This window comes from Streptomyces sp. NPDC086766, from assembly GCF_044746005.1.
Taxonomy (GTDB): Bacteria; Actinomycetota; Actinomycetes; order Streptomycetales; family Streptomycetaceae; genus Streptomyces.
In genome coordinates, this window is sequence record NZ_JBIVBI010000001.1 from 57,672 (window position 1) to 115,342 (window position 57,671).

Annotated in this window: 51 protein-coding genes and 2 tRNA genes (2 of these 53 cut by a window edge); 43 read left to right on the forward strand and 10 right to left on the reverse strand. The window is 73.3% G+C overall.

Going from position 1 to position 57,671, the window contains the following annotated elements:
* The 3 genes from ACIPM1_RS00240 to ACIPM1_RS00250 all read left to right on the forward strand — a co-directional run.
* Nucleotides 1-1,086, forward strand: partial view of a glutamate-5-semialdehyde dehydrogenase gene (locus tag ACIPM1_RS00240; RefSeq protein WP_402426817.1) — the 3' portion only. It extends 201 nt beyond the left edge of the window; 1,086 of the gene's 1,287 nt are visible here — the last part of the coding sequence; its start codon lies off the left edge, out of view; it ends in the stop codon at nt 1,084-1,086.
* Nucleotides 1,087-1,202: 116 nt separating this feature from the next.
* Nucleotides 1,203-1,796, forward strand: coding sequence for a hypothetical protein (locus tag ACIPM1_RS00245; RefSeq protein ID WP_402426819.1), 594 nt, complete (start codon nt 1,203-1,205; stop codon nt 1,794-1,796).
* 99 nt (nt 1,797-1,895) lie between these two features.
* On the forward strand, nt 1,896-2,966 hold the full coding sequence (locus ACIPM1_RS00250; RefSeq protein ID WP_402426822.1) for a hypothetical protein: 1,071 nt from the start codon (nt 1,896-1,898) through the stop codon (nt 2,964-2,966).
* Between the two features lie 12 nt (nt 2,967-2,978).
* Here ACIPM1_RS00250 and ACIPM1_RS00255 read toward each other — a convergent pair whose 3' ends face one another.
* Nucleotides 2,979-4,142, reverse strand: coding sequence for a M48 family metallopeptidase (locus ACIPM1_RS00255; RefSeq protein ID WP_402426825.1), 1,164 nt, complete (start codon nt 4,140-4,142; stop codon nt 2,979-2,981).
* 104 nt (nt 4,143-4,246) lie between these two features.
* Here ACIPM1_RS00255 and ACIPM1_RS00260 point away from each other — a divergent pair, with 104 nt between their 5' ends.
* From ACIPM1_RS00260 to ACIPM1_RS00305, 10 genes are all read left to right on the forward strand, one after another.
* A complete protein-coding gene (locus ACIPM1_RS00260; RefSeq protein WP_356180818.1) occupies nt 4,247-4,411 on the forward strand; it encodes a hypothetical protein in 165 nt (54 codons plus the stop codon).
* 129 nt (nt 4,412-4,540) lie between these two features.
* Complete coding sequence (locus ACIPM1_RS00265) at nt 4,541-4,696, forward strand: hypothetical protein (protein ID WP_356180821.1); 156 nt, start codon at nt 4,541-4,543, stop codon at nt 4,694-4,696.
* Between the two features lie 112 nt (nt 4,697-4,808).
* Nucleotides 4,809-5,483, forward strand: coding sequence for a nicotinate-nucleotide adenylyltransferase (gene nadD / locus ACIPM1_RS00270; RefSeq protein WP_356180824.1), 675 nt, complete (start codon nt 4,809-4,811; stop codon nt 5,481-5,483).
* A 16-nt stretch (nt 5,484-5,499) separates the two neighbouring features.
* The gene (locus tag ACIPM1_RS00275) at nt 5,500-7,218 is read left to right on the forward strand and encodes a LytR C-terminal domain-containing protein (RefSeq protein WP_402426829.1); all 1,719 of its coding nucleotides are present in this window, start codon (nt 5,500-5,502) and stop codon (nt 7,216-7,218) included.
* A 107-nt stretch (nt 7,219-7,325) separates the two neighbouring features.
* Nucleotides 7,326-7,772, forward strand: coding sequence for a ribosome silencing factor (rsfS, locus tag ACIPM1_RS00280; protein WP_402426832.1), 447 nt, complete (start codon nt 7,326-7,328; stop codon nt 7,770-7,772).
* Nucleotides 7,769-8,440: a histidine phosphatase family protein gene (locus ACIPM1_RS00285; protein ID WP_402426834.1), complete on the forward strand. Its 672-nt coding sequence runs from the start codon at nt 7,769-7,771 to the stop codon at nt 8,438-8,440. Before rsfS ends, ACIPM1_RS00285 begins: the two co-directional genes overlap by 4 nt.
* Before the next feature lie 118 nt (nt 8,441-8,558).
* Nucleotides 8,559-8,631: transfer RNA gene (locus tag ACIPM1_RS00290), tRNA-Ala, on the forward strand.
* 278 nt (nt 8,632-8,909) lie between these two features.
* On the forward strand, nt 8,910-9,083 hold the full coding sequence (locus ACIPM1_RS00295) for a hypothetical protein (RefSeq protein ID WP_402426836.1): 174 nt from the start codon (nt 8,910-8,912) through the stop codon (nt 9,081-9,083).
* Nucleotides 9,084-9,086: 3 nt separating this feature from the next.
* A complete protein-coding gene (locus ACIPM1_RS00300; RefSeq protein WP_019523121.1) occupies nt 9,087-9,320 on the forward strand; it encodes a hypothetical protein in 234 nt (77 codons plus the stop codon).
* Between the two features lie 138 nt (nt 9,321-9,458).
* A tRNA-Ala gene (locus ACIPM1_RS00305) sits at nt 9,459-9,531 on the forward strand.
* A gap of 128 nt (nt 9,532-9,659) precedes the next feature.
* Here ACIPM1_RS00305 and ACIPM1_RS00310 read toward each other — a convergent pair.
* The gene (locus ACIPM1_RS00310; RefSeq protein ID WP_356180838.1) at nt 9,660-11,273 is read right to left on the reverse strand and encodes an NADH-ubiquinone oxidoreductase-F iron-sulfur binding region domain-containing protein; all 1,614 of its coding nucleotides are present in this window, start codon (nt 11,271-11,273) and stop codon (nt 9,660-9,662) included.
* Nucleotides 11,270-12,580, reverse strand: a complete 1,311-nt coding sequence (locus tag ACIPM1_RS00315) for a cytochrome b/b6 domain-containing protein (protein ID WP_402426840.1) — start codon at nt 12,578-12,580, stop codon at nt 11,270-11,272. Before ACIPM1_RS00315 ends, ACIPM1_RS00310 begins: the two co-directional genes overlap by 4 nt.
* 433 nt (nt 12,581-13,013) lie before the next feature.
* Here ACIPM1_RS00315 and leuS point away from each other — a divergent pair, with 433 nt between their 5' ends.
* From leuS to holA, 8 genes are all read left to right on the forward strand, one after another.
* The gene (gene leuS, locus ACIPM1_RS00320; RefSeq protein WP_402426843.1) at nt 13,014-15,896 is read left to right on the forward strand and encodes a leucine--tRNA ligase; all 2,883 of its coding nucleotides are present in this window, start codon (nt 13,014-13,016) and stop codon (nt 15,894-15,896) included.
* 137 nt (nt 15,897-16,033) lie between these two features.
* On the forward strand, nt 16,034-16,810 hold the full coding sequence (locus ACIPM1_RS00325) for a hypothetical protein (protein WP_402426846.1): 777 nt from the start codon (nt 16,034-16,036) through the stop codon (nt 16,808-16,810).
* Nucleotides 16,811-16,882: 72 nt separating this feature from the next.
* Nucleotides 16,883-17,728, forward strand: coding sequence for a DegV family protein (locus ACIPM1_RS00330; protein ID WP_402426849.1), 846 nt, complete (start codon nt 16,883-16,885; stop codon nt 17,726-17,728).
* Between the two features lie 222 nt (nt 17,729-17,950).
* Nucleotides 17,951-19,240, forward strand: coding sequence for a helix-hairpin-helix domain-containing protein (locus ACIPM1_RS00335; RefSeq protein ID WP_402426852.1), 1,290 nt, complete (start codon nt 17,951-17,953; stop codon nt 19,238-19,240).
* 101 nt (nt 19,241-19,341) lie between these two features.
* Complete coding sequence (locus tag ACIPM1_RS00340; RefSeq protein ID WP_402428113.1) at nt 19,342-22,056, forward strand: ComEC/Rec2 family competence protein; 2,715 nt, start codon at nt 19,342-19,344, stop codon at nt 22,054-22,056.
* A gap of 4 nt (nt 22,057-22,060) precedes the next feature.
* Nucleotides 22,061-22,927, forward strand: coding sequence for an arylamine N-acetyltransferase (locus ACIPM1_RS00345; RefSeq protein ID WP_402426856.1), 867 nt, complete (start codon nt 22,061-22,063; stop codon nt 22,925-22,927).
* A 33-nt stretch (nt 22,928-22,960) separates the two neighbouring features.
* Nucleotides 22,961-23,206, forward strand: a complete 246-nt coding sequence (locus ACIPM1_RS00350) for a hypothetical protein (protein ID WP_402426858.1) — start codon at nt 22,961-22,963, stop codon at nt 23,204-23,206.
* Nucleotides 23,207-23,448: 242 nt separating this feature from the next.
* Nucleotides 23,449-24,438, forward strand: coding sequence for a DNA polymerase III subunit delta (gene holA, locus ACIPM1_RS00355; RefSeq protein ID WP_402426861.1), 990 nt, complete (start codon nt 23,449-23,451; stop codon nt 24,436-24,438).
* Between the two features lie 303 nt (nt 24,439-24,741).
* Here the strand turns inward: holA and rpsT are convergent, their stop codons facing one another.
* The gene (rpsT, locus tag ACIPM1_RS00360) at nt 24,742-25,008 is read right to left on the reverse strand and encodes a 30S ribosomal protein S20 (protein WP_402426864.1); all 267 of its coding nucleotides are present in this window, start codon (nt 25,006-25,008) and stop codon (nt 24,742-24,744) included.
* A gap of 266 nt (nt 25,009-25,274) precedes the next feature.
* Here rpsT and lepA point away from each other — a divergent pair, with 266 nt between their 5' ends.
* Nucleotides 25,275-27,143, forward strand: a complete 1,869-nt coding sequence (gene lepA, locus ACIPM1_RS00365; RefSeq protein ID WP_402426867.1) for a translation elongation factor 4 — start codon at nt 25,275-25,277, stop codon at nt 27,141-27,143.
* Between the two features lie 248 nt (nt 27,144-27,391).
* Nucleotides 27,392-29,266, forward strand: coding sequence for an AMP-dependent synthetase/ligase (locus tag ACIPM1_RS00370; protein ID WP_402426870.1), 1,875 nt, complete (start codon nt 27,392-27,394; stop codon nt 29,264-29,266).
* Nucleotides 29,267-29,437: 171 nt separating this feature from the next.
* Here ACIPM1_RS00370 and ACIPM1_RS00375 read toward each other — a convergent pair whose 3' ends face one another.
* On the reverse strand, nt 29,438-30,019 hold the full coding sequence (locus tag ACIPM1_RS00375; RefSeq protein ID WP_402426873.1) for a two-component system response regulator: 582 nt from the start codon (nt 30,017-30,019) through the stop codon (nt 29,438-29,440).
* 225 nt (nt 30,020-30,244) lie between these two features.
* Between ACIPM1_RS00375 and ACIPM1_RS00380 the strand changes: the two genes are divergently transcribed.
* Both ACIPM1_RS00380 and hemW read left to right on the forward strand, forming a co-directional pair.
* Complete coding sequence (locus ACIPM1_RS00380; protein ID WP_402426876.1) at nt 30,245-32,179, forward strand: SpoIIE family protein phosphatase; 1,935 nt, start codon at nt 30,245-30,247, stop codon at nt 32,177-32,179.
* Between the two features lie 299 nt (nt 32,180-32,478).
* Nucleotides 32,479-33,711: a radical SAM family heme chaperone HemW gene (gene hemW, locus ACIPM1_RS00385; RefSeq protein WP_402426879.1), complete on the forward strand. Its 1,233-nt coding sequence runs from the start codon at nt 32,479-32,481 to the stop codon at nt 33,709-33,711.
* 61 nt (nt 33,712-33,772) lie between these two features.
* On the opposite strand, the gene ACIPM1_RS00390 is transcribed toward hemW, so the two are convergent.
* Nucleotides 33,773-34,573: a DUF3097 domain-containing protein gene (locus ACIPM1_RS00390; RefSeq protein WP_402426882.1), complete on the reverse strand. Its 801-nt coding sequence runs from the start codon at nt 34,571-34,573 to the stop codon at nt 33,773-33,775.
* Between the two features lie 32 nt (nt 34,574-34,605).
* Entirely contained in the window at nt 34,606-35,331 is a 726-nt protein-coding gene (locus ACIPM1_RS00395; protein ID WP_402426885.1) for an MBL fold metallo-hydrolase, read from the reverse strand.
* Between the two features lie 193 nt (nt 35,332-35,524).
* Here ACIPM1_RS00395 and hrcA point away from each other — a divergent pair, with 193 nt between their 5' ends.
* From hrcA to ACIPM1_RS00445, 10 genes are all read left to right on the forward strand, one after another.
* The gene (hrcA, locus tag ACIPM1_RS00400; RefSeq protein WP_356180889.1) at nt 35,525-36,541 is read left to right on the forward strand and encodes a heat-inducible transcriptional repressor HrcA; all 1,017 of its coding nucleotides are present in this window, start codon (nt 35,525-35,527) and stop codon (nt 36,539-36,541) included.
* Entirely contained in the window at nt 36,542-37,675 is a 1,134-nt protein-coding gene (dnaJ, locus tag ACIPM1_RS00405; RefSeq protein WP_356180891.1) for a molecular chaperone DnaJ, read from the forward strand.
* A 143-nt stretch (nt 37,676-37,818) separates the two neighbouring features.
* Nucleotides 37,819-38,907: a nitronate monooxygenase gene (locus tag ACIPM1_RS00410; protein ID WP_402426889.1), complete on the forward strand. Its 1,089-nt coding sequence runs from the start codon at nt 37,819-37,821 to the stop codon at nt 38,905-38,907.
* Complete coding sequence (locus tag ACIPM1_RS00415) at nt 38,904-39,644, forward strand: 16S rRNA (uracil(1498)-N(3))-methyltransferase (protein WP_402426892.1); 741 nt, start codon at nt 38,904-38,906, stop codon at nt 39,642-39,644. Before ACIPM1_RS00410 ends, ACIPM1_RS00415 begins: the two co-directional genes overlap by 4 nt.
* Nucleotides 39,645-39,660: 16 nt before the next feature.
* A complete protein-coding gene (locus ACIPM1_RS00420; protein ID WP_356180900.1) occupies nt 39,661-40,053 on the forward strand; it encodes a VOC family protein in 393 nt (130 codons plus the stop codon).
* A gap of 135 nt (nt 40,054-40,188) precedes the next feature.
* Nucleotides 40,189-40,764: a hypothetical protein gene (locus tag ACIPM1_RS00425; protein ID WP_402426895.1), complete on the forward strand. Its 576-nt coding sequence runs from the start codon at nt 40,189-40,191 to the stop codon at nt 40,762-40,764.
* A gap of 211 nt (nt 40,765-40,975) precedes the next feature.
* Complete coding sequence (locus tag ACIPM1_RS00430; protein ID WP_402428116.1) at nt 40,976-44,143, forward strand: S41 family peptidase; 3,168 nt, start codon at nt 40,976-40,978, stop codon at nt 44,141-44,143.
* 42 nt (nt 44,144-44,185) lie between these two features.
* On the forward strand, nt 44,186-44,539 hold the full coding sequence (locus ACIPM1_RS00435) for an HIT domain-containing protein (RefSeq protein WP_402426898.1): 354 nt from the start codon (nt 44,186-44,188) through the stop codon (nt 44,537-44,539).
* Between the two features lie 6 nt (nt 44,540-44,545).
* Nucleotides 44,546-45,478, forward strand: coding sequence for a ribonuclease Z (locus tag ACIPM1_RS00440; protein WP_402426901.1), 933 nt, complete (start codon nt 44,546-44,548; stop codon nt 45,476-45,478).
* 45 nt (nt 45,479-45,523) lie between these two features.
* Nucleotides 45,524-46,516, forward strand: coding sequence for an adenosine deaminase (locus tag ACIPM1_RS00445; RefSeq protein WP_402426904.1), 993 nt, complete (start codon nt 45,524-45,526; stop codon nt 46,514-46,516).
* Nucleotides 46,517-46,544: 28 nt separating this feature from the next.
* Here the strand turns inward: ACIPM1_RS00445 and ACIPM1_RS00450 are convergent, their stop codons facing one another.
* The gene (locus ACIPM1_RS00450) at nt 46,545-47,888 is read right to left on the reverse strand and encodes an MFS transporter (RefSeq protein WP_402426907.1); all 1,344 of its coding nucleotides are present in this window, start codon (nt 47,886-47,888) and stop codon (nt 46,545-46,547) included.
* A gap of 272 nt (nt 47,889-48,160) precedes the next feature.
* On the opposite strand from ACIPM1_RS00450, the gene ACIPM1_RS00455 reads away from it, so the two are divergent.
* From ACIPM1_RS00455 to ACIPM1_RS00485, 7 genes are all read left to right on the forward strand, one after another.
* The gene (locus ACIPM1_RS00455; RefSeq protein WP_402426910.1) at nt 48,161-49,303 is read left to right on the forward strand and encodes a carbohydrate kinase family protein; all 1,143 of its coding nucleotides are present in this window, start codon (nt 48,161-48,163) and stop codon (nt 49,301-49,303) included.
* Between the two features lie 265 nt (nt 49,304-49,568).
* Nucleotides 49,569-51,659 (forward strand): glycoside hydrolase family 31 protein, encoded by a 2,091-nt coding sequence (locus ACIPM1_RS00460; protein WP_402426913.1) that lies wholly within the window; start codon nt 49,569-49,571, stop codon nt 51,657-51,659.
* Between the two features lie 119 nt (nt 51,660-51,778).
* Nucleotides 51,779-52,849: a PhoH family protein gene (locus ACIPM1_RS00465; protein ID WP_402426916.1), complete on the forward strand. Its 1,071-nt coding sequence runs from the start codon at nt 51,779-51,781 to the stop codon at nt 52,847-52,849.
* Between the two features lie 14 nt (nt 52,850-52,863).
* A complete protein-coding gene (gene ybeY, locus ACIPM1_RS00470) occupies nt 52,864-53,361 on the forward strand; it encodes an rRNA maturation RNase YbeY (protein WP_356180923.1) in 498 nt (165 codons plus the stop codon).
* Entirely contained in the window at nt 53,358-54,662 is a 1,305-nt protein-coding gene (locus ACIPM1_RS00475) for a hemolysin family protein (RefSeq protein ID WP_402426919.1), read from the forward strand. Before ybeY ends, ACIPM1_RS00475 begins: the two co-directional genes overlap by 4 nt.
* Nucleotides 54,659-55,018 (forward strand): MmcQ/YjbR family DNA-binding protein, encoded by a 360-nt coding sequence (locus ACIPM1_RS00480; RefSeq protein WP_402426922.1) that lies wholly within the window; start codon nt 54,659-54,661, stop codon nt 55,016-55,018. Before ACIPM1_RS00475 ends, ACIPM1_RS00480 begins: the two co-directional genes overlap by 4 nt.
* Before the next feature lie 91 nt (nt 55,019-55,109).
* On the forward strand, nt 55,110-55,475 hold the full coding sequence (locus ACIPM1_RS00485) for a cytidine deaminase (RefSeq protein WP_402426925.1): 366 nt from the start codon (nt 55,110-55,112) through the stop codon (nt 55,473-55,475).
* A gap of 144 nt (nt 55,476-55,619) precedes the next feature.
* Here ACIPM1_RS00485 and ACIPM1_RS00490 read toward each other — a convergent pair whose 3' ends face one another.
* Nucleotides 55,620-55,958: a P-II family nitrogen regulator gene (locus ACIPM1_RS00490; protein WP_402426928.1), complete on the reverse strand. Its 339-nt coding sequence runs from the start codon at nt 55,956-55,958 to the stop codon at nt 55,620-55,622.
* Entirely contained in the window at nt 55,955-57,268 is a 1,314-nt protein-coding gene (locus tag ACIPM1_RS00495; protein WP_402428120.1) for an ammonium transporter, read from the reverse strand. Before ACIPM1_RS00495 ends, ACIPM1_RS00490 begins: the two co-directional genes overlap by 4 nt.
* 185 nt (nt 57,269-57,453) lie before the next feature.
* Here ACIPM1_RS00495 and era point away from each other — a divergent pair, with 185 nt between their 5' ends.
* On the forward strand, nt 57,454-57,671 hold the start of the coding sequence (gene era, locus ACIPM1_RS00500; protein WP_356180936.1) for a GTPase Era. It continues 736 nt past the right edge of the window; 218 of the gene's 954 nt are visible here — the first part of the coding sequence; it begins with the start codon at nt 57,454-57,456; its stop codon lies off the right edge, out of view.

Here is a 57,671-nt window from a genome sequence, read left to right on the forward strand (position 1 = left end):
GGCACCAGCGAATCCGTCGTCGACCGGCTCACGCTCACCCCGGAGCGGGTGCGCGCGATCGCCTCCGACGTGCGCGACGTGGCGGCGCTGCCCGACCCGGTCGGCGAGGTCGTCCGCGGCAACACCCTCCCCAACGGCATGGACCTGCGCCAGGTGCGCGTCCCGCTCGGCGTGGTCGGCATCGTCTACGAGGCCCGCCCGAACGTCACCGTCGACGCCGCCGCGCTCTGCCTGAAGTCCGGCAACGCGGTGCTGCTGCGCGGCTCGGCCTCCGCCTACGAGTCGAACACCGCCCTGGTCCGGGTGATCCGCGACGCCGTGGGCGGGGCGGGGCTGCCCGCCGACGCCGTGCAGCTGGTGCCCGGCCAGGGCCGGGACAGCGTGCGCGAGCTGATGCGCGCCCGCGGCCTGGTCGACGTGCTGATCCCGCGGGGCGGCGCCTCCCTGATCCGGACCGTCGTCAACGAGTCGACCGTCCCGGTGATCGAGACCGGCACCGGCAACTGCCACGTCTACGTCGACGCCCACGCCGACCTCGACATGGCGGTCGACATCCTGGTCAACTCCAAGGCGCAGCGGGTCAGCGTCTGCAACACCGCCGAGACGCTCCTCGTCCACCAGGACATCGCCGCGGCCTTCCTCCCACGCGCCCTGGACGCGCTCGCCGAGGCCGGAGTCACCGTCCACGCCGACGAGCGGGTCATGGGCTACGCCAGGGACTCCAAGGCCACGGTCGTCGAGGCGACCCCGGAGGACTGGGAGACCGAGTACCTCTCGTACGACATCGCCGCCGCCGTCGTCGACTCCCTCGACCGCGCCGTCGAGCACATCCGGCTGTGGAGCTCCGGCCACACCGAGGCGATCGTGACCACCTCCCAGGAGGCGGCCCGCCGCTTCACCCGGTTGGTCGACTCCACCACGGTCGCCGTGAACGCCTCCACCCGCTTCACGGACGGCGGCCAGTTCGGCTTCGGCGCGGAGATCGGCATCTCCACGCAGAAGCTGCACGCCCGGGGCCCCATGGGGCTGCCGGAGCTCACCAGCACCAAGTACATCCTCACCGGAGACGGGCACATCAGGCGCTGACCGGCATATCGGGGTACATCTCTCCGGCACGCGCCGCCCGGCCCTGCCGGGGCGCCGGGAGGGGAGCGGAAGGAACGTCTCATCAGGCGGATGAATTTCCATACCGTCTGCCCAAATTGACCCCCCAGGTCTACTCTGGATCCGTGCCGGAGGACGTGGGGGGCACGCCGTTCCCTGACGGCTGGGAGCCCGACGACGACCACGACCGCGGGGTGTCGGACGAAGAGTTCGCCTCCGTGGTCTTCGACGAGGCCTTCGTGCGGGCGGCCAAGATCCACGAGCCCACCGCCGTCGAACGCCTCCTGGCCGCCGCGCAGGCCAGAGCCGAGGCCTCCGAGGCGGAAGCCCACCGCGCCCGCGCCAGAGGCGAGCGCTACGAGGACGGCTACGGCCCCGGCTTCGGCCACGACCGCGACGTCGACGACCTGGACGACCCCGACGTCCCGGAGGACCGCTGGGGCCCCCCGGGACCGTACGGCAAGCAGGTGCGCTGGCACCGTCCCGTCGCCTGGCTGCTCGCCCTCGTGATGGGCATCGGCATGGTCGCGCTGGCCTTCGCCGCCGTCTACCGCGGGGCGTCCTCCGGCGGTCGCGACCAGGCCCCGCGGCCCGCCTCGACGGGCCTGGACCAGGGCGGCGCCGCACCGCCCTCCGCGTCCGCCGACCACTACTCCCGGCCGCCCGTCCCGGCGGCCCCGCGCACCCCCTGACGGCCCCCGGCCGCGCCGTGCCGTTTCTGGTGAGAACCTGTCAGAACTTGACGTGGAGCAGGGCGTTTATGCGGGCTTCCCGAGACCTACCCTGAAGGTATGGGAGGGCCTGGAGACCCACCTGAGGGGACACCCGAGGGTGCCCCGGGAGGTGCGGAGGACGAATACCGATCCGTCGTGTTCGACGAGTCGTTCATCCGCGCTGCCCGGATCCAGGAGTACTCCGCACGCGAGCGCATGACCGACCACACCCCGGCCGTACGCCGCCGTCCGCCCCTGCACCGCGGTCTGTCCCGGCAGGCGCTGGTCCTCGTGCTGCTGATCGCCCTCGCCTTCGGCACCGCGATCTACATGGGGGTGCGCCACCCCTACCGGACCTCCGAGGCCCAGCGCCCCGCCGAGCCGCTGCGGATGACCGTGATCCCGCTCGCCCCCCGGGGCAGGGTGCCGGGGGCCGCCGACGCCGAGTACCTGTACGCGCACAGCCCCGCCGCCCAGTTCGGCGTCGGCGCCGAGGGCATCCCGCTGCCCGCCGTCCGGCGCACCGCGCACTTCTCCGACAGCCAGGTCGTCGCCGCCCTGACCACCGCCAAGGACTACCTCGTCGTGTCCTCGCTCCGCCCCGATGTGCTCACCGGCGGCCAGGTCCACCCCGTGCGGGCCCTGCTCGACTCCGACCAGCTCGACCAGTTCGACCAGAGCTACGCCCACCCGGCCGCGGACGGCCGGCACGCGCCCACCGGATGGCTCGTCCGCTTCGACCCGGCCCAGGCCGAGCTGGCCGACCGCGGCATCCGGGTGGAGGGCACGCTGCAGGCGGTGGAGGCCGACTCCGGCACCCTGGAGGTCACCGCGGACCACACCTTCGTCTACGCGCTGCGGCCGGCCGGCTCCGGCGCGAGGACCGAGGCCTCGCTGTTCACCGTCCGGCGCGAGATGCGGTTCCGCTTCACCCGGGACGACCTGCGCCTGCACCAGACGCAGCTGGTCGTCTCCTCCGTCGAGGCGGGCCCCCTGTCCTGCGCCGGGGACTCCGCCGGCCACCTGCACCCGCTGCTCGCCGGTCAGGCCGCCACGGCGGGCGGCCCGGCCGGCACGGACCCGTACGCCACGGGCAGCGCGCCGGCCCTCTGCGGCACCCTGGCGACGAGCGCCCAGCCCAGGGTCTGAGCCGAGCCCGGCTCAGTCCCCGTCCCGCGGCGGCGCGTCCGTCCCCGGCCGGTCGCCGGCGGACCCGTCCTGAGTCGGGCCGTCCTGAGTCGGCCCGTCCTGCTCCGGGGCGTCCTTCGGCGGTGCCGGGGCGGTGAAGCCGTTGAAGCCGCGCCGCACCCGGCCGCCCAGGTCGCCGGCGCCGCCCGCCAGGTCGCTGACCAGCTTCATCAGCGGGTCCTTGGAGTTCTTCACATGGCTGGCGTAGTGCGCCGCCGACTCGCGGAACGAGTCGCCGACGGAGGTGTCCTTGTCCTCGCTGCGCCGCGGGTAGTGGCCGTCCATGAGCCGCTGGTAGTCGCGGGACTCCGCCCACTTCTTCAGCTCGGCCGCCCGCACCGTGGTGAAGGGGTGCGTGCGCGGCAGCACGTTGAGGATCTTCAGGACGGAGTCGCGCAGGTCGCCCCCGGCCTCGTACTCCTCGGCCTGCTGGAGGAACGCGTCCACGTTCATCTCGTGCAGGTGGTTGCCGCCCGCTATCTTCATCAGCCCCCGCATCGAGGCCCGCAGGTCCTGCCCGGCCAGCAGCCCCGCCCGGTCCGCCGACAGCTCGGACTTGCGGAACCACTCGCGCAGCGCCGTCACGAGCGCCATGATCGCGAGGTTGCCCAGCGGGATCCACGCCACCCGCACCGCCAGGGTGGTCAGGAACAGCAGGATGGTGCGGTACACGGCGTGGCCCGACAGGGCGTGGCCCGCCTCGTGGCCGACGACCGCTCGCATCTCGTGCTCGTCGAGCAGCTCGACCAGGCCCGTGGTGACCACGATGATCGGCTCGTCCAGGCCGATGCACATCGCGTTGGGCTGCGGGTTCTGGCTGACGTACATCGGCGGGACCTTCTCCAGGTCCAGGATGTAGCAGGCGTCGCGCAGCATGTCGTTCAGATGGGCGAACTGCTGGTCCGAGACACGCACCGAGTCGGACAGGAACAGCAGCCGCAGGCTGCGCTCGGGCAGCAGACCGCTGAGGGCCTTGAACACCGTGTCGAAGCCGCTGAGCTTGCGCAGGGCGACCAGGGCGGAGCGGTCGGCCGGGTGCTCGTACGCCCGTGAGGAGAGCCCGGGGAAGCGCCTGCGCTGCCTGCTCGGCACGCGCTCGTGCCCGTGCCCGTCGTGCCCGCGACCGTCTTCGGACATGTGGTCCCCCATGGTGTGCGTCCGTGTGTCCAGCGCCCCCCGAAGCAGCGCCCAGCCTAGGCGGAGTTACCGTGGACCGGCAGTACAGCGAAGGAGTCCACGTCATGGAGCACAGTCCCGCAGCCGCCCGGCTCACCGAGGCCGCGAGCGCCGCCGCGCCGCACCAGGGGGCGGGCGACCTGCTCCGGATCGTACTGGTCGTGATGGTGGTGGGCTGTGTGCTCACCGGCTGGTTCCTGTTGCGCGGGTACAAACGGAACGACGACTGAGCCGACCGGAAGGTTCCCTGGGCGACCGCCGTCATCGACAGGCGGAGTCGGCGTGATGGGCGACGAGGCAGCCGCTTACGATGAGCCGACGTCTTTATCCCGCCCACACCCGGATAGGTACTGCCGAAGATGAGCTTCCCCAGCACCGCTGCCCAGTTGGTCAACCTCGCCGAGGGCGAGGGCGGCAACCACGAGAGCCTCAGCCCCTACGTCACCGGCGGCAGCGCCCTCCTCATCCTGCTGCTCCTGCTGTGGATCACCACCCGCTTCAACCGCGACCGCTGAGCGCCGCCGAGCCTCACCGGGACCCGTCCCGGGACCGTTCCCGCACGCCGGGGGCCGTCCGCGGGGATCTCCCGGCCGGAGCCCCCGGGCCGGGCCGGTAGGGTCTGCACGCATGGGAGAGCAGGACATGCCTACCGGTCCGGCGAGTGACACGGTGAAACGCCCCGAGCACGGGAGCGGCGGCGGCCCGTCCGTGACGGGCAGGCGCCGCCTCGGTGTCATGGGCGGAACGTTCGACCCGATCCACCACGGGCACCTCGTGGCGGCCAGCGAGGTCGCCGCCCAGTTCCACCTGGACGAGGTGGTGTTCGTCCCGACCGGCCAGCCGTGGCAGAAGACCCACCGCAAGGTCTCCCCGGCGGAGGACCGCTACCTGATGACGGTCATCGCGACCGCCGAGAACCCGCAGTTCTCCGTGAGCCGCATCGACATCGACCGCGGCGGTCCCACCTACACCGTGGACACGCTGCGGGACCTGCGCGCGCTCAACCCCGACACCGACCTGTTCTTCATCACCGGCGCCGACGCGCTCGACCAGATCCTCACCTGGCGGGACTCGGAGGAGCTGTTCTCCCTCGCGCACTTCATCGGGGTCACCCGGCCCGGACACCACCTCGCCGACCCCGGGCTCCCGGAGGGCGGGGTCTCCTTCGTCGAGGTACCCGCCCTCGCCATCTCCTCCACGGACTGCCGTGCGAGAGTCGCCAAGGGGGACCCCGTCTGGTATCTGGTGCCGGACGGAGTCGTGCGCTACATCGACAAGCGCGAGCTGTACCGCGGCGAGTGAGCCGAGAGGGGCACCGGTGAACGACCGATACGACGCTGGGTACGGGGGCGACCAGTACGAGCTCGTCGGCTACGACGAGTACGGGCGGCCTGTCTACCGGCAGGTCCCCACGCAGCAGGCTCCGCGGGAGACGTACGACGCGTACGGGCGGCAGGGCCACGGCTACGACCCGTACGCCACGGGCGGGCAGCAGCAGCCGCCGCAGTACGGCGGTTACGACACCGGCCGGCAGCCGCCCGCCTCCCCCTACGCGCCCCAGGGCGGCCAGGGCTCCTACGACCCGTACGGGTCCGGCGCCCCCGGCGCGGGCGACCCGGCATCCACGACGGCGCCGTACGACCCGTACGGCCGGACCGGGGCCGGCGGGCAGCAGCCCCGGCCCGCCGGGCAGACCGCGTACATCCCGCAGCAGGCCGGGCCCGCGCACGAGAGCGCCGAGCGGCGCGAGGAGCGCGAACGGGACCCCGGCACCGAGCAGTTCGCGTTCGTGGAGGAGCCGGACGGCGACTCCGAGGACGTGATCGACTGGCTCAAGTTCACCGAGAACCGCACCGAGCGCCGCGAGGAGGCCCGTCGGCGCGCCCGCAGCCGGGTCGTCGCCCTCGTCGTGGTCCTCGCGCTGGTCGCGGTCGGAGGCGTCGGCTACCTCTGGTACGCCGGGAAGCTCCCCGGGCTGTCGTCGTCCGGCCACACGTCCGGGAGCACGACGCCCGCGGCCGCCCAGAAGCGCGACGTGATCGTCGTCCATCTGCACAACACCGCCAAGGGCGGCACCGCGACGGCGCTGCTCGTCGACAACACCACCACCCGGCGCGGCACCACCGTCCTGCTGCCCAACTCGCTCGCCCTGACCGGAGACGACGGCACCACGACGACCCTCGCCAAGTCGGTCCAGGACGACGGCTCCTCCGGCACCCGCGACCAGCTCGACTCCGTCCTCGGCACCGACATCGAGGGCACCTGGCGGCTGGACACCCCCTACCTGCAGAACCTGGTCGACCTGGTCGGCAACATCGACGTCGACACCAACACCGACGTGCCCGACCCGGACGCCAAGAAGAAGGGCTCCGGGCCGCTGGTCCACAAGGGCCAGGGGCAGACCCTCAGCGGCAAGATGGCCGTCGCCTACGCCACCTACCGGGCCCCGGGAGAGTCGCAGAACGCCCAGCTGGAGCGGTTCGGCCAGGTCATGCAGGGCACGCTGCGCAAGCTGTCCTCCGACCCGCAGGGCGCGACGACGACGGTGCAGACGCTGGCGCAGATCCTCGACCCCTCGCTCACCGACAAGGACCTCGGCACCTTCCTCGCCAAGCTCGCCGACCTCGCCAAGGGCGGCGACTACGGGACGGCCGTCCTGCCGGTGCAGAGCGACGGCACGCTGAGCGCCCAGACCAGTGACAGCGTCGTCAAGCAGATCCTCGGCGGCACCGCGAAGAGCCCCGAGCAGGGGGCGGCCGTCCGGGTCTCGGTGCAGAACGCCACCGGCGTCAAGGACAACACCGAGAAGGCCCGCGTCGTCCTGCTCAACGGCGGCTTCACCTTCCTGGAGGGCGGCACCGCCCCTGCGGTCCGGACCACGTCCCAGGTGCTCTACTCCGACCCCAAGGACAAGGAGAACGCCACCGAGGCCGCCAAGACCCTCGGGCTCCCCGCCACCGCGGTGACCAAGGGCACGGTCCGCTCGAACGCCGACGTCTCGGTCGTCCTCGGCCAGGACTACAGGCCGTCGTCCTGACGCGAGAGCCCCGGGCGCCCCGGCGCGGGCCCCGGGGCGCGCACCGCACGCGGCCGGCGGTCCGTGAGACCCTTGGGGTCAAAAGACCGCCGACGGAAAGCCGTGCAGTGACCGCAACCGACCGTTCCCTCGAGCTCATCAAGACCGCCGCCCAGGCGGCCGCCGACAAGCTCGCGCACGACATCATCGCCTACGACGTCAGCGACGTACTGTCGATCACGGACGCCTTCCTGCTGGCGTCCGCGCCCAGCGACCGCCAGGTCAAGTCGATCGTCGACGAGATCGAGGAGCGGCTCCAGAAGGAGTGCGGCGCCAAGCCGGTGCGCCGCGAGGGCGACCGCGAGGCCCGCTGGGTCCTGCTCGACTACGTCGACATCGTCGTCCACGTCCAGCACAGCGAGGAGCGCGTCTTCTACGCCCTGGAGCGGCTGTGGAAGGACTGCCCCGAGCTGGAGCTGCCGGCCGACGCCAAGGCCACCCGCGGCAAGGCCGAGGAGCACTCCAGGCTGAAGGCCGCCGAGGAGTCGGCGGACCTGAGCGGTGAGTGGCGATGACCCGAGCCGGTGAGGCGCCGGGCGGGGAACCGGGCCGGGGCCGCCGCGTCATCCTGTGGCGGCACGGCCAGACCTCCTGGAACGTGGAGCGCCGCTTCCAGGGCACCACGGACGTCGAGCTGACCGAGACCGGCGCCGGGCAGGCCCGCCGCGCCGCCCGGCTGCTGGCCTCCCTGCGGCCGGACGCGATCGTCTCCTCGGACCTGCGGCGGGCCGCCCTGACGGCGGCCGAGCTGGCCGCCCTCACCGGCCTCGACGTCACCCACGACGAGGGCCTGCGCGAGACCTACGCGGGCGTCTGGCAGGGCCTGACGCACGAGGAGATACTCGCCCGGTACGGCGAGGAGTACGCCGCGTGGAAGCGCGGGGAGCCGGTGCGCCGCGGCGGAGGCGAGCTGGAGACCGAGGTCGCCGACCGCGCCGCCCCCGTCGTGCTGCGGCACCTCGAGAAGCTGCCCGAGGACGGCACGCTCGTGGTGGTCAGCCACGGCGGCACGATCCGCACCACGATCGGGCGCCTGCTCGGTCTGGAGGCCCACCACTGGGAGAGCCTCGGCGGCCTCTCCAACTGCTGCTGGTCCGTCCTCGGCGGGGGCGCGCGCGGCTGGCGTCTGCTGGAGCACAACGCCGGCACCCTGCCGGAGCCCGTCCTCGGCGACGACGACTGATCCGCCCCCGGCACTCCGGTCCCCGGATTTCACTTTCCGGCAGGTCGCAGGCTAAAGTTCTTCTTGTTCGCCCCGCCGAGCGGGACGAAACACCACACGGTTCCACCGCGTGGCACGAGGGGCTATAGCTCAGTTGGTAGAGCGCCTGCATGGCATGCAGGAGGTCAGGAGTTCAATTCTCCTTAGCTCCACGGACCGACACTCGCACGAGTCGTCGAAGATCGGTGAAGAAGATCCCGTCCCCGGCAGGGGGCGGGATTTTTTCTGTGCGCCGCCGCCTTGAGTCACTTGGGCGCCTACGGCGTATACCTGTGCGGAGGCGCTCCCGGCGTGCGCATTCGCGCAGACCGGGACGGCCGCTGCGGGTGCCGTGGCCGGACTGGTACCGAGGCGTCGCTGACCGTATTGGCCCGGCCGTGGCAGAATCAAACGGCCGGAAGGGGGCGCGGCCCGACGGGAGGGAGTGGCGATGCCTGCGAGCATCCTCGAGGAGGTCGGTCACCTCCTCGGCACGGCGTTGACCGGGAACACGGTCACCCGCCTCGTCTGCCCCTCCTGCGGCTCGCTCCATGTGGCCCAAGTCCTCGGCGACAACGGGGGGATCTCGTACGTGTGCACCGCCTGCGGCCACAGCTGGAGCTGATCGATGGGTGCACACAGGCGGAAGTGCGACTGGTGCGGCAGTGGCACGCCGATCGTCCGGGACATGGAGCCGCTCAACCCCGACTACCAGTACTGGTGCGAGGAGTGCGCGCGGGCGCTGATCATAAAAGGCGACCCCATCGAGACGTACCGCGAACTCGAGGGCGAGCCGATCTACGGCAGGCTCCTGGAGGAGCACTGCACGCTGAAGCGCTTCTATTCGTTCGTGACGGCGTGAGGGTGTGGGAGGGCCTGACCGGCCCGGCATCACCCCCCAAGCGGTCAAATCGGGCGCGGGGGAAACCGATTTGGTGCTGCGCTCCGTCCACCTGTAATGTTGGCGTCGCCGCCGGGGAAACCGGGCGGAACGAAGCAAGGGGCTATAGCTCAGTTGGTAGAGCGCCTGCATGGCATGCAGGAGGTCAGGAGTTCAATTCTCCTTAGCTCCACAGAAGTCGAAGGCGGGTCATCCGATCAGGATGGCCCGCCTTCGGTGTTGAGTCGATGCCTCGTAGGAGGCGGGCCTTGTACGGGCGGCGGGCCCGCCCCGGGAGGGGAGGACCCGCCGTACGGCTGCTCAGCGGCCCAGGGCGCGCCGGCCCCGGCCCTGGGAGAGGACCGGCAGGTTGCTGCGCGAGGACGCCTGCGAGCGGGTGTCCTCCTCCAGACGCAGGGCGAGCGCCGGGCACCGGCGCACCGCGCGCAGCGCCTTGGCCTCCGCGTAGCGCGGGACCTGGGCCTGGGCGACGGTCGGGAAGCCGTCGGCGCCCAGTTCGAAGACCTCCGGGAGGATGTCCGCGCACAGGCCGTGGCCCCGGCACAGCGTCCAGTCGACGTAGATCTTCTGGCGGCTGGGGCCGCTCTCCTCGGCCTCCATGCCGCCGGGGACGCCGGTCGGGGCCCTGCCGCCCTCGAAGAGCGGCAGCACGCCCTCCACGCGCCGCCCGCAGCCGTTGCCGAGGACGTGCGCGGCGAGGTCGTCCGTGAACGCCTTGATGGTCGACTCCAGGAACATGGCGGAGCCGTCCGGGTGCGAGCACGCGCCGCGCCGCTTGACGTTCTTGGCGACCTGCTTGAGCGCCTCCAGGGCGGCCGGTCCGCCGCCGTTCAGGATGTCCTCCAGGCCGCGCGCCGCGGCCGGCAGGCCCAGGTAGCAGGGGCCGCACTGGCCCGCGCTCTCCTCGGCCAGCCACCGGGCCACCTGGAGCGACTCGCCCAGCGGGCAGGTGTCCTGGCTGATCGGCAGGATCGCGCCCGCGCCGAGCGAACCGCCCACCGCGTCCAGCGAGTTGCGGGAGACGATGGCCTCGTTGACGGTGGCCGAGTCGATCCACTTGCCGTGGTAGCCACCGGTCAGCACGCCCTGCGGGACCGGCGGGGCGCCGGCGAGCTGGAGGACGTAGCGCAGCGGCACGCCCGTCGGGACCTCGATCACCATGGGGCGGGCGACCGCCCCGGAGACGGTGAGCATGACGGTGCCCGGCTCGTCGTACAGGCCGGTGTTGCCGTAGCGCTCGGGACCGATCCGGGCGGCGATCGCCAGCTGGGCGAAGGTCTCGGCGTTGGACAGCAGGGTCGGCGCGCCGCCGACGCCGTTCTGCGAGGCGCTGACCTTGCGGCCCGGCGGGATCGCCGGGCCGCCGTCGATGGAGCGGATCAGCGACGCGGCCGCGCCGGTGACCATGCGCACCGGGTTGCGCTGCACGCTCGCGCGCAGCGCCGACCGGCGGCTGTTGCTGAGCCCGCGTTCGGCGAGCGCGGCCTCCATGGAGCGCTGGGTGGACTCCCGGGTGACCCCCACCACGAGCGTGCGGGCACCGAGCGCCTCCGCGCAGAGCAGGGCGCCGTCCAGGATGAGGTGCGGGGCACGGTTGATGAGCACCGTGTCCTTGCGGCAGGCCGGTTCGTCCTCGCTTCCGTTGACGACGACGACCGGCCGGACGCCGCGCTTGATCGCCGCTTCGGCGACCGAGCGCAGCTTCTTGTGGAAGGGGAAGCCCGCGCCGCCGCGGCCCTTCAGGTTGATGGCCTCGGAGAGCTGCGCGAGCTGCTCGCCGCCCATCGGTTCGAGCGGCCCGTGCACCTTGAGGTGCATGGGCAGATCGAGTCGTTCGACAAGGTCGAAGCCTGACGTGAGCTGGGGAAGACCGACCACGCGGACTTCTGGTACGTCGGGCAGGGCCTCGTTCACCTATAGCCTCCGGAAGGCGTGTTCCAAGGTTCGCCCGAACCCGGTGCGTCGAAGGAGGCACCGGGGGGTGTTTCAGTGGCGGGACCGCTGTTGTACGTGTCGTTCGGGTTGTACGTGCCGTAGAGCGGGTTCGTCTCACCGGTGTCGTACATGTCACGTCCGCCGTAGCCGTCCGCGCCGGAATTGTTATAGGTGGGGATGTTGTATCCGGTGTCGATCATCGGATCGTAGGCCGAGCGCTGGGCCTCGCCGACCGGGGGCGGCGACGGGATCGGCCAGCTGCCCGACGTGCTGCCGGAGCCCTCCACGCGCGGCATCGCCTCGGTGGCCCGCATGTCGTACGGCAGGTCCATACGGGCGGTCTGGCCGGCCGCGAAGGGCTGCCCGCCGCCCTGGGGCGTCGAGACGGCCCGGTAGGCGGCCGCGAAGCCGGGGGCCGGCTCCTGGGTGGCCGCCGGGGTGTCGTACAGCGGCGAGGAGGGGCCCGGGACGCGCGGCAGCGGACCCGTCGAGCCCGCGGCGGCCGAGGTCCGGGCCGCCCGGGGGCTGTCGTAGCCCGGCAGCGCGGACTCCGCCGTCCTGGCCCGGCTCATGTCCAGGTCGTCGAGTTCGGGCCGCTCGCCGCCGCCGAGGAGCGTCACGAGCCGGTCGGCGATCCTGCGCTTGACCGGCCGCGGCGCGCCGCGCAGCGCCAGGGCCGCCATGACGCCGAGCAGGGAGAGCCCGTAGAGGATCACGAAGATCGGCTTGGCCTGGCGACCCGCGTAGAGCCCGTGGATCAGCGCGGCGCACCAGGCCGGGTAGGCCAGCATGTGCATGGCCCGCCAGCGGGCGGCCACCGGGGCCGGGGAGGCGAAGTTGCTGCGCAGCGCGCCCGTGATGCCCACGAAGATCATCAGCAGGCCGGCCACGGAGCCGAGCCCGATCAGGCCGCCGCTTCCGGTGACGCCGAGCGAGAACGGGACGATCGCGGCGATGAACTGGGTGTGGTCCAGCGCGATCTTCGTGGTGATGTGCAGCAGCAGGAAGGCGATCGAGGCGACGGCCGTCGTGCGGTGCACGGCCTGGCCCACGATCCGCTGGCGGGTGTTGAGGAAGATCCGGTCCTGGGCGACCAGGCCCCAGATCACCGAGCAGCTGAGGGAGACCAGGGAGAGGACGCCCGCGCCGAAGTTCAGGAAGTCCCTGACCGTGTCACCTCCGACCAGCACGATCACGGGTATGAGGAGCAGGACGGCAGCCGACGCCACCCCGTAGGCCGAACGGCCGGGTTTGGGGAGCGAGCTGTTACTGCGACGAGGGTTCATGGGGGCAACTCCGAGCGGTCATGTCGGGCAAGCGGTCCCGAGGACGAACTCTAAGCGGCTCAAAACTGAGCAGTAGGCCGTTTCAGTTATTGCGCCGTTATCGAAGAGGCCGCAGGGCAGCGCGTTGTCCCCATAGGTTCTGTTACGCCGGGTAATGTTTGAACCTAGTTCAACTTTTCCGTACCTTCACAAGCGGGCGTGGGCCCTCCTGGGGGTGCGGCCGGAAGTCCGTCGCAGCGCGCTCGACGGCTGCGGTACCCTGACGCCATGCGTGCCGTACGCCTTCTGCTTAGCGAGCCGCGCTGATCAGTCCCGACCACCGGGCGAATCGGATGGTCGGAATCGGCGCGGCGTCCCCTCCTGTGCGAGGGGATTTTTCGTTTCTTGGATGACACAGCCGCTGGCAGAGACCATCGATGGAGCTTTGAGGATCATGAGCGAGACGAACCCCGCCGCAGCCGCCGCCGTTCCGGCTGAGACGGCGCCGCACCGCTACACGGCCGCCGTGGCGGCCGAGATCGAGGCGCGCTGGCAGGACGTCTGGGACGCCGAGGGGACGTACGCCGCGCCGAACCCGAAGGGCGACCTGGCGGGCGATCCGGAGCTGGTCGCCAAGCCCAAGAAGTTCATCATGGACATGTTCCCGTACCCCTCCGGTGCGGGCCTGCACGTCGGTCACCCCCTGGGCTACATCGCCACCGATGTGTACGCCCGGTTCCAGCGCATGACCGGCCACAACGTCCTGCACACCCTGGGCTTCGACGCCTTCGGCCTGCCCGCCGAGCAGTACGCCGTGCAGACCGGCACGCACCCGCGCGTGTCCACCGAGGCCAACATGGAGAACATGAAGGCCCAGCTGCGCCGGCTGGGCCTGGGCCACGACAAGCGCCGGTCCTTCGCCACGATCGACCCGGACTACTACAAGTGGACCCAGTGGATCTTCCTGCAGATCTTCGGCTCCTGGTACGACGAGGAGGCCCGCAGGGCCCGCCCGATCTCCGAGCTGGTCGCCCGGTTCGAGAGCGGTGAGCGTGCCGTACCGGGCCACACGCGCGCGTGGAGCGAGCTGAGCGAGGCCGAGCGCGCCGACGTACTGAGCGAGTTCCGCCTGGCCTACGCCTCCGACGCGCCCGTCAACTGGTGCCCCGGTCTGGGCACGGTGCTGGCCAACGAGGAGGTCACCGCCGAGGGCCGCTCCGAGCGCGGCAACTTCCCGGTCTTCAAGGCCAAGCTGCGCCAGTGGAACATGCGGATCACCGCCTACGCGGACCGGCTGCTGGAGGACCTGGAGGAGCTGGACTGGCCCGAGGCCATCAAGCTGCAGCAGCGCAACTGGATCGGCCGCTCCGAGGGCGCCCGCGTCGACTTCCCGATCGACGGCGAGCGCATCACGGTCTTCACCACCCGCCCCGACACCCTGTTCGGCGCCACCTACATGGTCCTGGCCCCCGAGCACCCGCTGGTCGAGAAGTTCACCCCGGACGCCTGGCCCGAGGGCACCCACGAGGTGTGGACCGGCGGCCACGCCACTCCGGCCGAGGCCGTCAGCGCCTACCGCGCGCAGGCCGCCTCCAAGTCGGACGTCGAGCGGCAGGCCGAGGCCAAGGACAAGACCGGCGTCTTCATCGGCGCCTACGCGACCAACCCGGTCAACGGCGAGCGGGTCCCCGTCTTCATCGCCGACTACGTCCTGATGGGCTACGGCACCGGCGCGATCATGGCCGTCCCGGCGGGCGACCAGCGCGACTTCGAGTTCGCGCGCGCCTTCGAGCTGCCGATCCACTGCGTGGTCGAGCCGACCGACGGCCGCGGCACCGACCCGTCGGCCTGGGAGGACGCCTTCGCCTCCTACGACGCGAAGCTCATGAACTCCTCCAACGACGAGGTCAGCCTGGACGGCCTGGGCGTCGCCGAGGCCAAGGCGCGCATCACCGAGTGGCTGGAGCGCAGCGGCACCGGCGAGGGCACGGTCAACTTCCGCCTGCGCGACTGGCTGTTCAGCCGCCAGCGCTACTGGGGCGAGCCCTTCCCGATCGTCTACGACGAGGACGGCGTCGCCCACGCGCTGCCCGAGTCGATGCTGCCGCTGGAGCTGCCCGAGGTCGAGGACTACAGCCCGCGCACCTTCGACCCGGACGACGCCGACACCCAGCCCGAGACCCCGCTGTCGCGCAACGAGGACTGGGTCCACGTCACCCTGGACCTGGGCGACGGGCCGAAGAAGTACCGGCGCGAGACCAACACCATGCCCAACTGGGCCGGTTCCTGCTGGTACGAGCTGCGCTACCTGGACCCGCACAACAGCGAGCAGCTGGTCGACCCGGAGATCGAGCGCTACTGGATGGGCCCGCGCGAGGGCCAGCCGCACGGCGGCGTGGACCTGTACGTCGGCGGCGCCGAGCACGCCGTGCTGCACCTGCTGTACGCGCGCTTCTGGTCGAAGGTCCTGTACGACCTGGGCCACGTCTCCTCCGCGGAGCCGTTCCACAAGCTGTTCAACCAGGGCATGATCCAGGCCTACGTCTACCGGGACGCCCGCGGCATCGCGGTGCCGGCCGCCGAGGTGGAGGAGCGCGACGGCGCCTACTACTACCAGGGCGAGAAGGTCAGCCGCCTGCTGGGCAAGATGGGCAAGTCCCTGAAGAACGCGGTCACCCCGGACGAGATCGCCGCCGAGTACGGCGCCGACACGCTGCGCCTGTACGAGATGGCGATGGGCCCCCTGGACGTCTCCCGGCCCTGGGACACGCGCGCGGTGGTCGGCCAGTTCCGTCTGCTGCAGCGGCTGTGGCGCAACATCGTCGACGAGACCACCGGCGAGGTCACCGTCACCGGCGCCGAGCCCGACGAGGAGACGCTGCGCGCCCTGCACAAGGCGATCGACGGCGTCCGCCAGGACCTGGAGGGCATGCGGTTCAACACCGCCATCGCCAAGGTCACCGAGCTCAACAACCACCTGACCAAGGCGGGGGGCGCCGTGCCGCGCTCGGTCGCCGAGCCGCTGGTGCTGATGATCGCGCCGCTGGCCCCGCACATCGCCGAGGAACTGTGGCACCGGCTGGGCCACACCGACTCGGTCGTCCACCGGGACTTCCCGGTCGCCGACCCGGCGTACGTCGTGGACGAGACCGTGACCTGCGTCGTCCAGGTCAAGGGCAAGGTCAAGGCCCGCCTGGAGGTCTCCCCGTCGATCTCCGAGGAGGAGCTGGAGAAGGTGGCGCTGGCCGACGACAAGGTCGTCGCGGCACTGGGCGGCGCGGGCATCCGCAAGGTGATCGTGCGGGCGCCGAAGCTGGTGAACATCGTCACGGCGTGACCGGCGGCCTCACGGCGTGACCGGCGGCGGGAGGAGCCGCCTCGGGGTCGTCCCCTACGGGCAGGTTCGGGGTTCTCGTGGAACTCCGGGCCTGCCCGTTGCGTTTACCGTTGAAGAGCGGCGCGGTGTGTGCCGCGATGACCCGAGGACGCGGTGTGTGCCGCGATGACCCGAGGAGGAGCGTCGTGGGAACGGTCGTCGCAGTCTTCGCCCTGCTCTTCCTGCTGTTCGTGGTGCTCGGTGCCTACGCCACCGTCAAGGTGCTCGGCGCCGCCAGGCGCAGCGTGGACCGCACCCTCACCCAGGCCCGCCGCACCGTCGAGGACCACACGCTGCGGGCCAGGTCCTTCGTCCAGCCGGGCGCGGCGGGCGAGCTGGCCCAGCTCCGGCTCACGCTGCGCACCTCGATGCGTGCCACGCAGGAGGCGCTGAGCACGGGCGTGCGCGAGGACGAGTCCCTGAAGGAGTCCCTCGCCCTCTTCGAGCGCCTCAGCGCGCACGGACACGAACTGGACGGCGAGCTCAGGCGCCTGGAGGCCGAACCGGACCGGGCGACCCTCGCCGAGCGGCTCCCCGCGCTCCGCGAGCGGACCCGCCGTGTCACGCAGTCGGCCGACTCCCTGCGCTGGGCGGCCCGCGACCGCGCCCACCGCTTCGCCGACGACGACCTGGACACGCTGAGCGCCCAGATCGACGTGGAGGCCGGCGCCCTGCGCCACTGGACCCGGACCGACACTCCGGACGCGCCGCCCCCGTGGCCCGAGCCCCCGGCCGCCGACGCGGCCGGGCAGACCTGGCCGGACCCCCCGGCGCCGTCCTCGGCGCGGGAGCCGTCCCGGCCCGCCCTCACCCCCGCGGAACGCCGCGCGGCCCACCCCTGGCAGAAGAAGACCCGTCCCGAGAGCACGACTTGATCCGGCCACCCGCGCACCCGGTCGAAGGGCCCGGGCTGCCGTCCGGGCACTACGGCAGGTAACCTCCAGGTCATGTCCCGCCATGTCGCGATCGTCACCGATTCAACGGCCTACCTGCCGCCGCGGACGATGGAGCGCCACGGCATCACCGCCGTTCCCCTGACCGTGGTCCTCGGTGACCGGGCGCTCGAAGAGGGCACCGAGATCTCGACCCGCTCCCTGGCCCAGGCCCTGCAGAAGCGGCGCTCCGTCACCACCTCGCGCCCCAGCCCGCAGCACTTCGCCGAGACCTACCGCCGGGTCGCGGAGTCCGGTGCCACCGACATCGTCTCCCTCCATCTGTCCGCCGAACTCTCCGGCACCTACGACGCCGCGGTGCTCGCGGCGCGCGAGGCGCCGGTGCCGGTGCGGGTGGTGGACACCGGCATGGTCGGGATGGCGCTCGGCTTCTGCGCGCTGGCGGCCGCGGAGGCCGCCGAGGCGGGCGGCACCGCCGACGAGGCGGTCACGGCCGCGGAGAAGCGCGCCGGCAGCACCTCCGCCTACTTCTACGTCGACACGCTCGACTATCTGCGCCGCGGCGGCCGGATCGGCGCCGCGCAGGCCCTGCTCGGTTCCGCGCTCGCCGTGAAACCCCTGCTCCAACTCCAGGGCGGGCGCATCGAACTGCTGGAGAAGGTGCGCACGGCCTCCCGCGCGATCGCCCGGCTGGAGGAGGTCGCGGCCGAACGGGCGGGCGGCGCCGAGGTCGATGTCGCCGTCCACCATCTCGCCGCCCCGGAGCGGGCGTCGGCGCTCGCGGACCGGTTGCGGGCGCGGCTGCCCGGGCTGGCCGTGCTGCATGTCAGCGAGGTCGGAGCGGTGATCGGGGCGCACACGGGGCCGGGACTGCTGGGGGTCGTGGTGTCGCCTCGCTGACGGCGCGTGAGGGCGTGAGGGCGTGACGGTGGGACCACCCGTGAGGGGCGCGAGCGCCTGACGGTGGGAGATCGGTGAGGGCGTGACGGTGGGACGTCGATGACGTCGCGGGGCTGAGGAGTGTCACTCGTTCGGGTGGTCGAGTTGTCCACAACCGGGCGGTAGTCCCCGGGAATCGAGCAAGATCATCGCGGTTCGGCCGGTCTGCCCGATCCTCGTCGCATGGCACTTCGATCACGCTCACGACGCACAGCGACCGCGACCAGTGGCCCGAACCGGGCCCCCGCCTCGGACGGCCGGACCAGGCATCGCCGCCCACCCGACCGGCGCGGGGCCCGGCGCGGTCACCGCCGTGCTACGGGTGGGGCTCCCGGCGCGGGTTGGGTTTCCGGCTCGGGTTCGCGTCCGGCTTCGACTTCGCGTTCGGCGTCGGCTTCGGCGGAGGAACTGCGCCGCCGGGCGGAGGCGCTGTTCGGCGAACGTGCCGGGCGAGTGGGGGAGTCGGGGAGCGGACCGCCGGCGATCTCGGGGCCGTCCGCGGACGCTCCGCGGCACGCGGTAGCTCCGCCGTACCCGGATGGGGCCGCCCGGGACGGCGTGCGGCGCAGGCCGTCGTGGGCCGAGGACCCCGAAGCGGCCGGTCATGACCCGGAGTCGGGGGACGCACGCGAGGGCGGCACCGGTCCCGCTGCCGCCGTGGACATGGCCTCACCAGGACCGGTGCCGATCCCGGCACTGGCATCGGCATCCGTACCGGGATCGGCACCGGGGCCGGACGCTGCTCGGGCCTGGCGGGAGCGGGCCGGGCTCGCGCTGCGGGACCGGATGCCGCTGTGGCTGCAGGCCCGGTGCGGTCTGGAGCGCAGGAACGTCGTCGCGCTGACGGCGCTGCTCGTCCTCGCCGCGGTCCTGGCCGCGCAGCACTTCTGGACCGGCCGTACCGAGTCGGTGCGGGCACCCGAGGCCGTGCGGGCGGTGGTCCCCTACGGCGGCCGAGGCGAGAGCAGGCAGGCCGCGTCCGGAACCTCCGCCGCTCCACCGGGCGTCGGCGCGTCGCCCGGCCCCGCGATCGTGGTGGACGTCAGCGGCAAGGTCCGCCACCCCGGGATCCGGCGCCTTCCCGCGGGATCCCGGGTCGCCGACGCGCTGCGGGCGGCGGGCGGGGTGCGCCCCGGTACCGAGACCGACGGCCTCAACCGGGCCCGCTTCCTCGTGGACGGCGAACAGGTCGTCGTCGGTGGCCCGGCCCCGGCGGTGGGCGCACCGGCCGGCCCGGTCGCCGGCGCCGCGGCCGGTCCGGTGGCGGCGGGGGCTCCCGCGACACCGGTCTCCCTCAACACGGCCACGGCGGACCAGTTGGAGACCCTGCCCGGCGTCGGTCCCGTACTGGCCCAGCACATCGTCGACTACCGCACGCGGCACGGTGGCTTCCGCTCGGTGGACCAACTGCGCGAGGTCACCGGCATCGGCGACCGCCGCTTCGCCGACCTGCGCCCCCTGGTCCGGCCATGAACCGGACTCCCGAAGGCGCGGCGCCCTACCGGCCGTCGTCTCCCGGGCACACTCCCCCCGAAGGTCCCCCGGGCTCCACCGGGGCCCGCCCGCGCCGCTCGGTGCACGCGGTCGCGGGCGGTCGGCTCGGCGCCGCCCATCCCCGGCAGGAGGGACCGGCGGATCTACGGCTCGTCCCGCCCGCGCTCGCGGCCTGGGCCACGGCGGCGTCGGCCGTGGACGCCGCGCCGGAGCCGGTCATGGGCTTCGCGGTCTTCTGCCTCGTCGTCGCGGCCGCGCTCCTGCTCGGTCGCCGTCGGCTCCACGCCACCAGGCCACGGCCCGACCGCCCGCCGCGAGGGCTGCTGTGTCCCGCCGGGCCCGCTGACGTCGGCCCCTCTCCTCGTCCCGCCGAGCCCGCCAACCACCCTCGTGCCGGGCTCGCCGGCTCCCCTCGTCCCGCCGGGCCCGCCCCGCCTGCTGGGTCCGGCCGTCCCGTCCGTCCCGCCGGACCCGCGTGGGCGCGTGCCTCCGTGGCCGCCGCGCTTCTCGCCGCCGCCGCGTCGGCCGTGTCCGCCGGGTTGCACGGGGCGGATCTGCGCCGGGGGCCGGTGCCGGGGCTGGCGCGGCAGTTCGCCACGGTGACCGTCGAGGTGGAACTGACCTCGGACCCCCGGCTCACCCGCCCCCGGGTCAGAGGCGATCGCATGGGGACGGCGGCCGTGCTGATCGACGCCGAGGTCCGGCGCGTGGAGCGGGCGGACGGCGCGACGGCCGTGGACACACGGACGCCGGTACTGATGCTCGTCGACACCCGCTCCCGGCCGCCGGCCCTCTCCCGGGACACCTCGGCGGGAGTTCGCGGCTCCCGTGGCTCCCGTGGCTCCCCGGACGGGCCGGAGCGCTCGCCCTGGCTCGGGCTGCTGCCGTCCACGCGGCTGAGGGTGACCGCCCGGCTGGCACCCCCGCTGACGGGCGGCGACCGGATCGCGGCGGTGCTGCGGGTGCGGGGCCGGACGGCGCCCGAGGTCGTGGGCGGCCCGTCCGGCACGCAGCGGCTGGCGGGACGGCTGCGGGCCGGGCTGCGCGCGGCGACGGACGGCCTGCCGGCGGACGCGCGGGCGCTGCTGCCCGGGCTGGTCGTCGGGGACACCTCGCGGATCATCCCCGAGCTGGACGAGGCGTTCAAGGAGACGGACCTCGCGCACACCCTGGCCGTCTCCGGCAGCAACCTCACGATCCTCCTCGCCCTGCTGCTGGGCCCGCCCGGTCTGGCCCAGCGTGCCGAGCGCCGCGGCGCCGCACCGAGGCTCGGACTCTCCCTGCGGACGACGGCGCTGCTGGGCGGCGCCCTCACCGTGGGGTTCGTCGTCGTGTGCCGGCCCGACCCGAGCGTGCTGCGGGCCGCGGCCTGCGGAGCCGTGGCGCTGCTCGCCCTGGCGACCGGCCGCCGCAGGTCGCTGATCCCGGCGCTGGCGACCGCCGTCCTGCTGCTGGTGCTCTACGACCCGTGGCTGGCCCGCAGTTACGGTTTCCTGCTGTCGGTGCTGGCCACCGGCGCCCTGCTCACGCTCGCACCCCGCTGGAGCGCCGCACTGCGGGGGCGCGGCGTTCCAGCCAGGCCGGCCGAGGCGCTGGCCGCCGCCGCAGCGGCGCAGGCGCTGTGCGCGCCGGTCGTCGCCGTGCTGTCGGCGCGGGTGAGCCTGGTGGCCGTGCCGTGCAACCTGCTCGCCGAGGCCGCGGTCGCGCCGGCGACGGTGCTGGGCTTCGCGGCGCTGGCGACGGCGCCGGTGTCGATGCCGGTGGCCAAGGCGTTCGCATGGTGCGCGAGTTGGCCGGCCGGATGGATCGCGGGCGTGGCCCGGACGGGGGCCGGACTGCCCGGCGGGGGAGTGGACTGGCCGGGCAGTTGGGGCGGGGCGCTGCTCCTGGCCCTCGCCACGGCCGTCGTGCTGCTCCTGGGCCGGCGGCTCCTGGGGCACCCCCGGCTGTGCGGTGTCTGCGCCGTGCTGCTGGTGCTGGTGGTGGTGCGGCCGCCCCCGCTGACCAGGGTCGTCACGGGCTGGCCCCCGCCGGGGTGGCGGTTCGCCGTGTGCGACGTGGGCCAGGGGGACGCGACGGTCCTCGCGGCGGGCGAGGGCACCGGCGTCGTCGTGGACGCCGGGCCCGACCCGGCGCTGGCCGACCACTGCCTGCGCGCGCTGGGCATCACGAGAGTCCCGCTCGTCGTGCTCACCCACTTCCACGCCGACCACGTGGCCGGTCTGCCGGGGGTGCTGCGGGGGCGCGCGGTGGGCGCGATCGAGACGACGGGGTACGAAGAACCCGCGGACCAGGCCGAGTTCGTAAGGAGGGAGGCGGCGGAACGGCACATCCCGCTCACCCGCGCCGTCGCCGGGGAGCAGCGGCGCACCGGCACGCTCTCCTGGCAGGTGCTGTGGCCACCGCCGCCTCCGTCCCCCGACCCGGACGGGCCCAACGACGCCAGCGTGGCCCTGCTCGTCCGGACCGGCGGCCTGCGGCTGCTGCTGCTCGGAGACCTCGAACCCCCGTCCCAGCAGGCACTGCTGAGATCGCCGGCGGCCGCGCTGGTGGCGGCCGTGGACGTCCTCAAGGTCGCCCACCACGGTTCGGCGTACCAGGACCCGGACCTGATACGCGTGGCGGCTCCCCGGCTGGCGCTCATCTCCTGCGGCACGGACAACCCGTACGGGCACCCGGCCCCCGGTACCGTCGCCGCCCTGCGGTCGGCGGGTGCCGCGGTGCTGCGCACGGACCGGGACGGGGCCCTGGCCGTGACCGGGACCGGTGCGCGGTTGCGGGTGGCGAGAGACTGACCCCATGAACACCGCTCAGGTCGACGCCTACCTCCGCCGCCTCGGTGCCGAGCGCCCGGCGCGTCCCACCGCCGACGCCCTGCGCCGGCTGCACCTGCGGCATCTGCGGGCCGTGCCCTTCGAGAACCTGTCCGTCCATCTCGGCGAGGAGATCCTGCTGGAGGAGAAGCGGCTGCTGGACAAGGTGGTGGGCGTGCGCCGGGGCGGGTTCTGCTACGAACTGAACGGGGCGTTCGGGGCGTTGCTCACGGCGCTCGGCTTCGAGGTCACCCTGCTCGCCGCGCGGGTGTACGGGGAGGAGGGGCGGCTCGGCATCCCCTACGACCATCTGGCGCTGCGGGTACGCACGGTGGACGGGGGCGACCGGCTGGCCGACGTGGGGTTCGGGACGCACAGCCACTTCCCGCTGGCGTTCGGGGAGCGGGGCGAACAGGCCGACCCCGGCGGCACGTTCAGGATCGTCGAGGCGGGGCCCGACGGGGCCGGGAGACGCGGGCCGGGCGCGGCCGGGACGGGCGACGCGGACGGCGTCCAGGACGGTTCCGCCGACCTGGACGTCGTCCGGGACGGGAAGCCGCAGTACCGCCTGGAGGTACGGCCTCGGGTCCTCGCGGACTTCGTGGCCGGGGCCTGGTGGCACAGCACCTCGCCCGCCTCGCACTTCACACGGTCGCTGGTGTGCTCCCGGCTCACCGAGGACGGAGGGCGGATCACCCTCGGCGGCCGGACCCTCACCACGACGAGCGGTGACGGGACGCGCGTGGTCCGGGACCTGGACACGGACGAGGAGGTGCTCGCCGTGTACCGCGACCGGTTCGGGCTGGAGCTCGCCGGCGTCCCGGAGGTGCGGGGCGGAGCCGACGGCGGCTGAACCGGGCGAGCGGCGGTGCCGGAGAATGGCCGGGTGAGTGATGTGAGACATGTGCTGGTGCTGCCGGACCGCGAAGCCGCAGAGGAGGCCGCACAGGCGCTGGCCGAACGGTTCGGGACCGACGAGGAGCCGAGGATCGTGCGGGACGCCCTCGCCGGGGAGGACGACGCGGAGGACGCGCAGTGGCTCGTACTGCTGCGCGACGACGCGGAGCGGCTCGATCCCGCGGAGCTCGACACGTTCGCGGGGGAGTGGGACGGCTGGCGCGAGGAGCCGTAGGACTCCGGCCCCACCGCCGGGCCCACCAGCCCACCAGGGCCCGTGCCGACCGCACCGCCGCCCCGCCCTCACCCCGCCCGCGCCCGACCCCATCGGGCTCCGCGCCGCCCAGGCCGGTTCCGCGCCCACGCCGGTGCTCCACCCCACCCCGCCCACGCGGGCGCCCCGCCCGTGCCTCCGCCCCGCCCCACCCCCTCCCGCCTCCGCCCCCGTTGTCGCTGCCGCGTGCGATGCTTGGGCCGATGGCCAGGAACACTGCGAACGACGACCTGCTTGCCCCGGTGACGCTTGCCGTGGGGCAGGAGGACCTGCTGCTCGACCGTGCCGTGCGGGACGTGGTGTCCGCCGCCAGGGCCGCCGACGCCGACACGGACGTACGGGACCTGACCTCGGACCAGTTGCAGCCCGGCACGCTCGCCGAGCTGACCAGCCCGTCGCTCTTCGCGGAGCGCAAGGTCGTGGTCGTACGCAACGCGCAGGACCTGTCGGCCGACACGGTCAAGGACGTGAAGGCGTATCTCGGGGCTCCCGCCGAGGAGATCACGCTCGTGCTGCTGCACGCGGGCGGCGCCAAGGGCAAGGGCCTGCTGGACGCGGCGCGCAAGGCGGGCGCGCGCGAGGTGGCCTGCCCGAAGATGACGAAGCCGGCCGACCGGCTGGCCTTCGTGCGGGCCGAGTTCCGGGGGCTCGGCAGGTCGGCCACGCCGGAGGCGTGCCAGGCGCTGGTCGACGCGATCGGCAGCGATCTGCGGGAACTGGCGTCGGCGTCGGCGCAACTGGTCGCCGATGTCGAGGGCACGATCGACGAGGCGGTCGTCGGGCGGTACTACACGGGGCGGGCCGAGGCCTCCAGCTTCACCGTCGCCGACCGGGCCGTGGAGGGGCGGGCGGCCGAGGCGCTGGAGGCGCTGCGCTGGTCGCTCGCGACAGGGGTGGCACCGGTGCTGATCACCAGTGCTCTGGCCCAGGGCGTGCGGGCGATCGGCAAGCTGCTGTCCGCGCGCGGTGGCCGTCCCGCCGATCTGGCGCGGGAGCTGGGGATGCCGCCGTGGAAGATCGACCGGGTGCGGCAGCAGATGCGCGGCTGGACGCCGGACGCGGTCTCCGTCGCGCTGCGGTCGGTGGCCGAGGCGGACGCCGGCGTCAAGGGCGGCGGGGACGACCCCGGGTACGCCCTGGAGAAGGCGGTCGTGACCATCGCCCGCGCGGCACGTTCCCGCGGCCGGGCCTGACCCGGCCCCGCCAGAGGCGAGAGGGCCCCGCACACCGACGGCCCAGCCCTGCTCGGGGCGAGAGGGCCCCGCACGCCGACGACCCCGCGCCGCTGGAGGCGAGAGGTGCCCGCACGCCGAAGACCCCGCCCCCCTCCCTGGGGAAAGGGAGGGGCGGCAGGGTCTTCGGTTCACGCTGTTCACGCCGTTGAGCCCGTACCCGCGTGGCGAACGCAGGCCGCGTACGAGCTCGGGGGTGCCGGCCGGGAGCGGATGAGAGAGGGCCCGCTCTGGGTCCTGCCGGCGGTCAGATCAACGAGTGGGTCAGCCCTTGAGGGAAGCGACCTTGGAAGCCAGCGCCGACTTCTTGTTGGCGGCCTGGTTCTTGTGGATGACACCCTTCGAGACGGCCTTGTCGAGCGCACGCGCGGCAGCGCGCTGCAGCTCGGTGGCCTTCGCGATGTCACCCGCGGCAGCAGCCTCACGGGCCTTGCGGATCGCGGTCTTCAGGGAGGACTTGACGGCCTTGTTGCGCAGCCGGGCCTTCTCGTTGGTCTTGATCCGCTTGATCTGGGACTTGATGTTCGCCACGAATGAGCCTCTACAGATTCAGGCACGCGAGGATGGACCGCGGACGGCCCGCCTCACGCGCCGGTGATTTCTTGAAGACGTGCCCCGTGCGACCTCCCGGAGAAGGGCATGAGACACAGCGCATCAGACTACCAGTGGCCCTCCGAGTGGCCCAAACCGGTCACCGGTCCCCGGCCGTGGGACCATGGAGGCTACGTATCGATCCGACCCGAGACCGCAGACGGACAAGCACACGTATGCGGACGCCTCAAGAATCAGGACCCTGCGTGCCCGCGACCCCTCTCCATGCGCCCGAGCCGAGCCGTACCGACCCGGCTCTGATCCGCAACTTCTGCATCATCGCGCACATCGACCACGGCAAGTCCACGCTGGCCGACCGGATGCTTCAGCTGACCGGTGTGGTCGAGCAGCGGCAGATGCGCGCTCAGTACCTCGACCGCATGGACATCGAGCGCGAGCGCGGCATCACGATCAAGTCCCAGGCGGTGCGTCTGCCGTGGGCCCCGTCCGGCGATCCGGGCAACACGCACATCCTGAACATGATCGACACCCCGGGGCACGTCGACTTCACGTACGAGGTCTCCCGGTCGCTCGCCGCCTGTGAGGGGACCGTCCTCCTCGTCGACGCCGCCCAGGGCATCGAGGCGCAGACCCTCGCCAACCTCTACCTGGCGATGGAGAACGACCTCACGATCATCCCGGTCCTCAACAAGATCGACCTGCCGGCCGCCCAGCCGGAGAAGTTCGCCGAGGAGCTCGCCAACCTCATCGGATGCGACCCCGGCGACGTGCTGAAGGTCTCCGCCAAGACCGGTCTCGGCGTCGACGCGCTGCTGGACCGGGTCGTCGAGCGGATCCCGGCCCCGGTCGGCGTCGCCGACGCCCCCGCCCGCGCGATGATCTTCGACTCGGTCTACGACTCCTACCGCGGCGTGGTCACCTACGTCCGGGTCGTCGACGGCAAGCTCAACAAGCGCGAGCGGATCCGGATGATGTCCACCGGCGCCACCCACGAGCTGCTGGAGATCGGCACCAACTCGCCGGAGATGCTCCCGGCCGACGGCCTCGGCGTCGGCGAGGTGGGCTACCTCATCACCGGTGTGAAGGACGTCCGCCAGTCCAAGGTCGGTGACACGATCACCAGCCAGGCCAAGGGCGCCGAGGAGGCGCTGGGCGGCTACAAGGACCCCAAGCCGATGGTCTTCTCCGGCCTGTATCCGCTGGACGGCTCCGACTATCCCGAGCTGCGCGAGGCGCTGGACAAGCTCCAGCTCAACGACGCCGCCCTGGTCTACGAGCCGGAGACCTCCGCGGCCCTCGGCTTCGGTTTCCGCGTCGGCTTCCTCGGCCTGCTCCACCTCGACGTGGTCCGCGAGCGGCTGGAGCGCGAGTTCGGGCTCGACCTGATCGCCACCGCCCCCAACGTGGTCTACCGCGTGATCATGGAGGACGGCACCGAGCACACGGTGACCAACCCGAGCGAGTTCCCCGAGGGCAAGCTCGCGGAGGTGTACGAGCCGGTCGTGCGGGCCACGATCCTCGCGCCCACCGAGTTCATCGGCGCGATCATGGAGCTGTGCCAGACCCGGCGGGGCACCCTGCTCGGCATGGACTACCTGTCCGAGGACCGCGTCGAGATCCGCTACACGCTGCCGCTCGCGGAGATCGTCTTCGACTTCTTCGACCAGCTGAAGTCCAAGACCCGCGGCTACGCCTCCCTCGACTACGAGCCCACCGGCGAGCAGAACAGCTCCCTGGTCAAGGTGGACATCCTGCTGCACGGCGACAAGGTGGACGCCTTCTCGGCGATCACCCACAAGGACCAGGCGTACGCGTACGGCGTGCGGCTCGTCGCCAAGCTCAAGGAGCTGATCCCGCGGCAGAACTTCGAGGTGCCGGTGCAGGCCGCCATCGGCTCGCGGGTGATCGCCCGCGAGACCATCCGCGCCATCCGCAAGGACGTCCTCGCCAAGTGCTACGGCGGCGACATCTCCCGCAAGCGCAAGCTGCTGGAGAAGCAGAAGGAAGGCAAGAAGCGGATGAAGATGGTGGGTTCCGTGGAGGTTCCGCAGGAGGCCTTCATCGCGGTCCTCTCCAGCGATGACAGCGCGGGGTCGGCCAAGGGCAAGAAGTAACCAGGGGTTACCCGCGGTTGCCCCGGCAAACCGGGTGGAAAGGGGGTCCGTCATGCGAAAGTGCGGCGGGCCCCTGTGCGTGCGCGCGGTAGCTCTCTGTAGGAAGTGACAGTCCGCGGCCCCTTACGCGGTGGCCGGTCGCGCTTTACTCTGATCCCTGCTCGATAGTTACTCGCGAGTTAAACAACGTCGCGAGTCAACCCAGCCGCACTGAGCCAGCCGCACTGCCGCGGGCCCCGGAGGATGTCGTGAGCGACGCACAGACCCTGATCGAGAACCGCCCGCCGACCGTGGCGGCCCTCTTCCTGGAGCGCGTGGCGGCCACGCCGGACGCCGAAGCCTACCGCTATCCGGTGCCCCCCTCCTCGGGTACGGGCCCGGACGACTGGAAGTCGCTGAGCTGGGCGCAGGCCGCCGAGCGGGTCTACTCGATCGCGGCCGGGCTCATCGAGCTGGGCGTGCAGCCCGAGGAGCGGGTGGCCCTCGCCTCCTCCACCCGGATCGAGTGGATCCTGGCCGACCTGGGCATCATGTGCGCCGGCGCGGCGACCTCCACCATCTATCCGCAGACCAATGCCGACGAGTCGGCGTTCATCCTCTCCGACTCCGAGAGCCGGGTCCTGATCGCGGAGAACGCCGAGCAGCTGGCCAAGGTGCTGGAGAAGCGCGCCGAGCTGCCCGACCTGCACCACGTCGTGGTCGTCGACCCGGCCGGCGTGGAGACGAGCGACTGGGTCCTCACCCTCGCCGAGCTGGAGAGCCGCGGCGCCGCCCATCTGGAGAAGCACCCCTCGCTCATCAAGGAGCGGGTCGGCGCGATCACCCGGGAGCAGCTCGCCACGCTCATCTACACCTCCGGCACCACAGGCCGCCCCAAGGGTGTCCGCCTGCCGCACGACAACTGGTCGTACATGGCGAAGGCGATCGCCGCGACCGGGCTGGTCGGCGGCGACGACGTGCAGTACCTGTGGCTGCCCCTGGCGCACGTCTTCGGCAAGGTCCTCACCTCCGGCCAGATCGAGGTCGGGCACGTCACCGCCGTCGACGGCCGCGTGGACAAGATCATCGAGAACCTGCCGGTGGTGCAGCCGACGTACATGGCGGCCGTCCCGCGCATCTTCGAGAAGGTCTACAACGGCGTCGCCGCCAAGGCGCGCGCGGGCGGCGCGGCCAAGTACAAGATCTTCCAGTGGGCGTCCGAGGTGGCCCGCGAGTACGCCAAGGTCTCGCAGGACAACTTCCAGCGCACCGGCACCCACGCCGTGCCCTTCGGCCTGGCCTCCAAGCACAAGGTGGCCGACCGGCTCGTCTTCGCCAAGATCCGCGAGGCCTTCGGCGGCAACCTGCGGGCCTGTGTGTCGGGCAGCGCCGCCCTCGCGCCGGAGATCGGCTACTTCTTCGCCGGCGCCGGTATCCACATCCTGGAGGGCTACGGCCTGACCGAGTCCTCCGCGGCCTCCTTCGTCAACCCCGGCGAGGCCTACCGCACCGGCACCGTCGGCAAGCCGCTGCCCGGCACGGAGGTGCGCATCGCCGACGACGGCGAGATCCTGCTGCGCGGCCCCGGCATCATGCAGGGCTACCACCGGCTGCCCGAGAAGACCTCCGAGGTCCTGGAGACGGACGGCTGGTTCCACACCGGGGACATCGGCGAGCTGTCCGCGGACGGCTACCTGCGCATCACCGACCGCAAGAAGGACCTCATCAAGACCTCCGGCGGCAAGTACATCGCGCCGGCCGAGGTCGAGGGCCAGTTCAAGGCGGTGTGCCCCTACGTCTCCAACATCCTGGTGCACGGCGCCGACCGGAACTTCTGCACCGCGCTCATCGCCCTCGACGAGGTCTCCCTGATGGAGTGGGCGAAGGAGAACGGCCTCGCGGGCAAGTCGTACGCGGAGGTCGTCGCCGCGCCCGCCACGGTCGAGATGGTCGACGGCTACGTGAAGCAGCTCAACGAGGGCCTGCAGCGCTGGCAGACCATCAAGAAGTTCCGCCTCCTGCCGCGCGACCTCGACGTCGAGCACGGCGAGATCACGCCGAGCCTGAAGCTGAAGCGGCCGGTCGTGGAGCGCGAGTACAAGCACCTGATCGACGAGATGTACGCGGGCACCCGCGAGGCCTGAGCCGCCGTACGGCGGGGGCGGATCCCCCGGTGGCCCGCCCCCGCGGGCGCCGGTGCCCCCGCCTCCGCGGGCGCCGGTGGCCCCGCCCCCGCGGGTCCTAGCGACCCGCTCCCGCCGGACCGCCCCCGCGGGTCCTAGCGACCCGCTCCCGCCGGACCGCCCCCGCGGGACCTAGTGGCCCCGCTCCCGCCGGATCGAGTCCACCAGCCTGTGGAGTTCGCGGACCTGCCGGTGTGCCTCCGGCACGTCCGGCGGGTCGGCGGCCAGCAGCGCGTCCACCGCGGCCAGCCGGGCGGCCACCGCGGCGCAGTGCGCCTGCTCCTGCGTCAGCATCCGTTCCAGCTGCCGGTTCTTGCGGTACAGGTCGAGGAAGACGGCGACCTTGGCGCGCAGCACCCACGGGTCGAAGGGCTTGCGCAGGTAGTCGGCGGCTCCCGTGGCGTACCCGCGGAAGGCGAAGCCCGGGTCGTCCTCCGCGGCGGTCAGGAAGACGACCGGGACGTCCTTGGCCCCGTCCAGCCGCCTGATGCCCGCGGCCGTCTCGAAGCCGTCCATGCCCGGCATGTGCACATCCAGCAGGACGACGGCGAACCGCCGCCGCGCCAGCGCCGCCAGTGCCTCCTCGCCCGAACGCGCCCGCACCAGAGGCTGGTCGAGGGGTTTGAGGACCGCCTCCAGGGCGGTCAGGTTGTCCTCCATGTCGTCCACGAGGAGGATGCCGGCCGTGTCGTCGGCCGTGCCCTCAGCGGTCATGCTGACGATGCCTCATTCGGTCGCGGTCGTGGTCGTGGTGAGCGGGCGGCGCGCCGCGGGTGCTCGGACTTCGGCCGGAATGCGTCCCTCTTCGAGCAGGCGCGTGGCACTGTTCTCACTCATGCCGGCCCAGTTCGGTAACTCGGCGCTTATGGGTGCGGTCAGTCTGTCACTCTGTCCGCATCGACCGAGGCGTATTCGTCCGAACTTCTCGGGGAGTTGCCGATGGGGGTCATTCCCACGCAGCGGGAGACCGTCGCCCGTGCCTCCGGGGCACCCGCGCACCCGGGCGCCGAGGTGCTCACGCACCTGGCCGCGGGCGGGCGCGCGCAGGCGTGGGCGACCCTGCCCGGAGGCCCCCTCGCGCCCGGCTCCGCCCGCGCCCTGGTGCGTACGGCGCTCGCCGAGTGGGCGCAGCGCGGACACGCCGTCGCCGGCCGGCTGACCGAGGACGCCCTGGTGGTCGTCAGCGAGCTGGTCACCAACGCCGTCGTGCACGCGGGCACCGACGTGGAGCTGGCCTGCGAACTGGAGCCGGACAGCGGCGCGTTCGTCGTCGAGGTGTCCGACCACCACCCCTCGCGCGCCCCCCGCGACACCTCCGCGGACCCGGCGCACCAGGCCCCGGAGCACGGCCGCGGCCTGCGCCTGGTCGCGGCGCTCTCCGAGGAGTGGGGCATCACCTACCGGACCGGGGCCAAGACGGTGTGGGCGCGGCTGCCCGCCGAGCGCGGCGCCGCGGACGAGGAGGACGGCGAGGGCGGGGAGGGCGAGGAGTACGCCGGGCAGCGCCACCTCGGCGTGGCCCAGGTCCTCGCGCCCGAGCCGCGGCGGGCCGAGTGGGACCGGGAGTGGCTCGGGCGCGGCGCCCTGTCCTTCCTCGCCGAGGCCTCCGACCTGCTCGCCGGCCAGCTCGACGAGAACCTGGTCGCCGCGCTCACCGGGCAGCTGATCGTGCCGCGCCTGGCCGACTGGTGCGCGGTGTGGCTGGAGGACGAGGCGACCGCCCGCGGCGGCTGGGGCGACGGGACCGGCGCGGCGGGGCCGCGGCTCGCCCGCGTCTGGCACGGCAGCGAGAACCGCATGGAGGAACTGCGCCGGGCCCTGGAGAAGGACCCGCCGCGCGCGGTCGACGGCCTACGGTCCGGGCCGGTCCCCTACCCCTGGCCCGGGGAGGCCCTCGGCCCGGCCGGCACCCACGGGTCGGCGCTCGCCTACCGCCTGATCGCGGGCGGCCGCCCGCTCGGCACGCTGGTCATCGGGCGGGCCGGGCTGCTGCGCTTCCCCGACGAGATCACCGGGCTGGTCGAGGACCTCGGTCGCCGGGTCGCGCTCGCCGTCGGCGCGGCCCGGCAGTACGCCCGCCAGGCCACCATCAGCGCCGTCCTGCAGCGCGGGCTGCTGCCCGGCGCGGTCGCGCAGATCCCCGGGGTGCGCAGCGCCCTGGTCTACGAGCCGTGCGACAAGGGCGGTCCGAGCGGCGACTTCTACGACCTCTTCCCGGCCGGGGACGGCCGCTGGTGCTTCGCCGTCGGCGACGTCCAGGGCAAGGGCCCGGAGGCCGCCGTGGTCATCGGGCTGGCCCGGCCCTGGTTGCGGCTGCTGGCCCGCGAGGGCTACGGCGTCCCCGACGTCCTGGACCGCCTCAACCAGCTCCTGCTCGACGACGCCACCGAGGCCGCCGACGCCGCCGCCCGGGTCCTGGTGGCCGCGGGCGGCCGCACCCCCGCCCCCGGCGACGGCCCGCAGACCCGCTTCCTGTCCCTCCTCTACGGCGAGCTGGCCCCCTTCGAGGGCGGTGTCCGCTGCACCCTCGCCTGCGCCGGGCACCCGCTGCCGCTGCTCCTCGGGCGCCGGGGCGACGTCCGTACGGTCGCCCGCCCGCAGACCCTGCTCGGCGTCGTCGAGGACGAGACGTACACCAGCGAGACCTGCGAGCTGGCGCCCGGCGACACCCTGCTGTGCGTCACCGACGGGGTGACCGAGCGGCGCTCCGGCTCCCGTCAGTTCGACGACGGCGACGGACTCGCCAAGGCCCTCGCCGGGTGCGCCGGGCTGGACGCGGAGCTGGTCGCCGAGCGCATCCGGCGGCTGGTGCACGACTTCGGGGCCGGGCCCCCGGAGGACGACCTGGCGCTGATGGTGCTCCAGGCGGAGTGAGCGGCCGAGGGCGGGCGCCCGGGCTGTGCGGCCGAGGTCAGGGGCCTGGCGTGTGCGGCCGCAGGCGGGCGCCCGGGCGTGAGTGGCCGAGGGTGGGCGGCCCGCCGGGGCCCCGGCGGGGAGCGAACGCCCGGAGTCGGAGCTTGGCGTCAGCGACCACGGGCAGGCGCCCAGGCGTGACTGGCCGAGGGTGCGCAGCGCCCTGGTCTACGAGCGCTGCGGAGCGAGAGCCGTAGAGCCGGCGCCTCGGAGTGGGCGCCCGGCCCGGGACCCGGCGCCGGTGCTGGACAATGGAGGACATGCCTTCCGCACTTCCCGACGGCGAGCCCGTCCCCGAGGACGGCGCGCTGCCCGCGCGGGTGCTCGCCGGGGCCGCCGACCGGCCCCTCGGGTTCTACCTGCACGTGCCCTACTGCGCGACCCGCTGCGGCTACTGCGACTTCAACACCTACACCGCCACCGAGCTGCGCGGCACCGGCGGCGTGCTCGCCTCCCGGGACAACTACGCCGGGACGCTGACCGACGAGATCCGCCTGGCCCGCAAGGTCCTCGGCGACGATCCGCGCGAAGTCCGTACGGTCTTCGTCGGCGGCGGCACGCCCACCCTGCTGGCCGCGGACGACCTGGTGCGGATGCTGCGGGCGATCCGCGACGAGTTCGGTCTCGCGCCCGACGCCGAGGTGACGACGGAGGCCAACCCCGAGTCGGTCGACCCGGCGTATCTGGCGGCCCTGCGGGAGGGCGGCTTCAACCGGATCTCCTTCGGTATGCAGAGCGCCCGGCAGCACGTGCTGAAGGTCCTCGACCGCACGCACACCCCGGGCCGCCCCGAGGAGTGCGTCGCCCAGGCCCGCGCGGCGGGCTTCGAGCACGTGAACCTCGACCTGATCTACGGCACCCCCGGAGAGTCGGACGACGACTGGCGGGCCTCCCTGGACGCGGCCCTGGGCGCCGGCCCCGACCACGTCTCGGCGTACGCCCTGATCGTCGAGGAGGGCACGCAGCTCGCCCGCCGGATCCGCCGCGGCGAGATCCCGGGGACCGACGACGACGTGCACGCCGACCGCTACCTGATCGCGGAGGAGACGCTCTCCGCGGCGGGCTTCGCGTGGTACGAGGTCTCCAACTGGGCCACCTCCGAGGCGGCCCGCTGCCTGCACAACGAGCTGTACTGGCGGGGCGCCGACTGGTGGGGCGCGGGCCCCGGCGCGCACAGCCACGTCGGCGGCGTGCGCTGGTGGAACGTCAAGCACCCGGGCGCCTACGCCGCCGCCCTCGCCGGGGGCCGCTCCCCGGGCGCCGGCCGCGAGCTCCTCGCGGACGAGGACCGCCGGGTGGAGCGGATCCTGCTGGAGCTGCGGCTGCGCGAGGGCGTACCGCTGTCCCTGCTGCGGGAGGCGGGACGCGCGGCCTCCCGCCGCGCGCTGTCCGGCGGTCTGCTGGAGCCGGGGCCGTACGAGGCGGGACGCGCGGTGCTCACCCTGCGGGGCCGGCTGCTGGCCGACGCGGTGGTGCGCGACCTGGTGGACTGAGGGGCCGGACCCCGGCGGCCGCGGCGAGGGCTCCGCGTGCCTCGGCGAACGGTCACGTGCCTCAGGGCACGGTCACGTGGTCGATGAGACGCTCGACACACCCCAGCAGATCCGGCTCCAGGTCCCGGTACGAGCGGACCCGGGAGAGGATCCGCTGCCAGGCGGCGCCCGTGTTCTCCGGCCAGCCGAGAGCCCGGCACACGCCCGTCTTCCAGTCCTGCCCGTGCGGGACCCGGGGCCAGGCGTCGATGCCCACGGAGGACGGCTTCACGGCCTCCCAGACGTCGATGTACGGATGGCCCACGACCAGCGCGTGCTCGTCGGTCACCGACTCGGCGATGCGCCACTCCTTGCTGCCCGGCACCAGGTGGTCCACCAGGACGCCCAGGCGGGCGTCGGGGCCGGGTGCGAAGTCCGCCACGATCGACGGCAGGTCGTCCACGCCCTCCAGGTACTCGACGACCACGCCCTCGACGCGCAGGTCGTCGCCCCACACCTTCTCGACGAGTTCGGCGTCGTGCCGCCCCTCGACGTAGATCCGCCCGGCGCGGGCCACCCGCGCGCGGGCGCCGGGCACGGCGACCGAACCGGACGCCGTACGGGTGGGCCGCACCGGCCCCGACGCCGGCTTCACCAGCGTCACCGCGCGGCCCTCCAGCAGGAAGCCGCCCGGCTGGAGCGGGAAGACCCGGTGCTTGCCGAAGCGGTCCTCCAGCGTCACCGTGCCCGCCTCGCAGCCGACCACCGCCCCGCAGAAACCCGTCCCCGGCTCCTCCACCACCAGACCCGGGTCCGCCGGCACCTCCGGCGCGGGCCGGGACTTCTTCCACGGCGGGGTCAGGTCGGCGGAGTACTGGCGCATTCGAATGACGATAGGGAGAACCCCGCGGGCGATCAGCGCGACACGCCGAAACGTCGGGCCAGGGCGTCACGCTGCGCCCGGACGAACGCCGCGTCCACCACCCCGCCGTGACCGGGCACGTACAGCGCGTCCTCGCCCCCCAGTTCCAGCAGCCGGTCCAGGGCGGCGGGCCACCGGGAGGGCACGGCGTCGGGACCGGCCTGCGGCTCCCCGGACTCCTCGACCAGGTCGCCGCAGAAGACCACCGCCGGGTCGCCCGGCACCACGACGGCGAGGTCGTGCCGGGTGTGCCCCGGGCCGACGTCGTGCAGCAGCACCTCCCGGCCGCCCTTCAGCTCGACGACGGCCTTTCCCCACACACCCTCCCGGGGAGAGACCAGGGTGTCCGCCGCCACCTCGGCCGCCCCGCCCTCCAGCCCGTTGCGCACCGCGTCCGCGCACAGCTCCGCGCGCCCGTCCTCGAACACCGCGCGGGAGCCGCCCGCGGCGAAGACGTGGGCGCCCGCGAACACGGCCGCGCCGAAGACGTGGTCGAAGTGCGGATGCGTCAGTGCGAGAAACCGCACACGGCCGCCGGCCAGCCGCTCCGCCTCCCGGCGCAGCCGGACCCCCTCCGCCAGGCTCGACCCGGCGTCGACCATCAGCGCGCCGTCCTCGCCGAGGACCAGGCCCACCGTGCAGTCCCACACCGGAAGGCGGCGGCGGCCGACCCCCTCCGCCAGCCGTTCCCACCCCAGCTCTTCCCAAGTCACCGTCATACGGCGACGCTAGCCGCGAGGGCCGCCGGGGCCCAGCCGCGGCGGCCCTCGCGGCACGACCTCGCAGGCCGTAGCCGGACCGGCCTTGCCGCGGGCGTACCCGACGGCCGTACACTGGGCCGGGTAAAGCTGGCACTCGTATGCGCCGAGTGCCAGGCAAGGAGCCGCGGGACGACTTCTGGAGGTGTGCGCGATGCTCAGCGAACGAAGGCTTCAGGTGCTGCGCGCCATCGTCCAGGACTACGTGGGCACCGAGGAGCCGGTGGGCTCCAAGGCCCTGACCGAGCGGCACAACCTCGGTGTCTCGCCCGCCACGGTCCGCAACGACATGGCGGCCCTGGAGGACGAGGGCTACATCGCCCAGCCGCACACCAGCGCCGGACGCATCCCCACCGACAAGGGGTACCGCCTCTTCGTCGACAAGCTGGCCGGGGTCAAGCCGATGACCGCGCCGGAGCGCCGGGCGATCCAGAACTTCCTCGACGGCGCCGTCGACCTCGACGACGTGGTCGCCCGCACGGTGCGGCTGCTCGCGCAGCTGACCCGGCAGGTCGCCGTCGTGCAGTACCCCTCGCTGACCCGCTCGACCGTGCGGCACGTGGAACTGCTGTCGCTCGCGCCCGCGCGTCTGATGCTCGTGCTGATCACGGACACCGGCCGGGTCGAGCAGCGGCTGGTCGACTGCCCGGCCCCCTTCGGCGAGACGTCCCTGGCGGACCTGCGCGCGCGGCTGAACAGCCGGGTCGCCGGCCGCCGTTTCGCGGACGTGCCGCAGCTCGTCGAGGACCTGCCGGACGCCTTCGACGTCGAGGACCGGGGCACGGTCTCGACGGTGCTGTCCACCCTCCTGGAGACCCTCGTGGAGGAGAACGAGGAGCGGCTGATCATCGGCGGCACCGCCAACCTGACCCGCTTCCCGCACGACTTCCCGCTCACCATCCGGCCCGTCCTCGAGGCGCTGGAGGAGCAGGTGGTGCTCCTGAAGCTGCTGGGCGAGGCGAAGGATCCGGGCATGACGGTGCGCATCGGTCACGAGAACGCCTACGAGGGACTCAACTCCACATCCGTGGTGTCGGTGGGCTACGGTTCGGGCGGCGAGGCAGTCGCCAAGCTCGGCGTGGTCGGACCGACCCGCATGGACTACCCGGGAACGATGGGAGCGGTACGCGCAGTGGCACGGTACGTCGGACAGATCCTGGCGGAGTCCTAGGTGGCCACGGACTACTACGCCGTACTCGGCGTGCGTCGCGACGCGTCGCAGGAAGAGATCAAGAAGGCCTTCCGGCGGCTCGCGCGCGAGCTGCACCCGGACGTCAACCCGGATCCGAAGACCCAGGAGCGGTTCAAGGAGATCAACGCCGCCTACGAGGTGCTGTCGGACCCGCAGAAGAAGCAGGTCTACGACCTCGGCGGCGACCCGCTCTCGCAGGCCGGCGGCGGTGCGGGCGGCTTCGGCGCGGGCGGCTTCGGGAACTTCTCCGACATCATGGACGCGTTCTTCGGCACGGCGTCGCAGCGCGGGCCGCGCTCGCGCACCCGCCGGGGCCAGGACGCCATGATCCGGCTGGAGATCGAGCTGGACGAGGCGGCCTTCGGCACCACCAAGGACATCCAGGTCGACACGGCCGTCGTCTGCAACACCTGCAACGGCGAGGGCGCGGCCCCGGGCACCACCGCCCAGACCTGCGACATGTGCCGCGGCCGCGGTGAGGTCTCGCAGGTCACCCGGTCCTTCCTGGGCCAGGTCATGACCTCGCGCCCGTGCCCGCAGTGCCAGGGCTTCGGCACCGTCGTGCCCACCCCGTGCCCGGAGTGCGCGGGCGACGGCCGGGTGCGGTCGCGCCGCACCCTGACGGTGAAGATCCCGGCCGGTGTCGACAACGGCACCCGCATCCAGCTCGCGGGCGAGGGCGAGGTCGGGCCCGGCGGCGGCCCCGCCGGCGACCTCTACGTCGAGATCCACGAGTTGCCGCACCAGACCTTCCAGCGGCGCGGCGACGACCTGCACTGCACGGTCACCATCCCGATGACCGCGGCGGCCCTCGGCACCAAGGTGCCGCTGGAGACCCTGGACGGCATGGAGGAGGTCGACATCCGCCCGGGCACCCAGTCCGGCCAGTCGATCCCGCTGCACGGCCGGGGCGTCACGCACCTGCGCGGCGGCGGCCGGGGCGACCTCGTGGTGCACGTCGAGGTGCAGACCCCGACCAAGCTCGACCCCGAGCAGGAGCACCTGCTGCGCGAACTCGCCAAGCTGCGCGGCGAGGAACGGCCCCAGGGCCAGTTCCAGCCGGGGCAGCAGGGCCTGTTCTCCCGGCTGAAGGACGCGTTCAACGGGCGCTGAGGCGACTCCGTCCACGGGGCGCTGAGCCGGCACCGTTTCCGGCTCTGTTCCGGCCTCTCCGGCCGCCCTCCCGGCCGTCCGCCCGGACCGCCGGGAGGGCGGCCGGATGCGGTGCGGTGGGCGGGACGTGACACCATGCGGGCATGTCCACCGCACTGACCGATCTCTTCCCGTATCCGATCGTGCAGGCCCCCATGGCGGGCGGAGTCTCCGTACCGCGGCTCGCCGCCGCCGTGTCCGACGCCGGCGGGCTCGGGTTCCTCGCCGCGGGCTACAAGACCGCCGACGGGATGTACCAGGAGATCAAGCAGCTGCGCGGACTGACCGACCGCCCCTTCGGCGTGAACCTGTTCGTGCCGCAGCCGGAGCACGCCGAGTCCGGCGCCGTCGACCTCTACGCCCACCAGCTGGCCGGCGAGGCCACCTGGTACGAGACCGAACTCGGCGACCCGGAGAGCGGACGCGACGACGGCTACGACACCAAGCTCGCCGTGCTCCTGGACAACCCCGTGCCGGTGGTCTCCTTCCACTTCGGCGTCCCCGCCCCCGAGGTGGTGGACGCGCTGCACCGCGCGGGCACCTTCGTCCTCGTCACGGCGACCACCGCCGAGGAGGCGCTCGCCGTGCGGCAGGCGGGCGCGGACGTGGTGATCGCGCAGGGTGTGGAGGCCGGCGGCCACCAGGGCAGCCACCGCGACCTGCCCGAGAACGGCTGCCCCGGCACCGGAGTGCTCGCGCTCGTCGCACAGGTCCGCGAGACGGTGGACATCCCGGTCGTCGCCGCGGGCGGCATCATGCGCGGCAGCCAGATCGCCGCCGTCCTCGCGGCGGGCGCGAGCGCCGCCCAGCTGGGCACGGCGTTCCTCGCCACCTCCGAGTCCGGCGCGCACGCCCTCCACAAGGCGGCGCTGACCGACCCCGTCTTCCCCCGCACGGAGCTGACCCGCGCCTTCTCCGGACGCCCGGCGCGCGGCCTGGTCAACCGCTTCCTGCGGGAGCACGGCCCCTACGCGCCCGCCGCCTACCCCGACCTCCACCACCTCACCGCGCCGCTGCGCAAGGCGGCCGCGAAGGCGGGCGACGCGCAGGGCATGGCGCTGTGGGCCGGGCAGGGCCACCGCATGGCCCGCGGTCTGCCCGCCGGGCGGCTGGTGGAGGTGCTGGCGGCCGAACTGGACGCCGCCCGGGCGGCGTTGTCGGGCTTCCCCACGAGCGGAGGTGAGGTGCGATGACCGCGCCGGTGTTCGTCGTCGACCAACTCGACCGGATCGGGCCGGAGTTCGTGCTCGACGGCCCCGAAGGGCGGCACGCGGTCTCCGTCAAGCGGCTGCGCCCCGGGGAGGACGTCATCCTCACCGACGGGCGCGGGCGCTGGGCCGAGGGCGTGGTGAAGGCCGCCGAGGGCAAGGACCGGCTGGTGGTCACGGACCTGGAGTCCGTGACCGAGGAACCCGCCCCGTCCCCCCGGATCACCGTCGTCCAGGCGCTCCCGAAGGGCGACCGGGGCGAGCTGGCCGTGGAGACCATGACCGAGGTCGGCGTCGACGCGATCGTGCCGTGGGCCGCCTCCCGCTGCATCACGCAGTGGAAGGGCGACCGTGGGCTGAAGGCGCTCGGCAAGTGGCGGTCCACCGCCCGCGAGGCCGGCAAGCAGTCCCGCCGGGTGCGCTTCCCCGAGGTCGCGGACGCGGCGACGGCCCAACAGGTCGCCACCCTGCTCGCCGGCGCCGACTTCGCCGCCGTGCTGCACGAGAGCGGCGAGGAGCCGCTGGCCACCACCGCCCTCCCCACCGCCGGTGAGATCGTCCTCGTCGTCGGGCCCGAGGGGGGCGTGTCCCCGGAGGAGCTGGAGCTGTTCGCCCGGGCGGGCGCGAGGCCGTACCGGCTCGGGCGTAGCGTGTTGCGCACCTCGACCGCCGGTACGGCGGCGGCCGCCCTGCTCCTGGGCCGCACCGGCCGGTGGTCCTGACCCGGAGGGGGATCCCGTGGAACTGGCACAGGTCCGGCTGCTCGTCGGCGACTTCGCCGCCTGCTACCGCTTCTACGCCGACGTGCTCGGCCTGAAGCCGCAGTCGGGGGCGATGGAGGGGCCGTACGAGAAGTTCAGTCCGGCCACCGGGTCCGCGGGCATCGCCCTCCAGGACCGGGCGATGATGGCCGGGATGCTGGGCGAACTGGGCGAGGAGGCCAACGGGCACCGCTCCCTGGTGGTGCTGCGCGTGGACGACCTCGACGCGACCTGCGCCCGGATCACCGCCCGCGGCGGGACCGTGCTGCACGGCCCGGCCCCGCTGACCGACCGGATGCGCGTGGCCCACCTCAAGGACCCCGAGGGCAACCTCGTCGAACTCCAGGAGTGGCTGCTGCTGCGCGGCTGACCGCGCGGGTCCGGCACGGTGCCGCGCGGGCCGGCCGTGCAGCGAGGTGGGGCCACGCACCCGAGGGGGCGGGCGGCGCGCGTGTGGCCGTATGCGCTCTACCGCGCGGGGCGGGCCGGTGGCAGGCTGCCGTGCATGGGGGTACCGAGGCGTATCGGGCAACGGCCGCGCGGGCGGCGGGTGATGGCCGTGGCGGGGCTCGCGGCGGTCGCCGTGGGCGGGGCCGTCGCGTGCGACCCCGGCGGGCTGAACTCCGCCGCGGTGGCGTACACGACCGACAAGACCGCGACCGCGGAACTGAACCGGCGGCACGCCGCCGTGCGCTGGCTGACCTGCACGGCCGGCTACGAGGGCGGGGACAAGGCGCGGACCCCGGGGACGCGGGCGCCCTCGGCGTCCGTGACCACCGTCGCCACCGTCGACTGCCAAGGGCGGACGAAGGACGGCCGGAGGATCACCGTCACCGGCAAGGTGACCCGCGCCGTCGACGGCGCCTGCGTGCGCGGGAACCTGACCGCGAAGGTGGGCGGCAAGGTGTGGTTCCACGTGGACGGGCTCGGCGACTGCGACGCCGCCCCCGGCCCGACGTACGCCCCGCCCGTCACCCACCGCCCCACCCGCGACGGTCCCGGGCCGACGGTCACGGTGACCGTCACCAGGACCCTGTGGTGCAAGGGCGACCCCACCTGCTGGCCCGTCGAGGGCAAGTGAGGCCGCACCCTTCCCGCGTCGGTCCGCCCCGCGCGGAGCCGACGTGCGGGGGAAGTGATCGAAACCCCTGTCCACGGATGCCGTGGCTGCGTAGGGTGATCGGGTGACTCAGCCCACATCGTCAGCAAAGGCGTCGTCGTCTGCGTCGTCCGCTCCGCCGGCCGCCTCCGCCGCGTCGGCGTATCTCCGGTTCCCGCACCTGCACGGCGGGTTGGTCGCCTTCACCGCCGAGGACGACGTGTGGCTCGCGCCCCTCGACGGCGGCCGCGCCTGGCGGGTCAGCGCCGACAACGTGCCGGTGACCCACCCGCGCATCTCGCCCGACGGCGCCACCGTCGCCTGGACCTCCACCCGCGACGGGGCCCCCGAGGTGCACGCCGCCCCCGTCGACGGCGGCCCCGCCCGGCGCCTGACGCACTGGGGCAGCCGGCGGACCCAGGTGTGCGGCTGGACCCCGGACGGCGAGGTCCTCGCGATCAGCACCCAGGGCCAGGCGAGCCTGCGCCGCACCTGGGCACGGGCCGTCCCGCTCGACGGGGGACCGGCCACCACCCTGCCCTACGGCCCCGTCGGCGACGTCGCCCACGGCCCGCACACCGTGCTGCTGTCCGCGCCGATGGGCCGCGAGGCGGCCTGGTGGAAGCGCTACCGCGGCGGCACCGCGGGCAAGCTGTGGATCGACCCCGCCGGCGACGGCGAGTTCGTACGGCTGCACGAGGACCTCGACGGCAACATCGAGTGCCCGGTGTGGGTGGGCGAGCGCCTGGCCTTCCTGTCCGACCACGAGGGCACCGGAGCGCTGTACTCCTCCCTCGCCGACGGCTCCGACCTGCGCCGGCACACCCCCCTCGACGGTTTCTACGCCCGGCACGCGGCCGGCGACGGCAGCCGCGTCGTCTACGCCAGCGCCGGTGAGCTGTGGCTGCTGGACGACCTCGACGGCGCCGAGCCGCGCCGCCTGGACGTCCGGCTCGGCGGCCCGCGCGTCGACCTCCAGCCGCACCCGGTGAGCGCCGCCCGCTGGTTCGACCACGCCTCGCCCGACCACACCGCGCGCGGCAGCGCGGTGGCCGTGCGCGGCGCCGTCCACTGGGTCACCCACCGCTCCGGCCCGGCCCGCGCGCTCGCCGCGCGGCCCGGGGTGCGGGCCAGGCTGCCGCGCACCTTCCGCGCGGACGGCGAGGAGTGGGTGGTGTGGGTGACGGACGCCGAGGGCGAGGACGCCCTGGAGTTCGCGCCCGCCACCGGCGTCGCCGTCGGCGCGACCCCGCGCCGGCTCGCCGCCGGGCAGCTCGGCCGCGTCATGGAGCTCGCCATGGCCCCCGACGGCAGCCGTGCCGCCGTCGCCTCGCACGACGGGCGGCTGCTGCTCGTCGAACGGGAGACGGGGGAGGTGCGCGAGGTCGACCGCAGCGAGGACGGCGACGTCGGCGACCTCGCCTTCTCGCCCGACTCCGGCTGGCTCGCCTGGTCGCACCCCGGCCCCCGGCCGCTCTGCCAGCTGCGGCTCGCCAACACCACCGACCTGTCGGTCACCGAGGCGACTCCGCTGCGCTTCCAGGACTACGCGCCCGCGTTCACCCTCGACGGCAAGCACCTGGCCTTCCTCTCCAGCCGCTCCTTCGACCCGGTCTACGACGAGCACGTCTTCGACCTGGCCTTCGTGGAGGGCTGCCGCCCGCATCTGATCACCCTGGCGGCGACCACGCCGTCCCCGTTCGGGCCGCAGCGGCACGGGCGCTCCTTCGAGGCCCCGGACAAGGACGAGACGCCCGAGAGCGAGGGCACCCCGGCCACCCGCATCGACCTGGAGGGCCTGGCCGACCGGATCGTGCCGTTCCCCGTCGAGGCCGCCCGCTACTCCACCCTGCGCGCCGCCAAGGACGGCGTGCTGTGGCTGCGGCACCCGGTGCGCGGCGTCCTCGGAGCCACCCGCGCCACCCCCGACGACCCCGATCCGAAGACCGAGCTGGAGCGTTACGACCTCGCCCAGCAGCGCCTGGAGCACCTCGCCGCCGACGCCGACCACTTCGAGGTCAGCGGCGACGGCAAGCGGGTCCTGCTGTGGACCGACGGCAAGCTGAAGGTCGTGCCCAGCGACCGGCGCGCCTCGAACGACGACGACAGCGACTCGAACATCACCGTGGACCTCGGCCGGGTCCGGCAGACCGTCGATCCGGCAGCCGAGTGGCGGCAGATGTACGAGGAGACCGGCCGCCTGATGCGGGACCACTTCTGGCGGGCGGACATGGGCGGCGTCGACTGGGACGGCGTCCTCGGCCGGTACCGCCCGGTCCTCGACCGCCTCGCCACCCACGACGACCTGATGGACCTGCTGTGGGAGGTGCACGGCGAGCTCGGCACCTCCCACGCCTACGTCATGGCGGACGGCGGCTACGGCCGCGGGCCCCGGCAGGGGCTGCTCGGCGCGGACATCTCCCGCCACGAGGACGGCAGTTGGCGCATCGACCGGATCCTGCCCGCGGAGACCTCGGACCCGGACGGGCGCAGCCCGCTCGCGGCGCCCGGGGTCGCGGTGCGCGCCGGGGACGCGATCGCCGCGGTGGGCGGGCAGCCGGTCGACCCGGTGACCGGGCCCGGCCCGCTGCTGGTCGGCACGGCCGGCAAGCCCGTCGAGCTGACCGTCTCGCCGTCCGGCGGGGGCGAGGCGCGGCACGCGGTGGTGGTGCCCCTCGCGGACGAGGAGCCGCTGCGCTACCACGCGTGGGTGGCCGACCGCAGGGCCTACGTCCACGAGAAGTCCGGCGGACGCCTCGGCTATCTGCACGTGCCCGACATGCAGGCGCCCGGCTGGGCGCAGATCCACCGCGACCTGCGCGTGGAGGTGGCCCGCGAGGGGCTCGTCGTCGACGTGCGGGAGAACCGCGGCGGCCACACCTCCCAGCTGGTCGTGGAGAAGCTGGCCCGGCGGATCGTCGGCTGGGGCGTGCCGCGCGGGATGCGGCCGTACAGCTACCCGCAGGACGCGCCCCGCGGTCCCGTGGTCGCGGTCGCCAACGAGTTCTCCGGCTCCGACGGCGACATCGTCAACGCGGCGATCAGGGCGCTCGGCATCGGCCCGGTGGTCGGCACCCGCACCTGGGGCGGCGTCATCGGCATCGACAGCCGCTACCACCTGGTCGACGGCACGCTGATCACCCAGCCCAAGTACGCGTTCTGGCTGGAGGGCCAGGGCTGGGGCGTGGAGAACCACGGCGTGGACCCGGACGTCGAGGTGGTGCAGCGCCCGCAGGACCACGCCGCCGGGCGGGACGTCCAGCTCGACGAGGCGATCGCGCTGGCGCTGGCCGCGCTGGAGGACAACCCGGCGAAGACGCCGCCGGACTTGCCGGAGCCCGGCCGGCGCACGGCTCGATAGCATGCCCCCGTACGCGATCAACCGGCGTGAGGAGGCACCCGTATGGCAGGGGAGCCGCAGGACGACTGCCTGTTCTGCAAGATCGTGGCGGGGCACGTCCCGGCGACGATCGTCCGTGAGACCGAGACGACCGTCGCCTTCCGTGACATAAATCCCCAGGCGCCCACCCACGTCCTGGTGATCCCCAAGGCGCACCACAAGGACGCCGCCGCGCTCGCCGCCGCCGACCCGGCCGCGGCGGCGGACGTCCTGCGGGAGGCGGAGGCCGTCGCCGCCGAGGACAAGCTGGAGAGCTACCGCATCGTCTTCAACACCGGCCACGGCGCCGGGCAGACGGTCTGGCACGCGCACGCCCACGTCCTCGGCGGCCGCGGCCTCGAGTGGCCCCCCGGGTGAGGTGCCGTGTCCGTCCGTGAACTGGTCGTCCTCGGCACCGCCAGCCAGGTCCCGACCCGCCACCGCAACCACAACGGCTACCTGCTGCGCTGGGACGGCGAGGGCATCCTGTTCGACCCCGGCGAGGGCACCCAGCGTCAGATGGCGCGCGCCGGGGTCGCGGCGCACGACCTGAACCGGATCTGTGTCACCCACTTCCACGGCGACCACTGCCTGGGCCTGCCCGGGGTCGTCCAGCGGATCAACCTCGACCAGGTGCCGCACGAGGTGACCGCGCACTACCCGCGCTCGGGGCAGCGGTTCTTCGACCGGCTCCGGTACGCCACCGCCTACCGGGAGACCGTCCCGCTCACCCAGGCGCCGGTCGACGCCGACGGCGACCTGGCGGTGACCCCCGCGTACACCCTCCAGGCCCGCCGGCTCTCCCATCCCGTCGAGTCGTTCGGCTACCGGCTCGTCGAGCCCGACGGGCGCCGCATGGTGCCCGAGCGGCTCGCCGCGCACGGGATCAAGGGGCCGGACGTGGGCCGCATCCAGCGCGAGGGGACCCTGGGCGGGGTTCCGCTGGAGGCGGTGAGCGAGGTGCGGCGCGGGCAGCGGTTCGCGTTCGTCATGGACACCCGGCTGTGCGACGGCGTGTACGCCCTCGCCGACGGCTGCGACCTGCTCGTCATCGAGTCGACCTTCCTCGACGAGGAGGAGGGACTCGCCGTGGAGCACGGCCACCTGACGGCGGGCCAGGCGGCGCGGGTGGCCCGCGAGGCGGGCGTACGGCATCTCGTGCTGACCCACTTCAGCCAGCGGTACTCCGAGCCTGGGGGCACCTCCCGGACGGAGTCTGGGGGAGAGTTCGAACGGCAGGCGCGGGCGGCCGGGTTCGAGGGGGAGCTGACCGTGGCGCACGACCTGCTGCGGGTGCCGGTCCCGAAACGGCGCTGAACCGGATGTTCCGTATCGCCCGCCGGACGCCCGTACGATGCTGCGATGCCCCTCCCCAAAGCTGAACTGCACCTCCACATCGAAGGCACCCTCGAACCCGAGCTGGCCTTCGGCCTGGCCGCCCGCAACGGCGTCGCGCTGCCCTACGCCGACACCGACGCGCTCCGCGAGGCGTACCGGTTCGAGGACCTCCAGTCCTTCCTGAACCTGTACTACGAGCTGATGGCCGTGCTGCGCACCGAGCGGGACTTCGAGGACCTCGCCGACGCCTACCTCGCCCGCGCCGCCGCGCAGGGAGTGCGGCACGCGGAGATCTTCTTCGACCCGCAGGCGCACCTGGCGCGCGGCGTGGAGATGGGCACGGTCGTCGAGGGGCTGTGGCGGGCGCTGGGCCGCAGCGAGCGCAGCCACGGCGTCTCCACCCAGCTGATCATGTGCTTCCTGCGCGACGAGTCCGCGGAGTCGGCGATGCGCACGCTGGACGCCGCGAAGCCCTACCTCGACCGCATCGTGGGCGTCGGCCTGGACTCGGCCGAGGTCGGCCACCCGCCGGTGAAGTTCCGCGAGGTGTACGAGGCCGCCGCCGCCCTCGGGCTGCGGCGCGTGGCGCACGCCGGCGAGGAGGGCCCGCCGGAGTACATCACCGAGGCGCTGGACGTGCTCGGCGTGGAGCGGGTCGACCACGGCCTGCGCTGCATGGAGGACCCCGCGCTGGTCGCCCGGCTGGTCCGGGACCGCATCCCGCTGACGCTGTGCCCGCTGTCCAACGTCCGCCTGCGCACGGTCGACACCCTCGCCGACCACCCGCTGCCCGCGATGCTGGACGCGGGCCTGGTCTGCACGGTCAACTCCGACGACCCGGCCTACTTCGGCGGCTACGCGGGCGACAACTTCGACGCGGTGCGCCGGACCCTGGGCCTGACCGAGGACCGCCTGCGGGAGCTGGCCCGCAACTCCTTCGCCGCCTCCTTCCTGGAGCACGACGAGGAGCGGCGGCAGCGCTACCTCGCCGAGGTGGAGGCGTACGCCTTCCCGTAGGCGAGGTTCGCTCCGGGGCGGCCCGGGGTCAGCGGACGCCGGCGCCCGGCGCGCCCGCCGTGGCGTGCCGCGGCCCCGCGGTGCCGTAGGCGGGCCGCACGGGTGCGGCGGTGCCGTCCACCGCGATCTCCACCACCGGCTGCTCCGGGGCGCCGATCTGCGGCACCGCGCCCGAGGGGGCACCGGCGGAGGCGGCGACCACGGCGGCCGGGGTGCCGCCGCGGCGGCGGACCGTGCCGGGCAGCAGCGCGCGTCCGCCCGTGTGCAGGGCCACCGCGGTCATCGGCAGCGCGATCACCAGCAGCCCGACGGCCAGCACCGAGCCCATCACCGGGAACCCGGCCCGCGCGGACAGCACGCTGCCGGCCAGCGGACCCGCGGCCGTGCCCAGCGAGGAGGCCGAGCCGACGAGCACCGCCCAGCGGCCGCGCGGGTCGAGGGAGGCGGCGAGGCCGATCAGGTACGACAGGACGATCGGGTAGAGCGTGTTCCAGGAGATCTCGCCGGTCGCGAAGGACGTCAGATCGGTCGCGGACGCGCTCAGCACGATGCAGCCCGCGATGAGCGCCGTGCCCGCGCCGACCGGCAGCGCCCGGCCGAGGCGCGGACCGAGCGCCCCGGCCCCGATCACCCCGAGCAGTCCGGCGCCGAGCGACACCGCGAACACCGCGCCGACGGTGACCTCGCCCAGGTGCGCCTGGGTCAGGCCGATGCGGCCGCTCACGCCCCACAGGGAGTTCTGGGCGAGGGACCAGCAGAGCATGGCGGCGGCGAGCACCAGGCCCGAGCGACGGTGCGGCAGCCGGGAGCCCTCCTGCACGGCCGTGCGGGCGGCCGTGCGCAGGGGCAGACGGCCCGTCAGCGGCCAGACGGCGAGCGCGGTCAGCGCGATCGCGGCGGGCGGCTGACCGTGTCCCGGGCCGAGGTGAGGCAGCGTCAGGTAGAGCGCGCCCGCGAGCGCGGAGACGGCGAGCAGCCCGAGCGTGGAGATGCGGTGCGGGTCCCGGTGTGCGGCGATCCCGGTGGCGGCGACCGTGGTGGCCGTACCGGAGCCGAACCCGCCGACGACCAGGCCGGCGACGACCGCCGGAACCGCGTCGGTGAGCGCGGCCCCGCCGTAGCCGAGGACGGCGAGGGCGAGGCCGACGCGGGCGAGCGTGCGGGCCCCGAAGCGCTCGACCCGGGAGGCCAGGAGGAACCCGGCCGCGGCGGAACTCAGCAGCAGGGCGCTGCCGACGGCTCCCGCCTGGGTCGCGGACAGCGGGAGTCCCGTGTCCAGGCGACCGACGGTCGTCGGCAGCAGATACGGAGCGAGGTAGCCGGCCGTGAACAGGGCGACGAGCGGCCAGGGGAGGGTGCGAGCGGCGGACACGGGCGTTCCCAGGGCATGCGAAGGGGAGGGCTCAAGAAGAGGGGGAAGGGGCGCCGACCGTCGACGGACAGGAACGCGCGCGAAATTTGTATCAAGCACGGAGTCGTGGACGGGAATCCAGAAGGTGTGATCTGAGACACATTCTGTTTGCACCCTCGAAGTCCGGGTAGTAGCGGACGCTCAACGCCGGGTGCGGGGCCCGCTGGTGACTGCCCCGTCCCCCGCACGGTGGTGCACACTGGCCTGATCCGCACCACGTCAGGGAGCGCACCGTGACCGCGTCCAACGCGTCCGCCGGAGAGGGACCGGAGTACATCGTCGGAACACCGCACGCCCACGCCCAGGTCGACCCCCTGGCCGCCCTGCGCACCCCGGACGACCCGCCGTGGGACGTCTACCTGACCGGCACCGTCTTCCTCGACATCATCTTCACCGGGCTCGGCTCCGCCCCGGTGCGCGGGACCGAGTCCTGGGCGCGCGGGATGGGGTCGAGCCCCGGCGGCGTGGCGAACATGGCGACCGCACTGGCCCGCCTCGGCCTGCGTACCTCGCTGGCGGCCGCCTTCGGCGACGACCACTACGGCGAGTACTGCTGGGACGAGCTGGAACAGGGCGAGGGCATCGACCTCTCGCCCTCGCGCACGGTGCCCGGCTGGCACTCGCCGGTCACCGTCTCCATGGCGTACGAGGGCGAGCGCACCATGGTCTCCCACGGCCACGAGCCGCCCCCGGAGGAGCCCGCGCCGGACTGCCCGCCCCGCGCGCGGGCCGCCGTCGCCTCCCTGACCCCGGGCAGTCGCGCCCCCTGGATCACGGCGGCCGCACGGAAGGGCACCCGCGTCTTCGCCGACGTCGGCTGGGACGACACCGGGGCCTGGGACCTGGCGGGCCTCGCCGACCTGGAGCACTGCGAGGCGTTCCTGCCCAACGCCGAGGAGGCGATGCGCTACACGGGCACCGGCTGCCCCCGCACCGCCGCCCACGCGCTCACCGCGTACGTCCCGGTGGCCGTGGTCACCCTCGGCGCGGAGGGCGCCTACGCCGTGGACCGGCGCACGGGGGAGAGCGCCGAGGTGCCCGCGATCGAGGTCGAGGCGCTGGACCCCACGGGCGCGGGCGACGTCTTCGTCGCCGGTTTCGTCACCGGCTCCCTGGCCGGCTGGCCGCTGGCCGACCGGCTCGCCTTCGCGGGCCTGACGGCCGCGCTCTCCGTGCAGGAGTTCGGCGGCTCGCTGTCCGCCCCCGGCTGGTCCGAGATCGCGGCCTGGTGGCGCCGGGTGCAGTCGGTGGACGGCCAGGACCCGGCGGGCCTGCGGCGGTACGCGTTCCTGGACGCCCTGGTGCCCGGGGTGAGCGTCGAGCCGTGGCCGCGCAGGCGGGCCGTGCCGACCATCGGCTTCCGCGGGTCGAGGTGACGGGCCGCCCCGGGGCCCGGCCCCGCCCCGGCACCCTCATACCCGTCTGACGGACCCTCACCGGCCGGGCCCGAGTTCGGCGCGTCTCCATGTCGTTGCGGCCTGCCCGTAAACCGTTCGTGCGATGCTCCGACCCGGAGCCCGGCATTGACAGGTGACGTTTGCTGCTCAATTATCCGCGGAATCAAGCACGATACTGCACGGGCTTTGGCACCTCCTGTCCCATGACTCCCGCCGTGACTCCCTCCGTCGAAGGACATGCGTCGTGCGCAGACCATCACCCACGCCCCGACTGCTCCTCGCCGCCCTGCTCCTGGCCCTCGCCCTCCCCGTCGGCACCTCGGCCGGGACCACCGCGCAGGCCGCCCCCGAACCCGCCGGCGCCCCCCGGGTCCACCCCACCGCCGGCGGACTCGCCCTCACCGTCCCGCGCAGCGGCGACGCCCCCGGCTACACCGTCGATGTGACGGCACGTCAACTCTCCTTCGCCGTACGCCGGTCCGGCCGCACCCTTCTCGCCACCGCGGACGGCGACACCGGAGCCCTGCGCTTCCGCACCGGCGAGGACTGGCAGCACGCCACGCGGCTCACCGGCTGGTCCTGGACGAAGGGCGTCCTCACCCTCACCGCCGCCACCACCGCCCCCGGCGCCACCGTCGAGGCCCGCCTCACCCCGCGCGCCGACCGCTACCTGCTCGACTGGCAGGTCCGCGGCACCACCCCCGACCGCCTCGGGCTCGCCTACGACCTGAAGTCCGCCGGGCACTGGTACGGCCACGGAGAGGCCCAGACCCCCAAGGGCGGCCCCGCCACCGACCAGCCCTGGCCGCTCGACACAGGACAGGTCGTGCACCCGTCCTTCAGCCCCGCCTCCTACTACATGATCGACCCGTTCTGGTTCACGTCCAGCGCCACCGGGCTGCACGTCGACACCGGTCAGGTCATGTCCGTGGGGATCAACGAGAGCGAGGACGGCCTCGGCCGGTTCGACATCGACTCCGCCCAGCCGTACCGGGCGACCGTCTTCGTGGAGTCCACGCCCCTGGAGGTCTACCGCGACTACGTCGGCGTGGTCGGCCGGCCCGCCAAGAGCGACGCCACCGACGCGCAGTACGCCCGGCCGGTGTGGAACTCCTGGGCGCAGTTCTACACCCACGTCGACCAGGCCAGGTTGCTCGACTACGCGCAGGACCTGCACGACCACGGCGTGCGCGGGCACACCATCCAGCTCGACGACAAGTGGGAGTCCAACTACGGGAACATGACCTTCGACGAGAAGGCCTACCCGGACCCCAAGGCCATGTCGCGCAGGATCCACGACCTCGGCTTCGACTTCGGCCTCTGGGTGACCCTGTGGATCAACCTCGACTCCGACCAGTACCGGTACGCCGCCGACCACGGCTACCTGCTCAGGGACCCCGCCCACCCGGACGCGCCGTGCCGGGTCACCTGGTGGAACGGCACCGCCGGGATCGTCGACCTCGCCGACCCGGACGCCCGCGCCTGGTACGTCGGCCGGCTCAAGAACCTGATGAGCGCCTACGGCATCGACGGGCTGAAGTTCGACACCCGCTTCTTCGACGACCGGTGCGCCCCGAGCCCCGGCCACAAACCCACCGACTACCAGCGGCTCGGCGCCGAGCTCGCCGACGAGTTCGACCTGCAGGGCGTCGGCATCCGCGTCCACTGGGACAGCACCGCCCACCGCGCCGGATTCGTCACCCGGCAGGTCGACAAGGGCACCGGCTGGAACTCGCTGCGCGCCTCCGTCACCCAGAACCTGGCCATCTCCACGATCGGCTACCCGTTCGTCACCACCGACATGATCGGCGGCTCCAGCGGCCAGCCCGCCCCGAGCAAGCAGGTCCTGGTCCGCTGGGCCCAGTCCGCCGCCCTCCAGCCGCTGATGTACTCCTCCACCTCGCCGGTCGACACCATCGACGTGACCACCGGCCGGAAGGTGACCTACGACGAGGAGACGGTCGCGCTGTACCGTGCGGCGATCGCGCGCCACGAGCGCCTCGCGCCCTACATCCTCGACCAGGTGCGGCACACCCTGCGGACCGGCGACCCGATCATGCGGCCGCTGTTCTTCGACTTCCCGCGGGACGCGGCCGCCTACACCGTCACCGACGAGTGGATGCTCGGCCCGGCCGTCCTGGCCGCCCCCCAGCTCTCCGACAGCCCCACCAGGACCGTCCACCTGCCCGCGGGCACTTGGTACGACGCCGGGCAGGGCCGGCGGATCCACGGCCCGAGGACCCTCACGGGCTACGCCACCCCGCTCGGCGTCACCCCCGTCTTCGTGAGGGAGGGCGCCCCGGGCGCGGCCGAGGCCCTGCGCGCCCTGCGCTGACCGGTCCGTCGAAAAGCCCTTCGGCCCTGTCACCTCCGCGTCGTACCCTTGGAATCGCGAGGCCGCCCTCAGCTACGCGGCCGTGAAGAGGAGGAACCGCAGGCCTTCAGCGCCGGCCCATGACTCAGACACCCACAGCCAGCAGCCCCGCGCAGGGGCAGGCGAGAGCGCAGTTCACCGTCCCCGCCCAGCACCCCATGGTGACCGTGCTGGGTTCCGGCGACTCCCTCCTGCGCGTGATCGAGAAGGCCTTCCCGGGGGCCGACATCCACGTCCGGGGCAACGAGATCAGCGCGGTCGGCGCCCCGGCGGAGGTCGCCCTCATCCAGCGCGTGTTCGACGAGATGATGCTGGTGCTCCGCACCGGGCAGCCGATGACGGAGGACGCAGTGGAACGCTCGATCGCCATGCTGAAGGCGAGCGACAACGGGGAGAGCGACGGCCAGGAGACCCCGGCCGAGGTCCTCACGCAGAACATCCTGTCCTCGCGCGGCCGCACGATCCGCCCCAAGACGCTCAACCAGAAGCGGTACGTCGACGCGATCGACAAGCACACGGTCGTCTTCGGCATCGGCCCCGCGGGCACCGGCAAGACCTACCTCGCCATGGCGAAGGCGGTGCAGGCCCTGCAGTCCAAGCAGGTCAACCGCATCATCCTGACCCGCCCCGCGGTCGAGGCGGGAGAGCGCCTGGGCTTCCTCCCGGGCACCCTCTACGAGAAGATCGACCCCTACCTGCGCCCGCTGTACGACGCCCTGCACGACATGCTCGACCCCGACTCGATCCCGCGCCTGATGGCGGCGGGCACGATCGAGGTCGCGCCGCTGGCGTACATGCGCGGCCGCACCCTGAACGACGCGTTCATCATCCTGGACGAGGCGCAGAACACCAGCCCCGAGCAGATGAAGATGTTCCTCACCCGGCTCGGCTTCGACTCGAAGATCGTGATCACGGGTGACGTGACGCAGGTGGACCTGCCGAACGGCACGAAGTCCGGGCTGCGCCAGGTCCAGGAGATCCTGGAGGGCGTCGAGGACGTCCACTTCTCCCGGCTGACGTCCCACGACGTCGTCCGGCACAAGCTCGTCGGCCGTATCGTCGACGCGTACGAGAAGTACGACACCAAGCACGGAGCGGAGACCGGCGCGCACAAGGGCGGCCGGGCGAAGTCCGGGCACAAGGGGAAGTAGACAAGCACAGCGCCATGTCGATCGACGTCAACAACGAGTCCGGAACCGAGGTCGACGAGCAGGCGATCCTCGACATCGCCCGCTACGCACTCGCGCGGATGCGCATCCACCCGCTCTCCGAGCTCTCGGTGATCGTCGTGGACGCCGACGCCATGGAGCAGCTGCACATCCAGTGGATGGACCTGCCGGGGCCCACGGACGTCATGTCCTTCCCGATGGACGAGCTCCGTCCGCCGTCGAAGGACGACGAGGAGCCCCCGCAGGGCCTCCTCGGCGACATCGTGCTCTGCCCCGAGGTCGCCGCGAAGCAGGGCACCGAGGCTCCGACGGGGCACACCATGGACGAGGAGCTCCAGCTGCTCACCGTGCACGGCGTGCTCCACCTGCTCGGCTACGACCACGAGGAACCGGACGAGAAGGCCGAGATGTTCGGCCTGCAGGCCGCCATCGTGGACGGCTGGCGCGCGGAGAGGGGCCTGACCGGCCCGTCCCCGGCTCCGACCGTCTCATGAGCCCGCAGATCGTCCTCGGCGCGATCGCGCTCGTCGTCGTCGCGTGGCTCGCCGCCTGCGCGGAGGCGGGCCTCGCGCGCGTGTCCAGCTTCCGTGCCGAGGAGGCCGTGAAGTCCGGCCGCCGCGGCAGCGCGAAGCTCGCCCAGGTCGCCGCCGACCCGACCCGCTATCTCAACGTGGCGCTGCTGGTCCGCGTCACCTGCGAGATGGCGGCGGCCGCGCTCGTCACGTACGCCTGCCTCCAGGAGTTCGCGGGCACGGCCGAGGCGCTGGTCGTCGCCATCGCCGTCATGGTCCTGGTCTCGTACGTCGCCGTCGGGGTCTCCCCGCGCACCATCGGCCGCCAGCACCCGCTGAACACGGCGACCGCCGCGGCGTACGTGCTGCTGCCGCTGGCGCGGATCATGGGGCCCATCCCGCCCCTGCTGATCCTCATCGGCAACGCGCTCACCCCCGGCAGGGGCTTCCGCCGCGGCCCGTTCGCCTCCGAGGCGGAGCTGCGGGCGCTGGTCGACCTCGCGGAGCAGGAGTCGCTGATCGAGGACGAGGAGCGCCGGATGGTGCACTCGGTCTTCGAGCTCGGCGACACCCTGGTGCGCGAGGTCATGGTCCCGCGCACCGACCTGGTGGTGATCGAGCGCTACAAGACGATCCGCCAGGCCCTCACCCTCGCCCTGCGCTCCGGTTTCTCCCGCATCCCGGTGACCGGCGAGAGCGAGGACGACATCGTCGGGATCGTGTACCTGAAGGACCTGGCCCGCAAGACGCACATCAGCCGGGACGCCGAGAGCGAACTGGTCTCCACGGCCATGCGCCCGGCGGTCTTCGTGCCCGACACCAAGAACGCCGGCGACCTGCTGCGCGAGATGCAGAAGGACCGCAACCACGTCGCCGTCGTCATCGACGAGTACGGCGGCACGGCCGGCATCGTCACCATCGAGGACATCCTTGAGGAGATCGTCGGCGAGATCACCGACGAGTACGACCGCGAGCTGCCGCCCGTGGAGGACCTCGGCGAGGACCGCTACCGCGTCACCGCCCGCCTCGACATCACCGACCTCGGCGAGCTGTACGGCCTGGAGGAGTACGACGACGAGGACGTGGAGACCGTCGGCGGGCTGCTCGCCAAGGCGCTGGGCCGCGTGCCCATCGCCGGGGCCTCCTCGGTCGTCGAACTGCCCGACGGCCGCGAACTGCGACTGACGGCGGAGGCCGCCGCGGGCCGCCGCAACAAGATCGTGACGGTGCTGGTGGAGCCGGTCGGACCGGCGGACCCGCCGCAGGAGACGGAGGCGGCGTGACCCCGCGGGAACTGCGCGCCCTCTGCCTGTCGTTCGAGGCGGCGGTGGAGGACTTCCCGTTCAACCCCGAGACCTCCGTCTTCAAGGTCCAGGGCCGTCTCTTCGCCCTGTCGGCCCTGGACGCCCGCCCGCTGACGGTCAACCTCAAGTGCGACCCGGAGGACGCGATCCGCCTGCGCGCGCGGTACCAGGGCCTGATCGTCCCCGGCTACCACATGAACAAGCGCCACTGGAACACGGTCACCGCCGACGGCGGCCTCCCCGACCGGCTCCTGCGCGAACTCGTCGAGGACTCCTACGACCTGGTGGTGGCGGGCCTCCCGCGCGCCGAGCGCCTGCGCCTGGACCGTCCGTAGGACGCGAGGGACCCGGTGCCGGGGTGACCTCGGCGGCCGTGGGTGGGGCTCCGTGTGCGTGGCGTCCGGTACGGCTTCGTATGCTCGGGGCATGACCGACAGCAACGCGCTCGATCCCGAGGACCGCAAGATCGTCACCCTGGCCCGCTCGGCGCGGGCCCGCAACGGTGTGCCGGAGGGGGCCGCCGTGCGGGACGACACCGGCCGCACCTACGTCGCCGGGACGGTTCACCTGGCGTCGCTGAAGCTGAGCGCCCTGCAGACGGCGGTGGCGATGGCGGTGGCGTCCGGGGCGCAGTCGCTGGAGGCGGCGGCGCTGGTCAGCGAGACGGAGGGCGTCGCGCCCGCGGACCTGGCCGCCGTCTCGGACCTCGGCGGGCCCAGGACGCCGGTGCTGCTCGCCGGTCCGGACGGAGCCGTCCGGCTGACCGTGCCGGCGGGCCCGGCCGCCCAGTAGCCCGCGGATCCCGCAGATCCGGCCGTCCTGCCGATCCGGCCGGCCGGCGCCGACGACCCCGCCGACCGTGTGTCGACGGGGTCGTGGTGTCCGGCGTTCGGTGTTCGCCGTGGTCCGTGGGGTGCGGCGTGCGGTGCCGGGGGCTCAGAGCGCGTCGGGGCCGCGCTCGCCCGTGCGGACCCGGACGACCGTCTCGACGGGCACGGCCCACACCTTGCCGTCGCCGATCTTCCCGGTCTGCGCGGCCTTCACGACCGCCTCGATGACGGCCTCGGCGTCCGCGTCCTCCACGACCACCTCGATACGGACCTTGGGCACCAGGTCCACGCGGTACTCGGCGCCGCGGTAGACCTCCGTGTGGCCGCGCTGGCGGCCGTAGCCGCTCGCCTCGGTCACGGTCAGCCCGTGCACGCCGAGCTCCTGGAGCGCGGTCTTGACCTCGTCGAGGCGGTACGGCTTGACGACGGCGGTGATGAGCTTCATGACTGGGTCTTGACCTTCTGGGCGGCGGAGACGAGAGCGGACGCGGCGACCGGGGCGCCGTGGCCCAGGACCCCGTGATCGTAGGCCGTCTCGGCGTGCACCGTAAGGTCCAGGCCGGTCTGCTCCTCGTCCTCGCTCGCCCGGAAGCCCATCAGCTTGTCGAGCAGCTTGCCGAGGCCGTAGGTCGCGGCGAAGGCGTACACCGCCACGGCCACCACCGCCACCAGCTGTTTGCCGAGCGGGGCGAGCCCGCCGCCGTAGAGGAGCCCCTCGGCGCCGCCGGTCATCGCCTTCACCGCGAACAGGCCGATCAGGAGCGTGCCGACGATGCCGCCGACCAGGTGGACGCCGACGACGTCGAGCGAGTCGTCGTAGTTCAGCTTGAACTTCCAGCTCACGGCGTAGCTGCACAGCACACCGGCGGCCAGCCCGACGACCAGGGCGCCGACCAGGGAGACCGTGCCGCACGACGGGGTGATCGCGACCAGGCCCGCCACCGCGCCGGAGGCGGCGCCCAGCGTCGTCGGGTGCCCGTCGCGCTTCTGCTCGACGAACAGCCAGCCGAGCAGGCCGGTGCAGCCCGCGGCGAGGGTGTTGAGGAAGGCGGCGGCCGCGAGGCCGTTCGCGCCTAGCGCGGAACCCGCGTTGAAGCCGAACCAGCCGAACCAGAGCAGCCCGGCGCCCGTCACCACCATCGGCAGGTTGTGCGGGCGCATCGCGTCCTTCCTGAAGCCCAGCCGCGGCCCGAGGACCAGGCACAGCGCCAGCCCCGAGGCACCGGAGGTGATCTCGACCGGCAGCCCGCCGGCGAAGTCGAGGGCGCCCAGGTCGGCCCCGATCCAGCCGCCGGGACCCCACACCCAGTGGGTGACCGGAACGTATACGAGCAGCGCCCAGACCGGCACGAAGAGCAGCCACGCCCCGAACTTGGCCCGGTCGGCGATGGCCCCGCTGATCAGCGCCGCCGTGATGATCGCGAAGGTGAGCTGGAAGGTGGCGAACAGCACGGTGGGCACGGTGCCGTGGACGCTGTCCGGGCCGAGGCCCGCCATGCCGGCGTGCCCCAGCCCGCCGACGAGTCCGGCGAAGGCGTCGTCGCCGAAGGCCAGGGAGTAGCCGCCCGCCAGCCACACCACCGTCACCAGGGCGATCGACACGAAGCTCATCATCAGCATGTTGAGGACGCTCTTCGTGCGGACCATGCCGCCGTAGAAGAGGGCGAGCCCCGGGGTCATCAGCAGGACGAGGGCGGTGGCGGCGAGCAGCCAGGCGGTGTCACCGGTGTCGATGTGCGCGGCGGCCAGGGGCACGGATTCCACGGGCGGGTCTCCTCGGAACGGGGGTTCGTCCGAGCCTCACCGGCCCGCGTTTCCTGTCGCGTACGGCCGTGTTTCCATGACGTTTCGTGTTGCGCGGGGGTTTCCGGAAGCTCACCGCGGACGGCCTGGGGACGCGGGGTGCGGCGGTGCTTCGTGGATCAGGGAGAATGGGCGCCATGAGCGTGCGTACCCAGTCATCCGAGCAGCCGGCCGAGACCGTTCACCGTGCCGGCTTCGCCTGCTTCGTGGGCCGCCCCAACGCGGGCAAGTCCACCCTCACGAACGCTCTGGTCGGGCAGAAGGTGGCGATCACCTCCAACCGGCCCCAGACCACGCGGCACACCGTGCGCGGCATCGTGCACCGCCCGGACGCCCAGCTGATCCTGGTGGACAC

Coding starts and splice junctions, on each gene's coding strand:
- ACIPM1_RS00250 (WP_402426822.1), top strand. CDS start 1,896: ATGGGAGGGCCTGGAGACCCACCTGAGGGGACACCCGAGGGTGCCCCG.
- ACIPM1_RS00255 (WP_402426825.1), bottom strand. CDS start 4,142: ATGTCCGAAGACGGTCGCGGGCACGACGGGCACGGGCACGAGCGCGTG.
- ACIPM1_RS00260 (WP_356180818.1), top strand. CDS start 4,247: ATGGAGCACAGTCCCGCAGCCGCCCGGCTCACCGAGGCCGCGAGCGCC.
- ACIPM1_RS00265 (WP_356180821.1), top strand. CDS start 4,541: ATGAGCTTCCCCAGCACCGCTGCCCAGTTGGTCAACCTCGCCGAGGGC.
- nadD (WP_356180824.1), top strand. CDS start 4,809: ATGGGAGAGCAGGACATGCCTACCGGTCCGGCGAGTGACACGGTGAAA.
- ACIPM1_RS00285 (WP_402426834.1), top strand. CDS start 7,769: ATGACCCGAGCCGGTGAGGCGCCGGGCGGGGAACCGGGCCGGGGCCGC.
- ACIPM1_RS00295 (WP_402426836.1), top strand. CDS start 8,910: ATGCCTGCGAGCATCCTCGAGGAGGTCGGTCACCTCCTCGGCACGGCG.
- ACIPM1_RS00300 (WP_019523121.1), top strand. CDS start 9,087: ATGGGTGCACACAGGCGGAAGTGCGACTGGTGCGGCAGTGGCACGCCG.
- ACIPM1_RS00315 (WP_402426840.1), bottom strand. CDS start 12,580: ATGAACCCTCGTCGCAGTAACAGCTCGCTCCCCAAACCCGGCCGTTCG.
- leuS (WP_402426843.1), top strand. CDS start 13,014: ATGAGCGAGACGAACCCCGCCGCAGCCGCCGCCGTTCCGGCTGAGACG.
- ACIPM1_RS00325 (WP_402426846.1), top strand. CDS start 16,034: ATGACCCGAGGACGCGGTGTGTGCCGCGATGACCCGAGGAGGAGCGTC.
- ACIPM1_RS00330 (WP_402426849.1), top strand. CDS start 16,883: ATGTCCCGCCATGTCGCGATCGTCACCGATTCAACGGCCTACCTGCCG.
- ACIPM1_RS00335 (WP_402426852.1), top strand. CDS start 17,951: ATGGCACTTCGATCACGCTCACGACGCACAGCGACCGCGACCAGTGGC.
- ACIPM1_RS00345 (WP_402426856.1), top strand. CDS start 22,061: ATGAACACCGCTCAGGTCGACGCCTACCTCCGCCGCCTCGGTGCCGAG.
- holA (WP_402426861.1), top strand. CDS start 23,449: ATGGCCAGGAACACTGCGAACGACGACCTGCTTGCCCCGGTGACGCTT.
- ACIPM1_RS00375 (WP_402426873.1), bottom strand. CDS start 30,019: ATGACCGCTGAGGGCACGGCCGACGACACGGCCGGCATCCTCCTCGTG.
- ACIPM1_RS00380 (WP_402426876.1), top strand. CDS start 30,245: ATGGGGGTCATTCCCACGCAGCGGGAGACCGTCGCCCGTGCCTCCGGG.
- hemW (WP_402426879.1), top strand. CDS start 32,479: ATGCCTTCCGCACTTCCCGACGGCGAGCCCGTCCCCGAGGACGGCGCG.
- ACIPM1_RS00390 (WP_402426882.1), bottom strand. CDS start 34,573: ATGCGCCAGTACTCCGCCGACCTGACCCCGCCGTGGAAGAAGTCCCGG.
- ACIPM1_RS00395 (WP_402426885.1), bottom strand. CDS start 35,331: ATGACGGTGACTTGGGAAGAGCTGGGGTGGGAACGGCTGGCGGAGGGG.
- hrcA (WP_356180889.1), top strand. CDS start 35,525: ATGCTCAGCGAACGAAGGCTTCAGGTGCTGCGCGCCATCGTCCAGGAC.
- ACIPM1_RS00410 (WP_402426889.1), top strand. CDS start 37,819: ATGTCCACCGCACTGACCGATCTCTTCCCGTATCCGATCGTGCAGGCC.
- ACIPM1_RS00415 (WP_402426892.1), top strand. CDS start 38,904: ATGACCGCGCCGGTGTTCGTCGTCGACCAACTCGACCGGATCGGGCCG.
- ACIPM1_RS00425 (WP_402426895.1), top strand. CDS start 40,189: ATGGGGGTACCGAGGCGTATCGGGCAACGGCCGCGCGGGCGGCGGGTG.
- ACIPM1_RS00435 (WP_402426898.1), top strand. CDS start 44,186: ATGGCAGGGGAGCCGCAGGACGACTGCCTGTTCTGCAAGATCGTGGCG.
- ACIPM1_RS00445 (WP_402426904.1), top strand. CDS start 45,524: ATGCCCCTCCCCAAAGCTGAACTGCACCTCCACATCGAAGGCACCCTC.
- ACIPM1_RS00465 (WP_402426916.1), top strand. CDS start 51,779: ATGACTCAGACACCCACAGCCAGCAGCCCCGCGCAGGGGCAGGCGAGA.
- ybeY (WP_356180923.1), top strand. CDS start 52,864: ATGTCGATCGACGTCAACAACGAGTCCGGAACCGAGGTCGACGAGCAG.
- ACIPM1_RS00475 (WP_402426919.1), top strand. CDS start 53,358: ATGAGCCCGCAGATCGTCCTCGGCGCGATCGCGCTCGTCGTCGTCGCG.
- ACIPM1_RS00485 (WP_402426925.1), top strand. CDS start 55,110: ATGACCGACAGCAACGCGCTCGATCCCGAGGACCGCAAGATCGTCACC.
- ACIPM1_RS00490 (WP_402426928.1), bottom strand. CDS start 55,958: ATGAAGCTCATCACCGCCGTCGTCAAGCCGTACCGCCTCGACGAGGTC.